Consider the following 56,389-nt stretch of genomic DNA (forward strand, 5'->3'; position numbering starts at 1 on the left):
TTATATAGCTGGCACTTCGTGCGGCATCGATTATAAGCGGGCCATGGACGAACCTACCAAAGTCAGTTTCCCGAGGCGCGCCGCGGCGAAGGCGCGGACGCGCCAACGTATCGAGGAAGCCGCGCGTCGCCTGTTCGTCACGCTCGGCTATGCCGATGCGACGATGGCGGCGATCGCCGAAGCCGCCGATATCCACATCACCACGCTGTTCACCCATTTCGCCTCGAAGCGCGATCTGGCCGCGGCGATTGCGGTCACCGCGGGCACCCGGTTCGAAGCGGTGGTCGCGACGCACCGCGCACAGGGGGTGCCGGTGCTCACCTTCTGGCGCAACCAGGTGGTCCGGCTCGCGCACGCCTATGAGCGCGATGGCGACGGCCAGATCAACCTCGGCCGCGCGCTCGCGGGCGAACCCGAACTGCTGCCGGTGTGGTATGGGCATCAGCGGCTCCAGATCGATCTGATGACCGACTATATCGCCGACGAGCTCGGCATCGATCCGACGGTCGACCGCCGCGCGCAAATGGTCGCCGCGATGCTCGTCGCGGGCGGGCGGATGGCGTTCGATGCCTGGATCGAAAGCGGCCGCGCGGGCGATCTGGTGGCCGAGAACGAACGCCTGCTCGAAGCGGCCGAGGCGGTGCTCGCCCGCGGCCTGCCACTGACCCGGCGCGACGGCATCTAGCAAGGGTCCGACCGCAACGAGACCTGCGATCATTCCGCGGCCGCTTCGCCCAGTTGCCGGATATTTTCCAGATGGCGCGACCGGCTGATCGGATAATGGGCGAGGCAGAGGATTGCGATGGCGGTCGCGACCGACAGCGCCACGATATAGATGGTCGCCAGCCCGTGCAGCGCATCGGCACCGACCTGTCCCGGCTGGGCATTGTCGGGGAAACCGACGAAGGACAGCAGCAGCCCCGCGAGCATGATCCCCATGCCCGAAACCGCCTTGTTGACCATCGTCGCGGCCGAAAACAGCAGGCCTTCGGAGCGGCGGCCGGTCTCGAGCCGGATCTGGTCGGTCACGTCGGCGACCATCGACACCGCCAGGATGCCGCCCGCGACCGTCGTCATCATGCTGAAGGCGAATTGCCCCATCAGCAGCCACAGCAGCAGCGGATCGCCGTTGGCCGGAAACAGGCCGGCAAGACGCAGGATCAGCGGGACGACACTCGATATCAGCGACAGGCCGAACATGAGCATCGCCGCCGGCTTCTTGCCGAAACGCGCCGACAGCGGCAGCACGACGACGAAGGCGAGCAGAATGCCCGCAACCGCGGTCGATGCGACGGTGGCGATCTGACTGGCGCTGAGTTCCCAGAAATAGGTCGAGAAATAGACGCCCAGCGACAGGTTGAGTCCTGACGCCACGGCGAAGAACAGGCTGGCGAGCAGGATGGAGACATAGGCGGGGTGAACCAGTACGCCTAGCATCTCGCGCAGCATCCGTCCGACCGGAACCTTGACGACCGGTGGCGGCGGCGGGCGCTTCAGCACCTCCCTCTGCGTCCCCAGCGAGGAGACAAGGACCGACAGCAGCATGATCGCCGCCGCCGCCCAGGCATAGGTGACATAGCCGCCCGCGTTGAGATGGCCGACCGGCTGCGTCGGCGTCGGCCGCAGGAAATAGCCGAAGGTCACGACCGTCATCCCGATGCCGCCGCACACGCCGAAGAAATAGCGTGCGGCAACCAGCTTGGTGCGCTCGTCATAATCGCTGGTGAATTCGGCAAGCAGCGCGGTCGAGGGGATCTCATAAAGGCTGATCGAAAAGCGCACGAGGATGGCCGTGGTGACGAGCCAGGCGAACTGCGCGCCATGCGCCATCCCGGGTGGCGTCCACAGCAGCAGATAGAAGAGCGCGATGGGAAAAGCGGCGGCATACATGAAGGGGTGCCGGCGTCCCCAGCGTGTCCGGACATTGTCCGAATATTGGCCGAGCAACGGATCGAACAGCGCGTCGGCGATCATCGCGATCATGATCGCCGTTCCCACCCAGGCCGCCGGAAGTCCGACGACCTGGTTGTAGAACAGCATCAGGAGCGCGTTGAAGCCATGGTCCTTGATGCCGAAGGCGATGGTGCCCGAACCATAGAGAAGCCGGGTCCTGAACGGCAGGGCATCGGCCGGACGTGCGTCGGTCCTGCTCACGCGAGCGGCCTATCGGAACCGGACTTCGAGCTGGAGGCCATAGGTTCGCGGCGGGGTCAGCGAATAGGATTGCGCAACCTCCAACGTCGGCGACGACGCGAGCAAATTGCCCTGCGCGCTGTCATATCCCTTGCTGTCGAACAGATTCTTGACGAAGGCAACGACGCGATAGCGATCGCCCGCAGCGGTCCAGATCGCGCGCAGATCGACCTGATCCCACGAAGGCATCCGGTTGTAGGGGCGATTGAAGATGTTGCTGTAGGCCGAACTGCGCAGCACATAGTTGCCCGACAGCGAAAGGGTGCCAGGGTCGAAGTCGATGCTGTACATCGCGTTGAGCGCCAGCTTGTGGCGCGGCGTGTCGGACAGCCGCGCGCCCGCGACGCTTTGTGGCTGCTGGCCATTGACTGACGGTCCCGACGGCTGCGCGCCGGGCTGCACCGCCAGCGGGTCCTGCCCATCGACGAAGCAGCATCCGCTGTCGATCCGCGAATGGCCGTAGCCATAGTTGAACGACAGTTGCAGCGGATCGGCGGGCTGCCACGCGAGCTCGAACTCGGCGCCATAGCTTTGCGAGCTTTTGAGGTTGAAGAACTGGGTGAGTTGCGCGCCGCCCGGCTGCGACACCGTCAACGGCACCTGAAGCCCCTGATAATCATAATAGAAGCCGGCTAGATTGACGCGCAGCCGCCGGCCGATTGCATGCTTGTAGCCGGCTTCGAAAGCGTCGACATGCTCCGCTCCGGTCTGCGGCAGCACCGAAATGCCGCCGGCGTTGAATCCGCCCGACTTGTAGCCGCGGCTGTAGCGGAGGAAGGCAAGCTGGTCGTCGCCGGGTTGCCATTCGACCGCAACGGTCCCGGTCAGCGCGTCCCAGCTGTTCGCCAGCCCGCGCCGCGCAATGCCCGTTGCGGGATCGATGGTCACCGCAGACGCGACCCCCGGTGCGGGAAGCGTGGAGATTTGCGATGCGGTGATATCGAGCGCCGGAGTCGCCGAACCATAAAGGTCGGGCGAGAAGCCGCCGCAGCCGAAGCAGAGGATGCGGAAGGATTCGTCGCCGCTCTTCCTGTCATGCGTATAGCGCAACCCGGCCGTGATGCGCAGCGCGTCGGTGAAGCGATAGTCGATCTGGCCAAAGACCGCCGACGATTTGGTGGTCAGCGTCGAGGCGGCATAGACGAAATCGCCGAGCGGGTTGGCGGGGCCGTTGGCCGGCGCGCGCAGTTGCAACTGGTTGGGCGCGTTGAAATGCGATTCCTGCGTCAGCGTCTCCTGATAATAATAGACGCCGACGACCCATTGCAGCGGTCCGTCGGTGTTCGACGTCAGATTGAGTTCGCCGCTGCCGAAGCTCTTGTCGTTGTGCAGATTGAGCTGCGTCGACGGAAAGGCGGTGAGCGGTGCGCAGCCGGGAATGAAGGCGCAAACGCCGCCGCCCGGGGCAAGCGGAAAAGCGTAGGAAATCACGCTCGTCCCATCGAGTTCGTATGTGTTGTCGATACGATATTTCTGATAGCCGCCGAGCAGGCGGACGTCGAAGGTCGGCAGCGACCATTTGATATCGCCCGTCGCGCCGAAATTGCCGCGCAGGCGCTCGGTCTGCGTCGTATCGGCGCTGAAGCGCCGGATGTCGGTCGCGCCGGGCGGCACCGGATCGGGATCGAGAGCGACGACGCCCGGAATCAGGTAGCCGAACGCCGCGCCCGGCGTGACCGCGCCGGTCGGATAGGGGGCGAAGTCATAGGCGCCGATGCGGTTGAGCGGGTGCGGATTCAGGTCGCTTCGGCCCGAGAATATCTTGGCCCAGGCCGTCACGTCGGGTCCGAGGTCGGCCTCCAGCTGCAATTCGACATAGCGGCGCTCGCCGCGGCCGCCTTCGCTGATCCCGTCGGCCTCGTTCTTGAAATAGCCGCGTCCCTGCTTGTGGTATCCGCCCGCCAGCCGCGTGCGCAGCCCCCTGGTCAGTGCGCCCGACGCCGATGCCTCGATCGTGTAGAGCCCATAATTGCCGACGGTGCCGCGCAGGTCGGCGCTGAAGTCCTCGGTCGGCCTTTTGGAGATCGCGTTGATCGCGCCGCCGATCGAGTTGCGGCCATAAAGCGTGCCCTGCGGGCCGCGCAGCACTTCGATGCGATCGATGAAGAAATCGGACGCCGCGATCGAAGTGGTCGAGGCATCATAGATGCCGTCGGTATAGGTCGAAACGCCGGGATCGCTGCCGTTGGTGTTGGTCTGGCGCCCGATGCCGCGGATGAACACGCGATCATTGCCCGCCGAATAGCTCAATCCGGGCGTGAAGTTGGCGAAATCCTGCAGCGTGTCGATACCGGCGAGCTGGCGCGCATCGGACGTATAGGCCGATATGGCCAGCGGGACTTCCTGCAGATTGGCCGTCCGCTTTTCGGCCGTGACGACGATTTCGGTCAGGCCCGGGCCTTCTTCCGCCACGGAAGGCCGGCTCCCGGCCGTCGTCGTACCCTGCGTCTGAGCCGCAGCCGGCATCGCCATGAATGCGACGCCCGCAAACATCCAAGATATATTTCGCATACCACGCCTCTCCCGCCGCCAGCGATCCTGCTGGTCGATTATTGGCGCGATGGGCCCGCTTCACCGGGCCCACGCTATGTACGGCGAAATGCCATTGCGGCATTCCCCGTCACCATCGTTATAGGTGTTTCATATATTAGTCTATAATAGTATATTTAACATCGCGATTTTATCGGCGGGAAAGCCATTCCCGGCGTATTTGCGGGGGATTGCCCGGCGACGGCCGGAGCTTCTTATCTCATTGGAAAAGCAAGACGATATCGCCACGGCGATTTCGATGTTCGCACCTATTGAAATGGTGTAATATATTTTTCTATGATGATAGAATCATCATGATTGGCTTACCACGGCCGACACGACCATCGCCACGAAGCGGGCGAGGTATAGGGGAGACGGGAAATGAACGGAGTTTCGCGCGCCATGGATCGGCGGACGGTTTCGACGGGCATTGGCGAGGAACAAGGCTGATGGCCTCCACCGCCCGGACGCTTGCCGAACTGAACGCGCGCACCCTCCCCGACTGGTATCAGGACGCGAAGTTCGGGATTTTCATCCATTGGGGCGCGTTCGCCATCCCCGGCTTTGCCCCGCGCCTTGGTTCGATCGGCGAAGCCTTCGCCAGGGACTATGACCGGGCGGTCGCGATGGTGCCCTATACCGAATGGTATTGGAACGCGATCAAGGTTCCCGGAACGCCTTCTGCCGAATTCCACCGGGCGCATTATGGCGATGCGCCCTATGAGGATTTCAAGCAGCCGTTCGAGGCGGGACTCGAGCATTGGGACCCCGCCGCCTGGGCGGAGGCGTTTCGCGACGCCGGCGCGCGTTATGTCGTGCTCGTCACCAAGCATCACGACGGGCTTTGCCTGTGGCCCAGCCAGATCGCGAACCCGCATCAGGCGGGATGGACGACCGGACGCGACATCGTCGGCGAGCTCGCCGCGGCGGTGCGCGCTGCCGGGCTCCGCTTCGGGGTCTATTATTCAGGCGGGATCGACTGGACCTTCAACCGGCGCCCGCTGCGAACGCTCGGCGACTTCATCGCTTCGACGCCCGGTGGCGACTATCCGGCCTATGCGATGGCGCAGGTGCGCGAACTGATCGACCGCTATGAACCGTCGGTGCTGTGGAACGACATCAGCTGGCCGACGCGGCCCGGGCCGCTGTACCGACTGTTCGCCGACTATTATCGTGCGGTGCCCGACGGCGTGGTCAACGACCGCTGGGTGGCGGCCGGCCTGCAGCGCGACCTGCTGAGAATTCCGCTGGTGCGGCGCTATGTCGACCGGAAGATCAAGGCGGCGATCGCCAGGCAGGGTCCCGACGCATCGCAGGGGATCATTCCGCCGGAAATTCCGCACAGCGATTTTCGGACGCCCGAATATGCGGCCTTCGCCGAAATCCAGGAGAAGAAATGGGAAGCGACCCGGGGGATGAGTCACAGCTTCGGCTTCAACCGCAACGACGACGAAAGCGACTACTCCAGCGCCGATACGCTGCTCCACGATTTCATCGATGCCGTGTCACGCAACGGAAATCTGCTGCTGAACATCGGGCCGCGCGCAACTGACGCGGGCATACCCGACGAACAGCTTCGTCGCCTGAAACGCTTCGGCGCATGGCTCCGCGCAAATGGCGACGCCATCTACGGCACGCGGCCATGGACACAATCGGATGGCGAGACCGAATGCGGGCTTGCCGTGCGTTTCACCGCCGCACCGGGGCGCGTGAACCTGATCGTCAAGGGGCCGGTGGCCGACACGCGGCTGGTGATCAAGAATCTGGCCCTCTCGGGCAAGGGCGTCCGTCTCGGCGATGGCAGCCCGGTCGAGCTCGAGGCGCGCGGCCCCGATCTGCAGCTGACCTTCGCTTCTTCCTGCGTCGACACTGTCGGCACGGCTGTTTCCGTCGCGGTTTAGGGCGGCAAGACGACCGAAGTCGTCACGGTCAGCGGCGGGCACCCGACGGCTTCTCCAAACGGTTTCACAAAGGGTGAAAATCGTTGCACACGTCAGGGCGCCATGCGGCGCCGGTGTCACCCCGGACTGACGGGGCCTTGTCACAGATTGTCGGTGAATTTATTTTTCTGACCCAGGAACTCGACGATCCGGCGCATGGCCAATGTCGCGGGGAAATGAGGGTTGGTACAGATGGCGAATTTTCGCAGCGCCCAGGTCTCGTCCAGGTCGATCAAGCGCAGTCCAAGCGAATAGGCCAGGTTGCGAGCGGCGACGACCGGCAGGATGCCGATCCCGAAACCGGATTGGACCATCCGGCAGACGCCATCGAAGCTGTCGACTTGCGCGCGGATCTGTAAAGGCATGCCGGTCGTGGTGGCGACCGATTGCAACAGGCGAGTCATCGATGCGTTATCCTCCAGCACGACGAAGCTTTCGTCATGGAGGTCAGCGAATTGCATCCTGTCGATACCTTCGCGAAAGTTGCTCGGCGCCACGATCGCGAGCCTGTCTTCCTTATATGGAACGGTGTCCAGACCGTCGGTAATCGTGCCCGCCATGACGATCCCGACATCAGCCAGGCCTTCACGGATAAGCGAAACGATGTTGCCGGTGTAGGCTTCGCGCAGATCCACTCGCGTGTCGGGATAGGTCGCCGCGAACCGTGACAGATCCTCCGGCAGAAATTGGGCGATCGCCGACGTGCAAGCGTGGAGTTTGACGGTTCCGATGAGACCGCTGGCATAATCCACGAGATCGCGCGTTGCGATGTCGAGGCGCCTGAACACGTGGTGGGCATGGTCCAGCAGAACCCGGCCGGCCGATGTCGCCTCCACCCCGCGCCCGGTCCTGTCGAACAACCGCGCGCCATAATATTCTTCCAGGTTCTTGATCCGCCGGCTGGCCGCGGCGAGCGCGATGTTCATCTCGTTGGCGGCCTTGGAAATACTTCCGAGCTTCGCCGCCAGAACGAAGAGATTGAGCGATTCAAGATTTACCTGGTGTCGGCCACGCATCAACTTAGCCCGTCCGGTTGAAGAACTTTGATACGATCTATCACGGCGGGAAGCCGGGTGCACCTGCGACGCCAGGTTTCCCCGGAGGCGGGACACCCCGATGGTGCGAACCGGGAATCAACATGCCGTCAGGAAGTCGAACCCTTGGCCGGGTCGTATATCTTGGCATTATAATCAACGTTCTTCGACATGATTCCGCGCGTATCGATGAGGGTGCCGAGCGTCTGCATGTTATGCGCGTGGCTGAGTTGATGATAGGCAAATGCAGTCTGCATCGCGCCGGCCCGTCCCTGCGCATCTTGAGCCGCATTGACTGCCTCTTTGGCCAGCTTGAGAGCGAACAAGGGCTTCCTGGCGTCGCGGCGTTGATGGCTCGGGTCCAGCCGGGCCGTCTGTTGCCGGCCACATTCCTTATCGGTGCCGTCGCGCTGGCACTGGGCCTGCGCGATCACGGAAATTTCACAACGACGGTTGCCGTCCTCGCGTTCATCAGTTTCTTCATCGATGGAGCATTCAGCGGAATTATCGGTTTCGGTGCATGGATATTTCCGAGCCGCATCCGCGCCACGGCAATTGGTGTCACGACCGGCATGGGCCGCTTTTCGGGCGGAACGCTCGGCCCCATGGCAGGCGGCATGATGCTCGATCGCGGCTTCGGCCTACCTGCGATTGCGACGATCGCCGCCATGCCTTTGCTGATGGCCGGCCTTCTGGTCGCAATCGCAGCCGGCATACACCGACGCGGAAATGCATGAGCATGAAAATTACCATTGTCGAAGCAAGCCCACGTGATGGAACGTGAGCTGCGGTGCTGCGATGGGTGGCCCGCCGACGTATGTTGCCGTTGCGTTATTCGCATTCGAAAGGCGCGCAAGCGACCTCTCGTTCATTCTGGCTGATGGACGCATCTCTTCATGTGGCGAACTATTTCAGGCGCTGCGGAAGGCCAGCGAATATCATCTGCACCTCCTGGACAGCCGCAGCGACGGCCTGGTTCGTCCGACCGGCTTCGTCGCGGAAGCGACGCGCCAGTGCGTTGTCCGGCACGATCCCGAGGCCGACCTCGTTGGCGACGAGGATGAGCTGGCCCCCGAACCGCCCAATGGCTTCGCAAAGCTCGCGCGTCGCGGCTTCGCAATCGGCCTCCGCCAGCATGAGGTTGGATATCCAGATGGTGAGGCAATCGACCAGGACGACGGCGTCCGCGTCATCGGCGGCGTCGAGCGCGGCGGCGAGATCATGCGGCGCCTCGACCGTTTGCCATCGTTCGTCTCTGTCCGCCCGGTGGCGCGCGATACGGTCGCGCATCTCCGCGTCATGGGCTTCCGCCGTGGCGATGAAGATGTGCCGGCCCGCGATCGCTTCGGCGCGCGCCTGCGCGTATCGGCTCTTTCCCGATCGCGCGCCGCCCAGCACGAAAAGGCTTCGTCCGGTCATGCGCTCCCCTTCCCCCTTCCCGCCGGCGCGAGCAAGCCGCCGACATCGCCATGCCGCGCATCGACGTCGGCATGATAGTCGCGACCGCTCGCCGTGACCCCGATGCGGCCCAGCAGCGCGTGGCGCAGGTCGACGGAGGCGAAGGGACCGTGCAGACAGGAACCCAGCACCGATTTATCGACGTCGGACCCGGTCGCTTGCAGCATCACAGCGCCCATTCGGCACCCCCCACGAGAAGCCAGAGCAGCGCGCAGGCGCCGAGGTAGAGACGCAGCGCCCGGCGGATGTCGAGGCTCGACGGCGCGCGCGCTCCGTCGCCGATCCAGGGCTTGTCGTGCAGGACGCCGTCATAGGCGATCGGGCCCGCGAGACGAAGCCCGAGCGCGCCCGCCATGGCGGCCTCCGGCCATCCGGCGTTGGGCGAGGCGTGCTTGCCGGCGTCGCGCCGCAGGATGCGCCAGCCGCCCCCGCCCGCGAGGCAGATCAGCAGCGCCGACAGGCGGGCGGGGACGAGGTTGAGCAGGTCGTCGGCGCGCGCCGCCGCCCAGCCGAAGGCGCGCCAGCGTTCCTCGCGGTGGCCGATCAGGCTGTCGGCGGTGTTGACCGCCTTATAGGTCCAGACCCCCGGCAGCCCCAGGAACAGCAGCCAGACGGCGGGTGCGGTCACGCCGTCGCAAAAGCTTTCCGCAAGGCTTTCGATGGCGGCGCGCGAGATGCCGCTTTCGTCGAGCGCGGCGGTATCGCGGCCGACGATCGCGCCCACGGCGACGCGGGCGGCGGGCAGGCCTTCGCTATCGAGAGCGTCGGCGACGGCGCGGACATGGTCGAACAGGCTGCGCTGCGCGATCGCCGGCCAGGCGAGCAGCGCCACGGCCGCCCACCCGAACGCACCCAGCCGTTCGAGCAGCAGCGACTGGACGAGCCAGGCCGTCCCGCCGACCAGCCCGGCCAGCAGCAGGACGGTCAGCAGCCCCAGCAGGCGGCGCGTACCGAAGCGTCGTTCCGGTCCGTTCCAACGCCTCTCGGCGGCGTCGATCAGCCGCGCGAACCATCCGACCGGATGCCCGGCCAGCCGATAGAGGGTGCGCGGCCAACCCAGCGCGGCGTCGAGCCCCAGCGCCGCCAATGTGACCGGATCAGCCATCGGCGAGGGCGGCCTTCAGCCGCAGGAATGCTGCGTCGTCCCCCGGAAGACCGAAGCGCAGCCATTGCGGCTGGTCCGCAAAGGGCCGTGTCAAGATGGCGCGGCGCGCCAGCCGTTCGAACAAGGCGCGCGCGTCGGCGGTTTCGACCAGCCGGAACAGCGGGCATGCGCCGACCGGCATATATCCGGCCCCCCGCAACAGCGCATCGAGCGCGGCTGCCTGCTTCGGCAGGCGGCGGCGCGTGGCGGCGATCCAGTCCGCGTCGGCGTAGGCGGCGGCGCCAATGGCCACGGCGGCGGCGGACACCGGCCAGGCGCCGAGCAGGGCGCGCAGATCGCGCAGGAACGGCTCCGGCCCCAGCACGAAGCCGAGCCGCACCCCGGCCAGCCCGAAGAATTTCCCGAAGGAGCGGAAGAGGATCAGGCGCGCATCGTCGCCCACCGCCGGCGCGAGGCTCAGCGCGGGATCGACATCGGCGAAGGCTTCGTCGACCAGCAGCCAGCCCGCCCCGCTCCGACTCGCGAGCAGGTCGCGAAGCGTCGCGGGCGTGACGGTCCGGCCGTCGGGATTGTTGGGATTGGCGAGGATTATGCTGCCGCCATGCCGCCCGATCGCGTCTGGACCCGTGGCCATCGCGGCCGGGATCATCTCGCCGTGCGTGCGATAGCCGGGTGCGGCGTATCGGGCCTCGCCGCCGATCAGCGCGCCGACCAGGCGGAGGCCGATCTCGGTTCCCGGGACGGCGCAGACGTGGCGCGCGGCGACGCCGAAACAGGAGGCCGCCACGGCCTCCAGCCCGGCGATGGCGCCGCGTTCGGGAAGGCGCCGCCAGTCGACGTCGACGCGCTCCGTATCGGGCCAGGGGTTGGGGTTGATCCCCGTCGACAGATCGATCCAGGGATCGCCGCCCGAGCCGAACCGGCGCTTCGCGGCCGACAGGTCACCGCCGTGCCATGTCCACGGCTCGCTCATGCGACTTGCAGCCACAGCAGCGCCGCGAACAGCGACAGGCTTTCGGTCACTTCGATTCCGGCGCCATGGCCGTCGCCCGACACGCCGCCGATCGCGCAGCGCAGCCACCACCCCCAGACGAGCAGGAAGAGGGGTGTAGCGAGAAGCGCGGGCGACCAGCAGGAAGCCGCCGCGAGCAGCACGCCCCACAGCAGGAGATCGCCGATGCGGACGGCGCCGCGAAAGCGAGAACCCAGCCCCGTGTGAAGATCGGGCAGCCACCGCGACCAGACGAGCGGCCCCGTTCGCGCCGCGAAGGGGACGAGGGCGATGGCGAGGAAGGCCTGCGCCTCGATCAGGGCATGGAGCAGAACCAGCTTGGCGACCAGTTGCAGGACGATCGCGACGACCGCGAAGCTGCCGACATGGGGATCGGACAGGACGGCGATCATGCGGTCGCGATCCTTGTGCGCCGCGCCGCGCGCATCGGCGATGTCGCCCAGCCCGTCGAGATGAAGCGCCCCGGTGACGCCCACCCACAGGAGCAGCGCGAGCAAGGCTCCCGACCAGCCGTCCAGCCTGCCGCCGCCCCATGCGGCCGCGGCGACGATCACGCCGACGAGGAGCCCGACCGCCGGAAACCAGCGCATCGAGGCCGCGAATTCCGCGCTGGAAACGGCCGCCAGACGCGGCGTCGGCAACCGCGTCAGGAACTGGATGGCGATCAGCAATCCCTTCATGGGCGCAGGCCGGTAATCTGCGCGACCGGCGCGTCGCCCGGCCACAGGCGCAGCGAGACGAGGACGCCATATGGCAGGTCGAACGACCATATAGGACGCCGTTCGAAGCCGCAGAGGATGTGCAACGCCGCGCGGATCGCGCCGCCGTGCGTGACGATGAGCGTGGGGGCCGGTTCCAGTTCGGCGACGGCACGCGACACGCGCGCGACGAGCGCCGACCAGCGTTCGCCGCCCGGCGGCGGGTTGGCGTCGGGATCGTCCCAGAAACGGGTCATCGCCTCGCGGTCGATCTCTTCGGCCGCCCGGCCGTCCCACGCGCCGAAATCGATTTCGCGCCAGCGGGGGTCGACGGCGAGCGGCCGGCCGATGGCCGCTCCGATTGCTTCGCCCGCCAGCCGGCAGCGCCGCAGGTCCGACGCGATCAGCCGTTCGGCGCCGACGGTGCGCGCCTGCGCGACGCAGGCGGCGATTCCTTCCATGGTCGGCGCGCTGTCGGTCCGGCCCAGCAGCAGCCCCGGTCGCTCGGGCGCGCCATGCCGCAGCAAATGGAGCGCGAAGCCGGTCACAGCGACGCCGACACCGCGGCCTCGGCAAAGGTCGCCATCCGGTCGTGCGCGGCGAGTGACGCGCGGACGACCCCGGCCGCCACCGCCGCCCCGCTCCCTTCGCCGAGCCGCATCCCGAGCGACAGCAGCGGATCGAGCCCAAGCTTTTCGAGCAGCAGCACATGGCCGGGCTCGGCCGAGCAATGGCCCGCGATACAATGGTCGGCGATCGCCGGATTGTCCGACGCCAGCGGCGCGATCGCCGCGCAGCAGATGAAGCCGTCGAGAAGGACGGGAACGCCCAATTGCCGCGCCCGCACCGCCGCACCGGCGATCGCCGCCGTCTCGCGGCCACCGACGCGGCGCAGCGTCTCGAACGCCGAACGCCCGGCATGGGCATGGACGGCGACCGCGCGCTCGACCACCTCGGCCTTGCGCGCCACGCCCTCCGTATCGATGCCCGTGCCGGGGCCGACCCAGTCGGCAGCCGTGCCGCCGAAGCTGCGCGCGCATAGCGCGGCGGCAGCGGTCGAATTGGCGATCCCCATTTCACCCAGCACGATCATGTCGATCCGCTCGTCAACGACCGCCGCCCCGGCGTTGAGCGCGTCGAGGCATTCGGCCGGGGTCATCGCCGGCCCGGCCGTGAAGTCGGCGGTCGGCCGGTCTAGGTCGAGCGCGACGATCTTCAATTCCAGTCCGGCGGCGGCCGACAGCGCGTTGATCGCCGCGCCGCCCGCCTCGAAATTGGCGACCATCTGAGCCGTGACGGTTGAGGGAAAAGCGCTGACGCCGTGCACGGCGACGCCGTGATTGCCGGCGAAGATCGCGGCGCGCGCGCGGTCGAGGCGCGGGCGCGCGCGCGACTGCCAGCCGGCGAAGAAGATGGCGATGTCTTCCAGCCGCCCCAGCGATCCGGCGGGCTTGGTCAGCGTCATCTGGCGCGCGCGGGCCGCCTCTTGCGCTTCGCCGTCGATATTCCGCGGACGCGCCAGCGCGACCTCGAAATCCGCGATCGAGGCAAAGGCGGTCATTCGGCGACGAATCCCGGCGGCGGAACGCGGACGAGGAAATGTCCCTTCACGCCTTCCGGCCAGTCGGCATAAGCGACGCGGCCTTCGGCGCTGGCGGCATGATGCACGGCATAGTCGAGAATGGCGCGCGCTGCCGCTTCGTCCGGCGTGAAGCGGCCGAGCACATAGCCGACCTTCCCCGGCGCGCGAACATGGACCGTGCAATATTCCTTGCAGGCGAACAGGCAGGGCATCTCCTCCACCGCGATCCGCGCATAGGCGGGCTCGCGGCGGGCAAGTCCGCGCAGCAGCCCGGCGAGCCGCGCCCCGCCGCGCACGCCCTCTTCATCCTCGCGCGCATCTTCGCCGTGACGGCAGGTGTTGCACACGATAACGGAGGGACCGTCGGCGGCGGGGCGCAGCATCGTCACGCGGCCTGCGGTCTCGACACGTTCGCAGGCACGTCGAGGCTGAAGCCCGCGCGCGTCAGCAGGGCCTGCGCCGCCAGCAGTCCGGCGAAGATCGCGCCATAGCGCACGAACTGGCGCAATAGCACTTCGCCCGAAAAGGCCGACCAGCCATGGTCGAGCAGTGCCACCCAAGCGAGAATGCCGAGCTTGAAGCCGACGAAGGCGGCGGTGTAGCTGGCGCTCATCCGCACGGCCGCGGGGCGGCTGCGCATCGAGCGCGCGACGGCCTCCGCCGACAGCAACGAGACGACCGCCGCCATGCCGAGTGCGAACGGCCACGCCGGGTTGCCCGTCTGGTGCATGAAATAGGTCACGGCCTGCGCGGCGAACCAGGCAACGAACATCAGCATCAGTCCGATGCGACGCGGCACGTGCGTCGCGGCCAGCGCGGCCAGCGACGGAAAGGGCGTCGCGCAGGCCAGAATCATCGAGGCGATGGTGCTCACCCCGGCCATGGTGCCGACCCAGACATTGCGTGCGAGAGCGGTAGAAGGCGTCTTCATATTCTTCTCCTCTGGCTGAAAATTCGGGCGCATCAGAAGCGTCCCCGGAAACCGGCGTAGATGCTGCGGCCGAGTGTGCCGTAACGGTAGGCCGTCATATAATTCTCATCGAAGATGTTCTCGGCACGCGCGAAGAAGCGAACATTCTCCGACAATCTGAATTCGGCGCGCAGGTCGATAAGCGTGTAATCGTCGAGGACGATGCTGTTCGACGCATTGTCGAAACTCTTGCCGGACCAGCGCAGTGCCGCTCCGACGTCGAGACCGAAGGGAAGAGCGTAACCGACCGAAGCATTGGCCGCGTGGCGCGGACGGCGCGGCAGGTCCCTGCCGAAATTGGTCGCGCCCGGCGAACGATCCTCGGCCACGATCCAGCTATAATTGCCGTCGAGCGTCAGCGCGCCCAGCGTCAGCGCCGCCGTCGCCTCGATCCCATGCGCCTCGCCGCGCGCGACATTGGAATAATAGCCCGAACGGCGCGTGGAATCGCCAGGGACCAAGCAGAGCGGATTGGGCGTGGTGGGCGAGCAGGAATTGAAGATGATCTGCCCGGTCGTGGTGCGATCGAACCAGACCCCGCCAACCGTCAGAGCGCGGCCGAACAATTGCTGCTCGATCCCTGCTTCCCAGCCATGCGCTTCCTCCGGGTCGAGCGCGACATTCCCATATTCGCTGAACATCTGATACAGCGTCGGCGCCTTGAAACCTTCGCCATAGCTCGCGCGCAGGATGGTCCCGGTCGGCAGCCGCCAGACACCGCCCGCCGCAAACAGTGTCTGCCCGCCGAAGCGGTCGTGATCGTCATGGCGGACGCCGCCGTTGATCGTCAGCCCGTCCAGGGGCTCGACGCTGAGCTGGCCATAAAGGCTGGTCACGTCCGCCTTGCCGATCGCGAAGTCGGGAAGGGGCGTCGCCAGCGAACCCGAAGGCGAACGGCTGCGGAACCTCGACCGTTCATTCTCGACGCCGAAGACCGCGCTGACGCCGCGCGTGACATCGATATTGCCCTGATATTCCCAGCGCCGATTCTCTCCCTTGGCCTGAAGGCTGACGGGACGAGCACGCAGCGGCCCGTAATTGCTGCGATCGGTGTCGGTGTAGGAATAGGAAATCCGGTTGCGGAAACGCCCGTCCAACAGGTCGAAGTTGGCGCCGGCATAGCTCACGAATTCCTCGTTGAGCGCGTAGTCCGGCGTATCGCCGCTCGTCGAATCGAGATTGACGCGCGCCGTGGAATAATAACCGCGCACTTCGACGCTGAGGTTCGAAGCAAGCGCCAGTTCGGCGCGGCCCGTCACGCTGCGGTTGCGATAGCCGTCGCGCTCGCCGCCGCCAAAGGCCGGGGCGATCGCCGAAATGCCGTCGGTGGTGAAGCTCTGGCCGCCGATGCGCCAGTTCAGTGGTCCCGTGCGGCCGCCGATCGCGGCGCGCGCGCTGACCGTGTTGCGCGACCCGGCCTCGATGTCGAAGCTGCCTTCCAGCGGTTTTTCGGGGATGGCCGTGACGATATTGACAACGCCGCCGATCGCCTGACTACCCCACAGGATCGACTGCGGACCACGCAGGATTTCGATCCGCTCCATGTCGCCGACCAGCAGGTTGGCGAAATTATAGCCGCCGCCGGCCGCCGCCGGATCGTTGAGCTTCACGCCATCAATCACGACAACGGTATGATCGGACTCGGCGCCGCGGATGCGGAGCGATGTCGCGGTGCCATAGCCGCCGTTGCGCGAGACGGTGATGCCGGGTGTGCGCAACAGCAACTCGGTCGCGCCGATATCCTGCGACCGGTCGATCGCCGTCTTGTCGAGCACGGTGATCGTCGACGGCACCTCGTCGAGTGCGAGCGGCGAGCGCGTCGCGGTGACGACGATGCTGTCCTCTTCGGACCTCGCGGCGGCGTTAGCGGCTTCTGCGGCCGATACGGGAAAGCCGGCCGCAAATGCCGCCAGTGAAATGGAACTTCGAACAATAACACGGAACATAGGGTACCCCATCGACAAGACCATTCGGTCGCTGGGTCGATGGCGGCCCACCCTGATAGGCGAACGACATCGGCCCGCGCGGCCGCGCGGTCACCTTTGTCGTCTGTCGGGTTCACCCCCGTCCGCCCGGCACACCCTGTCCGCGCGAAAGACGACGGCGACGGGCAGGTCTCCTGGCTCGCGGGTCGACGCCGGTCCGGGCCGCCTTCTCAGGACCGATGGTCCCAATGGCATATGGCCCGATGGCTCTCCGCTTACAGTTGCAGGGGCAGCAGGGGTTTCGCACCCCATTCCCTTTCAATCCCCTTTCGGGGAACCTGTCGCGGCCCGCTCGTTAGGCAAATCGCGTCAGGCGATCAAGTGAAAGAAGCTGCCCGTCACGTGGCCGGCGCGATGGCCGGCGGGGCCGAGATCGCGACCTGCCGCGTCGGCAAGCCGGGCGAAGGGGGCGCCTTCGTTCGTCGATGTGATGGTCGCATGATGATATTCATGCCCCCACAGCGGCGTTTCGGCATCGGCGAAGCGCGTCGACGCGAACAGCCGCGCCTGCCGATAGCCGAGCGACATCTTCCTTTTCGCGAAGCTGGTATCGACCGGCAGCAGCCCCGCCATAGGATGCACGATGCCGTCCGCATCCTCGATGCTGCGGCCGAGCAGCATATAGCCGCCGCACTCACCATGCACCGGTGCGCGCGCCGCGAAGGCGCGCAACCCCGCCATGAAGCGCGCATTGCCCGCCAGCCTGCCCGCGTGCAGTTCGGGATAGCCGCCGGGCAGCCAGCAGGCGTCGCAGTCCATCGGCGGCGCCTCGTCGGCGAGCGGCGAGAAGCCGCAAATCTCAGCGCCCGCATCGCGCCACCACGACGCCAGATGCGGATAGAAGAAGGCGAAGGCATCGTCGGCGGCGAGGGCGATGCGCTGCCCCGGCGGACGCAGGCGCGGTCGGACGGGGAAGGCCGGAGCGGTCGCATGCGCTGCCGCGCGGATCGCGGCGAGGTCGCAATCGCGCGCGAGGATCGCCGCGACGGCATCGATCCGCTCGTCCAACGCGCCATCTTCGCGCGCCTGCACCAGCCCGAGGTGGCGCGAGGCGGCCGCCAGCGCCGGGTCGCGGCGGATCATGCCGAACAGCGGCAGGTCGAGCGCGTCGAATCCTTCGGCGATCATCGCGGCGTGACGGTCGCTCGCAACGCGGTTGACGATGACTCCGGCCACCGGCGGCGCGCCGGGAAAGGTCGCGAAGCCATGCGCGACCGCCGCGACGCTCTGACCCGCGCCCTCGGCATCGACGACGAGCAGGACCGGCCAACCCGTCAGCCGCGCGACCTCGGCCGCCGTGCTGCTCCGGCCCGCGCCATCGAACAATCCCATCGCGGCTTCGGCGACGACCAGATCGGCGCCGCAGGCCGCCTGCGCCGCCAGCCCCTTCAGCATCGCCGGCGTCATCGCGAAACCGTCGAGATTGACCGAGGATCGCCCGGTCGCCACGGCGTGAAAGCCGGGGTCGATATAGTCGGGTCCGCATTTTGCCGCAGCGACGCCGAGTCCTTCACGCTGGAAGGCGCGCTGCAGCCCGATCGCGACGAGCGTCTTGCCCACCCCCGAGCGCGGCGCCGCGACCAGCAGTCCCGGCGCGAGTTGGCCGCTCAAAACTCTATTCCCCGCTGCGCCTTCACGCCCGACCGGAACGGGTGCTTCACCTGCACCATCTCGGTGACGAGGTCGGCGGCTTCGATCAGCGCCTCGGGCGCATTGCGGCCGGTGACGACGACATGTTTCATCGCGCCTCGATCGAGCAGGCCCGCGACCACCTCGTCGACGGGCAGATATTCGTAGCGCAATACGATGTTGAGTTCGTCGGCGACCACAATCGCGATGTCGGGATCGGCGATCATCCGTTTCACCTCGTCCCATCCGGCGCGCGCCCAGGCGATATCGCGCGCACGGTCCTGCGTGTCCCAGGTGAAGCCTTCGCCCATGACCTTGTGCTCGACCTGCCCGGGAAAGGCCGAATAGACGGCCTTCTCGCCAGTCGCCCAGCCGCCCTTGATGAACTGGACGATGCCGACCTTCATCCCGTGCCCCAGCGCGCGGCACACCATGCCGAAGGCGGCAGTCGACTTTCCCTTGCCTTTGCCGGTGTGGACGATCAGCAGGCCCTTTTCCTGCGTCTTGTCGGCCATGATCTTGACTCTTGCAGCCTGCCGCTTGCGCGCCTTTTCATTGTGGCGTTCATTGATTTCGTCTTCAGTCATCTTTCCCTCCAGGCACGACATCGCTCTGGCGCGGCGCCGACCGGCACCGCACCGCTGATTTTCGTCGCCCGAACGGGTGATCCGTGCCCTGGCCTTTCCCTGGACCGAGGCATTGAGCGACCCGCGCCGGCAGGTCTCCTGGCTCGCGGGTCGTCGCTTGATGCACGCCTTCCCAGGTCGCCCCAGTGGCAGACCCGGTCGGGGACCGGGTCGGTGCATCGCACTCGCCGCTTACAGTTGCAGGGACAGCCATGGCTTTGGCCTGCCGCGAACGGACGGCCTCACCATATTCCCTATTATGCCCTCGCGGGCACCGGCGCGGTTGCGCAAAGGCAGATGCCTTCACTCATCCGGAATTAGCGCATGATCCATCTTAATCAACATCCACGGTGATCCCGTCCCTAACGGCTGTTGGCGTCCATTGCCGCCGGATCGGTTATCAAATGTCCGCTTCTATCGATTTGCGCCGCGGAAAACTGGCGACTAAGGCTGGAATCGTGCGGCCAGGTGAGCCTGCTTTCCCGGCCATGTCGGTACGATGCCGACGGTCCGCTAACGGCCCATACCAGCCAAAGTTCTCTCTTTTGTTCGGGAATGGTGCGCCCGACAGGATTCGAACCTGTGGCCCCCAGATTAGGAATCTGATGCTCTATCCTGCTGAGCTACGGGCGCGTGCTGCCAGGGCAGCGCCGCCTCTCTACCGGCGCGGGCTTGCCGCCGTCAATTGGCGAGATCGGGCGGGACGACCGGGACGAGCAGCGGCATCGCCGCGATGCCGTCGTCGTGCAGCGCCTGCGCTTCTTCGGGCGAGGCCTGGCCGTGGATCAGGTTTTCGGGAGCGCGCCCCTCGTGCATCGCGCGCGCCGCATCGGCGAATTCGCGGCCGACCCAGCGCGACTGCGGCAGCATCTCCGCCTGCTTCGCCGCGATTTCGGCAAGGACGCGGCGCACGACCTCTGCCGGCACGGCATTCGCCGGCTCGCCCGGCGGCACCGCGGCGACCACCGCCCCGCCCGCCTGGTTCGACTTGGCCCCCACGCGCGGCGCCATCACCGCCTTGCGCACCGCGCTGTCGCCACAGATCGGGCAGGCGATCAGGCCGCGCGCCTGCTGATCGGCGAAGCTGTCGCTGCTGGCGAACCACGCCTCGAAGCGATGTTCGCCCGCGGTGCAACTGAGGTCGAAGACGATCACGGCCGCCCCGCCGCCAGCAGCGGGTCAAGCCCGCCCTTCGCGTCGAGCGCGGCAAGGTCGTCGCTGCCGCCGATGTGCCGTCCGTCGATGAAGATCTGCGGCACGGTGCGCCGTCCGCCGGCGCGCGCGACCATCGCATCGAAGCCCGCGCGATCCATCGTCACGTCGATCTCTTCATAAGCGGCGCCCTTGCCGTCGAGCAGCGCCTTCGCCCGCGTGCAATAGGGGCAGAAGAATTTGGTATAGATCTCGATCGTCGCCATGCGGCTATCCCGTCATCATCCTGCCGTCCATATCGGAATCCAGCTTGGCAAAGTCAATCGGATCGACGGGCGACGCCGCGCCGGGCACCACTCGCGCCCAGGTCAGCGCCGATACGCGCGCCGCCCCGACCCGCCGCAGCGCCCGCGCCGCGGCACGCAGCGTCGCACCGCTCGCATGGACGTCGTCGACCAGGATCAGGTGCCGCCCGGCGGCGCGCGTCCGTGCCGCGGGCGCCAGCGCGAAGGCGCCGGCGACGATCCGCTCGCGCTCGCGCTTTCCCTTGCCGCGCAGCGATGCGGTGGCGCGCGTGCGGACGAGCAGGTGCGGATCGTGCGCGACGCCGCTGTGCCGCGCCAGCGCGTCGGCGACGAGCGCCGCCTGGTTGAAGCCGCGCGACCACAGCCGCCAGCGGTGAAGCGGGATCGGGACGAGCAGCGGTTCGCCGTCCTCTTCCCCCATCGTCAGCGCCGCCAGCGGCCGCGCGAGGAACTGCGCCATCAGCCGCGCATGGCCGAGCCGGCGACCATATTTGAGCCGCAGCGCGACGGTGCGGGCGGCGGGGCCATAGGCGACGGCGGCGGGGGCGCCGTCGAAGGGCGGCGGGTCGGCAAGGCAGGCGCCGCATTCGAGCGGGATGCCCGCCGGCGCATCGGGCAAGGGGATCGAGCAGCGCGAACAGGCAGGTCCGTCGAGGAAATCGAGCGACGACCAGCAGGCGAGGCAGAATTGCCGGTCGTCGCCGACGATCACCCCGCAGGCGGGGCAGCGCGGCGGCAGCGCATAATCGGCGACGCCGCGTGCCACGCTCCGCACCATCGTCCGCAGCGGCCCATTCCAGCGCCGCGGCGCCGCATCCTGCCCCTCTTTCCCCACGCGCATCGCCATCTTGGGGTTGTGAAGCATCGGCCGGAGCGGCACAAGCGCGCCATGCCGTCCGCTCCCGCTCCCGCCTCATCCGCCCCGCTCTTTTCCCCCGCGCGCCATCGCGCCCAGCGCGACCGGATGGCGCGCCTGCCGAAGGATGCCGATTTCCTCGCCCCGATCATCGCCGAGACGTTGCTCGACCGGCTGACCATGGTCACGCGCAGCTTTCCGCGCACCCTGCTGATCGGCGCGCACGACGGCGCGCTGATCGCGCATCTGCGCGGCACCGGGACCGCACTGTCGATCCTCGAGGCCGGGCCGGCGCTCGCGGCGTCGGTGGACGCGCTGGTAGGGGAAGCCGATGCGGTCGACCTGCCCTTCGCCAGCTTCGACCTGATCCTGTGGCCCGGCGGGCTCGACGGCGTCAACGACGTGCCCGGCGCGCTCGTCCGCCTGCGCGCGCTGCTGGCCCCCGACGGGCTGCTGCTCGGTGCCTTCGTCGGCGACGGCAGCCTGCCGCGCCTGCGCCGCGCGGTGATGGCCGAGGGTGTCCGCCCCGTCGCGCGGATGCACCCGCAGATCGACCTGGCCGCGATGGGCAATCTGCTCCAGCGCACCGGCTTTGCGCTGCCCGTGGTCGATGTCGAGGCGCTGACCGTGCGCTATAGCGACGTTTTCGCCCTCGCCCGCGATCTGCGCGCCGCGGGGCTGGCGAGCCGCCTATCCCCTGCCCCGCCGCCGCTGACCCGCGAGGAAACGGCGCGGATTGCGGTCGCCTTCGCCGCCGGCGCCGACCCCGACGGCCGTATCGCCGAGCAATTCCGGCTCGTCCATTTCAGCGGCTGGGCGCCGCACCCCGACCAGCCCCAGCCGGCGCGGCGCGGCAGCGGCTCCGCCTCGCTGACGGAGGCGCTGAAGCCGAAGCGATAATCGTCGAGCGGGGGCGGCGGCTGGCGTAGCGCAGACTTGCCAGCGGCCCCAGCTTTCGCTGGGGCGACGCCTGTTCAGAGCGGCGAGCCTGAAATCGGCATATATGCCCTTCAGGCAAGTAAGGAGCTGTTCCCCGGCGAAAGCCGGGGTCCAGACGGCACGGCGCTGCTCCGCGTGGACCCCGGCTTTCGCCGGGGAACGGGTCCTTGTCGAAAAGGGATAAGGGCCGATCCGGGGTGGCGATGACGAGCGAGCTTGATGTCATCATGCTCCAACGGCAAGCCGCTTTATGGCCTGCGGGGATTCAGTTTTTCCGCAAAACAAAACCACGTGCTCCCACGAAGGCGGGAGCCCAGAGCGGATGAAATCAGGATTTGCGTCCCACCGCACCGGGTCCCCGCCTTCGCGGGGACACGGTCCTATGCGTCCGCAAGCACCCGAATCCCCACAGGCCATAGAGCATGATGACTTTGGATTGACCCACTTCGTCATTGCGAGCGGAGCGAAGCAATCCAGGCGGTCTGCACACACTCTGGATTGCCGCGCGGCTTCGCCGCTCGCAATGACGAGTCCGCCTGATGTCATCATGGTCTAAACAAGCGCCTCCAGCAGCCCGATCAGCGGGAGGTCGGCGGGCGGCATGTCGAGGCCGTAAAGCTCGACCGGCCGCACCCAGCGCAGCGCGGTCGCATGTTGGGCGACCGGCGTTCCCCGCCATTTGCGGCAGACATAGAGCAGCAACAGCAGGTGCCGGCCCGCTAGCGTGTCGCTCGCGAAGCAGGCGGGGGCGAGGCAGGCGTGATCGACGTCGATCGCCAGTTCCTCGGCCAGTTCGCGGATCAGCGCCGCCTCTGGCGTCTCGCCGGGTTCGACCTTGCCGCCCGGAAATTCCCACAGTCCCGCCATCGGCTTGCCCACCGGGCGCTGCTGGACGAGGATCCGACCGTCGCGGTCGACCAGCGCCGCCGCGACCACGAGAAGCATGTTTTGCGCGGCGCGGGGCGCGTCGGGGACAGTCAAATTCCTTAACCTTCCTGTGCAAAATTCGGCCGCTTCGGGACGTAACATTTGGGGCAGGGGCGGAACAATGGCCAAGTTTCTCGCGCTGCTGCGGTCGACCAGGGCCGCGACAGCCATCGAATATGGGTTGATCCTGGCGATGATCTTCATCGCCGCAGTGTCCGCCATGGCGGGCGTGGGAACGTCGACCGCCAATATGTGGAATCATGTGTCGACGACCACCGACACGGCGACGAGCAAGAATTGATCCGGCGGTTTCCAAGCCGAATCGCGCATATTCCGGCGTCCGGCATTAAACTTTTCAAAACCAATTGCCCGTAAATCCCGCAGATGTTGACACCGACCAGATCGTCAACGGGGTAAGTGACCTACCAGGAGACCAGACATGAAGTTTTTCAAGAAATTCGTTCGCGACACCAAGGCCGCGACTGCCATCGAATACGGCCTGATCGCTGCGCTGATCGCCGTTGCCGCCATCACCGCGCTGACCAGCGTCGGCTCGAGCGTCAGCCAGACCTTCAACAAGGTGGACGGCAAGCTGACCACTGCCAACAGCAAGGCGTAATCGGCCTCCTCCATCCGCTTCGCGGGTGGCAGAATCCAGGGAAAGGGCGGTGCATGCACCGCCCTTTTTCGTGTCAGCGGCTGGCGTAGGTGACGATCTTCACCTTCTGCCCCGGCGTCAGGCGACTGTTCGCCGCCAGCCGGTTGAGTACCTGGAAGCGCTCGGCGGCATAATCGCTGTACGCCATGCGCCGCGCCAGGCTGGCGACGCTGTCGCCGCTCTTCACCGTCACGACATCGACGCGGCGCGGCCGGATCGCCGCCGCCTCGCTGGTGCTGAGCCGGCGGAGGCTGGTGAACATCGAATTGAACACGCCGCTGCCGCCTGCCTTGGTCAGCGCGACGAAATGAAATGCGCTGGTCCGCGAAAATTCATAGGCGAAGACGGTGACGTCGACCTGCCCCGATTGGCTGTTGGCCCGGACGGTCGTGTAATAAGCGGGGATGCCGCCCACCGTCGTGCGCTGGATCGTGCCCGGCGTCAGATTGGCCTTGCCGCCGATTTCCTTGAGAATGGCGGCGATATAGGCATTCATGTCGCCGTTGTAGGCGCCGGTCGAGAATTGGGCCTGCCCGCCGTTGCCGCTGATCGACACCGCGCTCGTCCCGTTCTGCATGCCATAGCCGTTCGGAACCTCGAACCGCAGTTTCAGGTCGGGATGCAGGAATTCGCGCCCCTCGACGACGCCCTGGGCCGGATCGTCGCCATAGAGCACGCCGTTAACCGATGCCAGGAAGGCGTCGGCGTTACGCACCCCGCCCGCACCCTGCCGCGCGGCAAGCGTCTGGGCGTTGCGGACGCGCGACGCGGGGTCGGGGTGGGTGCTCGCCCATTCGGGAAGCGAGCGCGCGTCACCGCCCGACAAGCGCGCTTCGAGGCTGGTCTGTGCAGCGAGGCTGGCGAGCATCGTCGACAGCGCGAGCGGGTCGTAGCCCGCGCTCTTCAGATATTGCACGCCGAGCTGGTCGGCCTCCAGTTCCTGGCTGCGCGAGAAGCCGAGCGTCGCCAGTTGCGCGACCTGCATCGCATTGTTCTGGAGCAGGCCGCCGAGTCCACCGAGCAGCCCGCCATTGTCGCCGATCGCGCCGCCGAGCACAGTGGCGAGGACGCCAAGAACGGTGTTGCGCGTCGCCGCCGACTGGCGCTTCTTGCTGTGCCGCGCCGCGACATGGCCGACCTCGTGCCCCAGCACGCCCGCCAGTTCGGCCTCGTCGTTCATCAGCGCCATCAGCTGGCGGGTGACGTAGACATAGCCGCCGGGGATCGCGAAGGCGTTGTTCACCGGCGAGTTGAGCAGGGTCACCGTGAAATCGCTCGGGCTGCGCGACAGGCCCGACTGCACCGCGATATTCTGGCCGACGCGGTTCACATAAGCGGCCTGCGCCCCGGCATAGGCACCGCCGAATTCGGCCATGAGCTGCGGATGCGCCTCGCTGCCCTGCTGGCGGTCGGCGGCAGAGATGCTGGTCGCGGTCCTGACCGCCTTCGCATCGGCGGGCGAGCCGACCCCGCTTCCGGCCGCGGCGCAGCCGGCAACCAGCGCCGCGAGTGCTATCATCGTCGTCCTGCGGGCCATCAATACGCCTCCCTCGGTTTTGTGAATATGCCGTCTGCGAATGCGAAGCCGATCGACCTCGACTTGTCTTCGTTCGTCATGCTGACCGGTTTCAGCATCCATGACTCGACCCGTCCTTTTGCGCCGCGCTGCCTTCGAGGGCAGAATCGTGGACCCTGAAACAAGTTCAGGGTGACGAAGGAGGAGGGGTTCGGTCCGAATCGAAGACATTTGAAGAAGAACGCCATCGCCAGCGAACGGGTTCCCCTTCAGGCCCGCCCCATCGCCAGGAATTTCTCTTCGCGCGCCGCCAGCACCGCATCGCGCGGCAGGCCCGACAGCGCGTCGAGTTCGCTCGCGATCGCGTCGCCAAGCGACTGGATGGCGACCTCTGGCGCGCGGTGGGCGCCGCCGACGGGTTCGGGGACGATGCGGTCGATCACCTTCAGCGCCAACAGGTCCTCCGCCGACATCTTCATCGCCGCGGCGGCATCGGCCGCCTTGTCGGCGGTGCGCCACAGGATCGACGCGCAGCCTTCGGGCGAGATCACCGAATAGACCGCATGTTCGAACATCAGCACCCGGTTCGCGGCGGCGAGCGCAATCGCACCGCCCGAGCCGCCCTCTCCGACGATTGCCGCGACCATCGGCACGCCGAGCGCGAGGCATTGTTCGGTCGAGCGCGCGATCGCCTCGGCCTGGCCGCGCTCCTCGGCCTGGATGCCGGGGAAGGCGCCCGAGGTATCGACCAGCGTCACCACCGGCAGCCCGAAGCGGTCGGCGAGCTGCATCAGGCGGATCGCCTTGCGATAGCCTTCGGGCTTCGCCATGCCGAAATTATGCTTCATGCGCGAAGGGATGTCGTCGCCCTTCTCGTGCCCGATCACCATCACGCGGCGGCCGCGGAAGCGCGCGAGCCCGCCGAGGATCGCCTGATCGTCGCCGAAATTGCGGTCGCCGGCGAGCAGCATCCAGTCGTCGAACAGGCCCGCGACATAATGTTTGAAATGCGGCCGGTCGGGATGGCGCGCGACCTGCGTCTTCTGCCACGGGGTCAGCTTCGCATAGATATCGCGCAGCATCTTCGCGGATTTCGCCTCCAGCCGCGCGATGTCGCCTTCGATGTCGAGCGACGGATCGTCCCCCATCTCGCGCAGTTCGGCAATCTGGCGATCGAGCGCCGCGACCTGTTTTTCGAAGTCCAGAAAGGCTGTCATGTCGGATTCGCTAGGCGGATGGGGCGTTCAGGTCAACGCCTGCCGGAAACGGGGGCGGGTCCTATTTGTCCGGCAGCGTCCCGCCCTGCCGATGGCTGGAGACCGCTTCGCGACGCTCGCAATGACGAACATCGTCCAAATGGGGACAGTCCCTATTCGTCGATCCGCGCCAGCGGGTGGCGGCGGTTGACCAGTTCGACGAGGCGGCGGCTGTCGACATGGGTATAGATTTCGGTCGTCGCGATGTCGGCATGGCCCAGCATCAGTTGCAGCGCGCGCAGATCGGCCCCGCCTTCGAGCAGGTGGGTCGCGAAAGCGTGACGCAGCACATGCGGGCTGACCGCCGCCGGATCGACCCCGGCGCGCGCGGCAAGTTCGCGCAGCATCTGGAACAGCCGCACGCGCGACAGATGCGCCTTGCCCGACGGAAACAGCCACGGGCTCCCCTCGGCAACCAGCGGCAGCCAGCGATCCAGCGCCGCGCCCGCGCGCGCCGACAGCGGCACCAGCCGGTCCTTGTCGCCCTTGCCCCGCACGATCAGATAGTCGCGCCCGCCCGCGACCGCGCGGCGCGGCAGCGACACCAGTTCGCTCGCGCGCAGGCCCGAGCCATAGAGGAGTTCGAGCAGCAGCAGCATCCGCACCGCAGACGCCGGCGGCGCCGCCCCGTCCGCCTCTTCGCCCGCCTGCGCGAACAGCCGGTCGACATTGTCGTGGGTCAGGATGCGCGGCAGCGGCCGCCGCGTCGCCGGGCGGGCGATGTCGAGCGCCGGATTGTCCACCCGCTCGCCCTCGTCGAGCAGGAAGGCGAAGAACTGGCGCAGCGCCGACAGCTTGCGCGCGGCGCTGCTCGCGGCGAGGGTCCGATACTCCGCCATCAGGCCGCGCAGCGCCGCGGCATCGGCCCCCGCGAGCGGACCGCGCACCCACTCCGCCGCCTGCACCAGGTCGCGGCGATAGGCCGCCAGCGTGTTGCGCGACGCGCCGCGCTCGGCGGCCATCATCTCGAGGAAGCGGTCGATCAGCGCCGCGTCAGACACGCACCAGCGCTTCGGCGGCGATCATCCGCGCTTCCGATCCCAGCCCGACCTCGCGCAGCGCGCGGACGATATGATAGAGGTGATAGGGCGGCATCTTCGACCAGTCGCCCTGCATCCCCGCCGCGGCGAGCAGCGCGACCATGCCGGGTTCGCGCCGCTGCGCCGCCGCCTCGATCGCACGCGTCCAGCGCGTCTGCTTCGACAGGCTGATGCCGAGATCGCTCGCCGCCGATGCCGCCTGCCCCTCTTCGATGCGGCCGAGCCCGGCAAGCCCCGCGAGCAGCAGCTTGCTGCGCAGCCCCTCGGCGCTGTCGTCGTCGCTCGCGAAATTGCCGATCGCCCCCGCCGTCGTGCCGTTCAGCGGACGCGGCGAGCCGACCGCGAGGATGCCCCAGGCGCGGCTGCCGACCGACACGGTCGGAACCCACGCCATCGCATTATTGTCATAACCCGCCGTCAGCATCGAACCGATGAGCTGCCACGGATCGTCGCCGACGTCGGTCACGGGCGGCAGGCCCGCCGCCGCGCGCGCGGTCGCCACCATCGCGGCATAGCGTGCCGCCGGGCCGGTTCCCGCGCTCCACAATGTCTGCATCGCGGCATAGCGGTCGGCGCCGTTCGCGGCGCGGAAGGCGCTGCGAAGCCGGTCGGTCTGCTCCTCCAGCGCTTCCGAAGGCTCCTCTTCGCCCGCCGCAGCGCTGAGCAGCGAGACATAGGCGTCGCTCGACAGCACGCCGCGCGCCGCCGCATAGGGTGCGGCGGTGACGCGCTCGGGCATGTCGGTCATCGGAGCAAGCACCGTCCACCCGCGCATCTGCGGCGGCGCCGACGCGCGCAGCGGGTCGGGGATGGGCACCGCGGTCGCGGTCGCCATGCCGAAGCGCCAGCTCGTCAGCCGGTCGACCTTGTCCCATTCGATCGTCGTCGAGCGGCGTCCGGCGCCGGTCGCGCCGAGCACGCGCTCGGCCAGCAATATGTCGAAATTGGCGATCTTGCCGCTCGACCGCACCCGCCCGATCGCCCAGCCCGCCGGCCCGGCCTCGCCCGACAGCCCGGCGCAGATCGCCGCGGCGAGCCGCCATGCCTGCTCGTCGCCATGCGCGAGGCCGGCGGGGACATAGGCGCACAGGCCCGCGGGGTCGGCATTGGCGAGATAGGTCTGCTGCGCGACCGCGACCAGCCGCTGGGTCGCGCGGTCGTAATCGACCGACTGGACAATCCGCCGCGCGGTCGTCGATTCGCCCATCCGCAGCAACAGCGCGGCACGCTCCGCCGCCAGATCGGCGCCGTTGATCGTCTCCGGCGTGTCGATCGCCGAGGCGAGCGCGCGGCGCAGCAATATCTGCCCCCAGCGCGACGCGAGCGTGCCGCCGGTCGCGCGCATGATCGCGGCGGCATATTGGCCGCGCACCCCGAAGGCGTCGGGCGCGAGGCCGCCGGTTTCGGGCGTCAGCGGCCCGATGCGGGTGAGCAGCCGCCGCGCGCCGGGCGGCAGGTCGTATTTCAGCCCGCCGCTCGTCACCTCCTCCTCGGTCCCGTCCTCCGTCGCGGCGTCGCCGGATTCGGCCGCGGCGATCGTCGGAGCGACCGGCGGCGGGGTTACGGTAGTGCCGGCGGGCGGTACCGGGCGGGGGGAAGGAGTCGGCGCGGGACTTGTCGAGGGAGTCGGCGCCGGCCGGGGCGCCGGCGTTTCGGCGGGACTTCCGAATCCCTCCGGCAGCAGCGATTCCTGCGCGATCGCGGGCAGCACCAGCGCCGCGGCGAGCGCGGTGCCCGACAGGCCGAGGGTCAGGGCAAGCAGCTTGCGCGTCATCGGGCCATGCTTTCGGCCAGTTTGTCGGTCACGTCCACCTCAATCATCCGCGGTTCGATCGGCCGGCCGAGCACCAGCAGCAGCAGTGCGAAGGCCGCGAGCAGCAGGGCCGATATGGCCAGTCGCCCGATCCAGCGGCTTTTTCCCGATCCGTCCTTCGCACGCAATAGTCCATGCCCATCCTTGCCGGCGGCGACGCAAAACAGCGACGCCGCGCCGCGCGAGCGGTAAAATGATTGTCCCGCGCGGCGCGGGCGGTATAGCCGCGCGCGGCATGACGCGAAACCCGAAAAGCCCGGCACCGGCCGTTCCCCCCGCGATCCGCGAGCGTTCGATCGTGCTCGTCGGGCTGATGGGGTCGGGCAAGTCGACGATCGGCCGACGGCTCGCCGACCGGCTGAAGATGCGCTTCGCCGATGCCGACGACGAGATAGAGCGCGCGGCGGGCATGACGATCTCCGACATTTTCGCGCGCTTCGGCGAGGCCCATTTCAGGGATGGCGAACGGCGCGTGATCGCGCGGCTGCTCGCCGGCCGGCCGCTGGTGCTGGCAACCGGCGGCGGCGCCTTCATCAACGAGGAGACGCGCGCGCTGATCCTGAAGGACAGCCTGTGCATCTGGCTCGACGCCGACATCCCGACTTTGGTCGAGCGCGTCGCGCGGCGCAGCCACCGCCCGCTGCTGAAGGACCGCGACCCCGGCGAGGTGCTGCGCGAACTGGCGGCGGTCCGCAACCCCATCTATGCCGAGGCGCATCTGCGCGTCAGTTCGGCGAGCAAGCCGCACGAGCATACGGTGCGCGCGATATTGGAGGCCCTATCGCAATGGAAAAGCTGACGGTCGAACTGGGTGCGCGCAGCTATCCGATCCTGATCGGCGACGGACTGCTCGCCGAGATCGGCGCGCACGTCGCGCCGCTGCTGAAGCGTCCGCGCACGATGATCGTCACCGACAGCCATGTCGCCGATTCCTATCTGGCGCGCGTCGGCGCGTCGCTCGGCGCCGAAGGCATCTCCTTCTCCTCCTTCGTACTGCCCGCGGGCGAGAGCACCAAGAGCTGGGACGGCCTCGCGCGCCTCACCGAATGGCTGATCGGCGAAGGCATCGAACGCAGCGACCATGTGATCGCGCTCGGCGGCGGGGTGATCGGCGACCTCGTCGGTTTCGCGTGCAGCATCGTCAAGCGCGGCTGCGCCTTCATCCAGGCGCCGACGACCCTGCTGGCGCAGGTCGACAGCAGCGTCGGCGGCAAGACCGCGATCAACGTCGCCGCAGGCAAGAATCTGATCGGCGCCTTCCATCAGCCGGCGCTGGTGGTGATCGACCCGACGACGCTGGCGACGCTGCCGCCGCGCGAGCTGGGCGCGGGCTATGCCGAGGTCGTCAAATACGGGCTGATCGACGACGCCGGTTTCTTCGCCTGGTGCGAAGCGAACGGCGCGGCGCTGCTCGCGGGCGACGGCGAGGCGCGGCACCGGGCGATCGCGCACAGCGTCGCTGCCAAGGCGCGCATCGTCGCCGCCGACGAGCGCGAGACGCAGGATGTGCGCGCGCTGCTCAACCTCGGCCACAGCTTCGGCCATGCGCTCGAGGCCGAGACCGGCTATTCGGACCGGCTGCTCCATGGCGAGGCGGTCGCGGCGGGGATGGTGCTCGCGCATCAATTCTCGGCCGCCCACGGCCTCTGCTCCGCCGCCGACGCGGCACGGGTGCGCGACCATCTCGCCGGCGTCGGCTTGCCGCACAGCCTGACGAGTGCGGGGGTCAACAGCGGCGGCGCGGCGCTCGCGGCGCATATGGCGCACGACAAGAAAGTGCGCGGCGGCAAGCTACCGCTGATCCTGACGCGCGGCATCGGGCAAAGCTTCGTGACCGACGCCTACGGCCTCGACGCGGTGGCGGCCTTTCTGGACGGGCAGCGGGCCTGATCGCCCCTCTCCCCTTCAGGGGAGAGGATAGCGTAGCTTGCTCCGTCAGGAGCTAGCGAAGCTTGGAGAGGGGGACGCAACCTGCCCCTCTCCAACTCCGGCTAGGCAGCAAGCTGCCAAGCCTCCATATCCTCTCCCCTTCAGGGGAGAGGGGAGGCATTTACGCCGCCGCACCGCTTTCCTCTTCTTCGCGTGCGCGTTTCGCCGCCGCCCGCCGCTCGCGCAGCGCTTCGAGAACGCTCGTCGCCTGGCGCCCGCCGCCCGCGACGAAGCGATAATCACGCCCGGCGCCGAGGTCGCCTTCGCTCATCTGCATGCCCAACCGCTCGGCATCGAGCTGGCGTAGCGCCGCCTCCACATCCTCCATCTCGCGCGGGTCGACGCCGAGCCGGCCGAGCGCCATCAGCCCGAGCGCGATCGAGCTTTCGAACAGCTCGCGCACCGCTCCGGAAACCCCCGCGCCGTCGATCGCCATCAACTGGCGGCGGTCGAACACGCGGGTCAGCACCTGCGCCTGCGGAAAGGCCTCGACGATCGGCGCCAGCGTCGCGGCATCGACGGACGGGTCGTCGATGCAATAGATGATCAGCCGCGCCTCCTCCGCCCCCGCGCGGCGCAGCAGGTCGAGCCGCAGCCCGTCGCCGAAATAGACCTTGGTGTCGAAACGCCCCGACAGCTCGATCTGGCTCGGTTTCCGGTCGATCAGCGTCACCGAGCAGTCGACCGCGTGCAGCATCTGCGCGACGATCTGCCCGAAGCGGCCATAGCCGATGACCAGCGCCGAACCGCGCGGCGCGGCATCGGGCCCGTCGTAACCGGCCTCTTCGCCCCCCGGCGCCAGTTCGAGGTTGCGCGCGAACAGCATCAGGAAGGGCGTCGTGACCATCGACAGCGTGACGACGGCGCTGAACAGGCTGGCCGCCTGCGGCGCGATGAGCAGCGCATCGGCCGCCTGCGTGAAGAGCAGGAAGCCGAACTCGCCGCCCTGGCTGAGCAGCAGCGCGAGGCCGAAGGCGACCTGCCACGACTTGCCCGCCGCGCGCACCAGCAGCGTCAGCACGGCGACCTTGACGATCACCAGCCCCGCCGCGAGCCCGACGACGCGCAGCGGGTCGGCGAGCACGACGTTGACGTCGAGCACCATGCCCACCGCGAGGAAGAAGAGGCCGAGCAGGATCAGGCGGAACGGCTCGACATCAGCCTCGATCTCGTGCCGATAGGGCGAATCGGCGAGCATCACCCCGGCGACGAAGGCACCGAGCGCGGTCGAGACGTGCAGGCTGTGCATCAGCGCCGCGCTCGCCAGCACGACGAGCAGGCCGACGACCACGAACAGTTCGCGCTCGCCATAGCGGCCGACGAGACGCAGCAGCGGATTGACGACGAAGCGCCCCGCGAGCACCAGCCCGACGATCGCGAGCACCGTGTAGAGCGCCAGCACCCCGCCCGGCGGCGCCGCGGGGTTGGCAGGCGCGCGCGACAGGGCGGCGACGATGGTGATCATCGGCACGATCGCGAGATCCTGAAACAACAGGATCGAAAAGGCCTTTTCGCCGAAAGGCGAGTTGATCCGCCCCGAACTCTTGAGGCTGGGCAGCACCTGCGCGGTCGACGAGAGCGCGAGCGGCAGGCCGAGCGCCAGCGCCGCCTGCCAGCTGAACCCCTGCGTCAGCAGGATCAGCCCGGTGAGCACGAGTCCCGTCACCACCACCTGCGCGAGCCCGAGCCCGAAGATCGCCTTGCGGAGTTGCCACAGCCGCCGCGGATGCAGTTCGAGCCCGACGAGGAAAAGCAGGAAGGCGATGCCGATCTCCGCGAACGCGAGCTTCGATTCGCCGCCGCCGACGAGCCCCAGCCCATAGGGGCCGACAAGCGCCCCGGCGACCAGATAGCCGAGCACCGCGCCGAGCCCGAGGCGGCGGAACAGCATCACGAACAGCGTCGCGACGCCGAGCAGGATCGCGCCTTCGAACAGCAAGGTGTCGGTCGGCGTTTCGGATACCCGCTCGGTCACCGCCGCGCCCGCCGAGAGGAGCGGCAGCATCATCCCGCGACGTCGGCGCCCGCGAGCGCCGCGACCGCGGCATCGAAGGGCAGCAGGATCGCGCCGTGCCGCGCCGGATAGTCGCGCGCCGGCGCGAGCAGGTCGAACCCCGGCCAGTCGGGCGCCGCACCCTCGCCCGCGAACCAGCCGGCGATCGCATCGCGCGCGGCGCGCAGGTCGGCAAGGCTGCGCCCCGGCGCATGGCGCGCAAGCAGCGCCGCCGATGCCTGCCCCAGCGCGCATGCCTCGACATGCAGGCCGACCGCGCGCACCGTCCCGGCGGCGTCGGCATCGACATCGACGATGATCCGGCTGCCGCACAACGGCGCGCGCAGCGAGGCGCGCTGCCCGGCATCCAGCAGCGGATAGTCGGCGTTGGCGACGGCCAGCGCCAATATGTCACGATTGTAGAGCGGCGCGCTCATCGCGCCCGATCCGCCCCGCCCTGCGCCGCGGCATCCTGTTCCGCCGCGTCGGGCACCGCCGCCGCGCGCGCGTCGGCGCGGCGGTCGGCAATGACCTTGCTCAGCGCCGCGCTCGTCGCGCTCAGCGCGGGATAGGTGCGGCTTTCGGTCATCCAGCCCGGACGTGCCGCGTTGCCGTAACCGACATCGTATAGCAATGTCGCCGCCATGAAGAGCAATGTCGCGAGCAAAAGCCCCTTCACCGCGCCGAACCCCGCGCCGAGCCCGCGGTCGAAACCGCCGACCAGCGAGGCGCGGCTGCGCTGCCCCATCGCGCGCGATCCCCATTTCGTCACCGCGAACACACCGCCGAACAACAGCACGAAGGACAGCATCGCCGCGCCGCCGGGGGCGCTGATATAAGCGCCCAGCAGGCCGGTTAGCGTCGCATGGAAGAAGCGCACCGCCAGGAAAGCGAGCACCCAGGCGAGGAGCGACGTCACCTCCTGCACCAGCCCGCGCGAAAAGCCGAGCACCGCCCCGCCGCCGACGAGCGTCAGCACGATGATGTCGAGGGCCGTCAGATTCGCCATCGGACCGCAATCCAAAAATCACGCATGAAATACAACCGTTCGTGCTGAGCTTGTCGAAGCACCGTCCTTTTTCTCCTTCCCGGCAGAAAGAACAGCCCCTCGACAAGCTCAGGGCGAACGGAATAGCTTGATGTCCGTCGATCTAGGCACGCCCGAGCATCAGGTCAACGAGTTCGCCGAGCCGGCCGAAGCCGGTGACGCCGATCCCCTTCACACCCTTCATCCCCTTTGGCCCCCAGCCGCTTGAAAAGCCGAGCTTCGCCGCCTCGCGCAGGCGCAGCGCGTCGTGCGCGACCGGACGCACCTCGCCCGACAGCGACAGTTCGCCGAAGACGATCGCATCGGCGGGCACCGGCCGCTCGCTGAACGCAGAGATCAGCGCCGCCGCCACCGCGAGGTCGGCCGCCGGATCGGTGAGGCGATAGCCGCCCGCGATGTTCAGATAGACTTCGGCGCTCCCCATCTGGAGCCCGCAGCGCGCCTCGAGCACCGCGAGCACCATCGCGAGCCGCCCGCTGTCCCAGCCGACGACGGCGCGGCGCGGCGTCGCGCCGCTCGCAAGGCGGACGGTCAGCGCCTGCACCTCGACCAGCACCGGCCGCGTGCCCTCCAGCGCGGGGAACACCACCGACCCCGGCACGTCGCGGCTGCGGTCGGTCAGGAACAGGCTCGACGGGTTGGCGACCTCGCCCAGCCCCTCCTCGCCCATCGCGAACACCCCGATCTCGTCGGTGCCGCCGAAGCGGTTCTTGACCGCGCGCAGGATGCGATACTGGTGGCTGCGCTCGCCCTCGAACGCCAGCACGGTGTCGACCATATGTTCGAGCACGCGCGGTCCCGCGATCGTTCCGTCCTTCGTCACATGGCCGACGAGCACGATCGCCGCGCCGCTGTCCTTGGCATAGCGGATCAGTTCCTGCGCGCTCGCGCGCACCTGGCTGACGGTGCCCGGCGCGCTGTCGATCAGGTCGCTGTGCATCGTCTGGATCGAATCGATGACGACGAAATCGGCGCCGCGCCCCTCCAGCGTCGCGAGGATGTCGCGCACCGAAGTCGCGCTCGCCAGTGCCACCGGCGCGTCGCCGAGCCCCAGCCGCTGCGCGCGCAGCCGCACCTGCGCCGCCGCTTCCTCGCCGCTGATATAGACGACCGACTTGCCCGCCCTGGCGATCCGGCCCGCGGCCTGAAGCAGCAAGGTCGATTTGCCGATCCCCGGATCGCCGCCGATCAGCGTCGCCGACCCGGCGACGAAGCCGCCGCCGAGCGCGCGGTCGAACTCGGCGATGCCGCACAGCATCCGCTCGGGCATCGCACTCTGTTCGTCGAGCGTTTCGAGCGCGAGCGTGCGGCCGCCCTTCGACAGGTCGTGCTTCGCGGAAAAGACCGTTTCGGCCGCTTCCTCGACCAGCGTGTTCCACTCGCCGCAATCGGCGCACTGGCCCTGCCAGCGATAGCTGACGGCGCCGCAATTCTGGCAGACATATTGGCGTTTCGCTTTGGCCATGGCTGGCGCTTAATAGGAACAAAGGTCGAACGCCACCCCTAATCCGTTCGCCCTGAGCTTGTCGAAGGGCCGTCCTTCTTGAAATCGAAGAAAATGCGGTGCTTCGACAAGCTCAGCACGAACGAGATTGGAGGGACGGTTCATATTTCGCACGCGTTGCTCTAGGGCGGTCGCAATCCCGAATCACCATCCAGCAGGATCACCAGCGCCATGAAATTCTTCGCCGACACCGCCGAAATCGACGCCATTCAGGAACTCGCCGCGACCGGCCTGCTCGACGGCGTCACGACCAACCCGTCGCTGATCGCCAAGTCGGGCCGCGACTTCAAGGAGGTGACCAAGGAAATCTGCGCCCTCGTCGACGGCCCCGTGTCGGCCGAGGTGGTCGCGCTCGACCATGAAACGATGATGAAGGAGGCCGAAATCCTCCGCAAGATCGCCGACAATGTCTGCATCAAGGTGCCGCTGACCATCGACGGGCTCAAGACCTGCAAGGCGCTGATTGGCGACGGGACGATGGTCAACGTCACGCTCTGCTTCTCGGCGACGCAGGCGCTGCTCGCGGCAAAGGCGGGGGCGACCTTCGTCTCGCCCTTCGTCGGGCGTCACGACGACAACGGCTTCGACGGCATGCAGCTGATCGCGGATATCCGCCTGATCTACGACAATTACGCCTTCGACACCGAAATCCTCGTCGCCAGCGTGCGCCACGGCATCCACGTGCTCGAAGCCGCGAAGATCGGCGCCGACGTGATGACCGCGCCGCCGTCGGTCATCAAGGGACTGTTCAAGCATGTCCTGACCGAAAAGGGCATCGAAGGCTTCCTCGCCGACTGGGCGAAGACCGGGCAGTCGATCTGACGCGACACGGACGACGCCCGTCCTCAATTCGTCATGCTGAACTTGTTTCAGCATCCATGGCCCGAATCTCCGGCGAACGCCGCGCTACGGGAGAGGGCCGGCCATGGGCCCTGAAACAAGTTGGCAATTATCCCTTTCGGACAGGTAGCTGTTCCCCGGCGAAAGCCGGGGTCCACGCGGAGCAGCGCCATCTGGACCCCGGCTTTCGCCGGGGAACACGCCTTACGTGTCTGAAGGGCACATATGCCAAACAAGTTCAGGGTGACGAGAAGGAAGTGGCGCGCGGCCCCGCCTTCGCGGCGGCGGCGGTTAGCAGTTGACGTAAACGTCAACTCGCGCCGATACTCGCCCGAAAGGGAGAGATTCGCATGACCGACACCGCCGCCCCCGCCGTCCTGACGACACGCAACGGTCATATATTGATCGTCACGATCAACCGGCCCGAGGCGCGCAACGCCGTCAACGCGGCGGTCCACGTCGGCATCGGCACCGCGCTCGACGAAGCGGAAAGCGACCCCGAAATCCGCGTCGTCATCATCACCGGCGCGGGCGACAAGGCATTCTGCGCGGGCGCCGATCTCGTCGCCCTGTCGCGCGGCGGCGCGCTGGCGCCCGAAGACAAGGCGCAGCAGGCATGGGGCTTCGGCGGCTTTGCCGCGCACCCGATCTCGAAACCGGTCATCGGCGCGGTCAACGGCTTCGCCTTCGGTGGCGGCTGCGAGCTTGCGCTGATGTGCGACCTGATCGTCGCCGCCGAAAATGCGCAGTTCGGCCTGCCCGAGGTCAAGGTCGGGCTGTTCGCGGCGGCGGGCGGCGCCTTCCGCATCGTCAAGCAGCTGCCGCCGAAGCTGGCGATGGAACATCTGCTGACCGGCGATCCCTTCGATGCCGAGACCGCGCTGCGCTATGGTTTCGCCAACCGCGTCGTGCCGCTCGCCGAGCTGATGCCGACCGCGATCGCGCTCGCCGAGAAGATCGCGGGCAACGCCCCCTTGTCGGTGCAGGCGTCGAAGCGCGTCGCGCTCCGGATGCAGGACGGACAGATCGCCGGCGACGATGCGCATTGGGCCGACAACAGCCGCGAACGCAAGGCGCTGATGGCGAGCGAGGACGCGCGCGAAGGCCCGCGCGCCTTCGCGGAGAAACGCAAGCCGGTGTGGAAGGCACGCTGACATGAGCATGACCGATCCCGAACGCATTCCCGTCATCATCGGCGTCGGGCAGGTGGGCGACCGCCCCGACGATCCCGACCGGGGGCTCGACTCGCTCGGCCTGATGGTCGAGGCGTTAAAGGTCGCGGCGCAGGACGCCGGCGTTCCGCTCGCCGACATCGACAGTCTCGCGATCGTCGACCAGATCAGCTTCCATCATCTCGGCAAGCTATGCGAACCGCTCGCGGCGGCGATCGGGGCGGCGCCCGCGATCAACTACCAGTCGGCGGCACCGCATGGCGACACGCCGATCCGCCTGCTCAACGAGGCCGCGAACCGCATCGGCGCGGGCGAGGTCAAGCTGGCGGCCGTCGTCGGTGGCGAGGCGCTGCGCACCGCCGCGGGTCGCGCCGCCAAGGCGGCGAGCGGCGAGGACAAGAGCTATAATGCCGTGCGCAAGGTGGCGACGCGGCGCGAGCCCAACTACGCCCAGAGGCACGGCCTGTCGGCGCCGGTCGACATCTATCCGCTCTACGAAAATGCGACGCGCGCGGCGTGGGGCGAAAGCCTCGAGGACGCGCAGTTCGAAAGCGCCGAAATCTGGTCGCGCTTTTCGGAGGTCGCGGCGGAAAACCCCGGCGCATGGATAAGAAAGCCCGCCTCGCCCGCCGACATCCTCGATGTGAACGAACGCAACCGCCCGATCGCCTTTCCCTATTCGAAGCTGATGGTCGCCAATTCGTCGGTGAACCAGGGCGCGGGCTTCCTCGTCGCCAGCCTTGCCGAGGCACGGCGGCGCGGCATCGCCGAGGATCGGCTGATCTATGTCGGCATGGGCGCGGCCGCGAAGGAACCCGCGAGCATTCTGGCGCGCGACCGCTACGACCATAGCGTCAGCATGGAGACGTCGATCGCCCGCACGCTCGACCTGAACGGCATGACGGTCGAGGATTTCGACTGCGTCGAACTCTACAGCTGCTTTCCCTGCGTGCCCAAGATGGCGCGGCGCATCCTCGGCTGGCCGTGGGACCGGCCCGCAAGCGTGTTCGGCGGCCTGACCTTCGGCGGCGGCCCGATCGCCAATTACATGAGCCACGCGGTCGTCTCGATGGTCGACAAGCTGCGCCGCGAAGGCCGCTATGGCTTCCTGTTCGCCAATGGCGGTTTCGCGACCGACAATCATTGCATCGTGCTGGGCAACCGGCCGATCGCCGCGGCACGCTTTCCGCAGGATTTCGACCATCAGGCCGAAGCCGAGGAAAAGCGCGGTCCCGTCCCCGAACTCGTCGAGGATTATGCGGGGCCGGCGACGATCGAGAGCTATACGGTCTTCTACGGGCGCGACGGCGCGCCCAGGGCAGGCGTCGTCGTCGCGCGCACGCCCGAAGGGCAGCGCACGCTCGCGCATGTCGACGTGCGCGACGCGGCGATGCTGGCGTTCCTGACCGACGGCACGCACGAGCCGGTGGGCACCGAAGGGCGGATCGTGGCGCTGGACGAGGGATTCGGCTGGCGACGAACGTAACCCTCTCCCCTCCCGCTTGTGGAAGGGAAGCTAGATTTCGAACGACACTCCCTGCGCGAGCGGCAGCGCGTCCGAATAATTCACCGTGTTCGTCGCGCGGCGCATATAGGCCTTCCAGCTGTCCGACCCCGATTCGCGGCCGCCGCCCGTCTCTTTCTCGCCGCCGAAGGCGCCGCCGATCTCGGCCCCGCTCGTCCCCAGATTGACGTTGGCGATGCCGCAGTCGCTTGCGGCGAGGAAGCGCTCGGCCTCGGTCAGGTCGCGCGTGAAGATCGCCGACGACAGCCCCGCGGCGACGGCGTTGTGCAGCCGGATCGCCGCGTCCAGATCGTCGTAGCGCATCACGTAGAGGATCGGCGCGAACGTCTCCTCCAGCACCGGCCCAACCTGCCCCGGCATCTCGACCAGCGCCGGACGGACATAATAGCTCGCGCCCTCGCCGACGCGCGTCCCGCCATGGACGACGCCGCCCGCATCGCGCGCGGCGGCCAGCGCCGCCTGCATCGCCTCGAACGCGGCCCGGTCGATCAGCGGCCCGACGAGCACGTCGCCTTCCAGCGGGTTGCCGACCGCGACGCTCGCATAGGCGGCTTTCAGCCGCGCGACGAAGGCGTCATGTATGCTGTCGTGGACGAACAGCCGCCGCGTCGTCGTGCAGCGCTGCCCCGCCGTGCCCATCGCCCCGAACGCCACCCCGCGCAGCGCGAGGTCGAGGTCGGCCGACGGCGCGACGATCACGCCGTTGTTGCCGCCGAGTTCGAGGATCGCGCGCGCGAAGCGCCCGGCCAGCCGCGGCGCGACCGCGCGGCCCATCCGCGTCGAGCCGGTCGCCGAAACGAGCGCGACGCGGGCGTCGTCGACCAGGGCCTCGCCCGCCTCGCGCCCACCGATCAGAAGCTGCGACAGCCCCGCGGGCGCTTCGCCGAAACGCGCCAGCGCGCGCTCGAAGATCGCCTGTGTCGCCAGCGCGGTGAGCGGCGTCTTTTCGGACGGCTTCCACACCACGCTGTTGCCGCACACCAGCGCCAGCGCGGCGTTCCACGCCCATACCGCGACCGGGAAATTGAAGGCCGAGATCACGCCGATGACGCCGAGCGGGTGCCAGACCTCCATCATCCGGTGCCCCGGGCGCTCGGTCGCGATGGTGAGGCCATAGAGCTGCCGCGACAGCCCGACCGCGAAGTCGCAGATGTCGATCATCTCCTGCACCTCGCCCGCGCCCTCCGAGGGAATCTTGCCCGCCTCGATCGTCACCAGCCGGGCGAGGCTATCCTTCGCGGCGCGCAATTCCTCGCCGAACAGCCGCACCAACTCGCCGCGCCGCGGCGCCGGAACCCGGCTCCACGCGCGGAATGCCGCGGTCGCGCGATCCAGCGCCGCATCGATGTCGGCCGCGCCGGAAACGCGCACCATCGCGACCTGCTCGCCGGTCAGCGGCGACAGCGACGGCATCGATCCGTCGGTCCATGCGGCACGGTCGACACCCAATGCGTCGAGCAAGCGCGCGGTCTCTGCGCCGATCGGGGCCATGATCGATCCTTTCGTTGTAAACTGGCTGCCGTCTAAGCCCCTCTCCCCGTTCGTGTCGAGCGCGGTCGCGGCATCCCGAAGGCATATGCGACCGACGGACATCTCGACTTCGCTCGATTCGAACGGATAAGGAGGACGATATGGAGTCGCGGCCGACGGCACCGGACGGTGATCGATGGGCCGGATAACGGGAGAATCAAGGATGTCCGAACTGCCCCCTTCCGAGCCCTTCGTCCCGGTCCCACCCGCGGCAGCGGCGAACACGCACACCAGCGCCGCCGATTACGAGCGGCTCTATGCCGAAAGCATCGCCGATCCCGATGCCTTCTGGGCGAAGGAGGCCGAACGGCTCGACTGGTTCACCCCGCCCACGAAGATCGCCAACTGGTCGTTCGATCCCGTCAGCATCAAATGGTATGAGGACGGCGTCCTCAACCTCTGCCACAATGCGCTCGACCGCCATGTCGCGGCGGGCCGCGGCGACCGGACCGCGATCATCTTCGAACCCGACGCCCCCGTCGGCGAGGCACGGACGATCAGCTATGCCGCGCTGCTCGCCGACGTCGTCCGCATGGCGAACACGCTGAAGAAGCTGGGTGTCCGCAAGGGCGACCGCGTCACCATCTATATGCCGATGATCCCCGAAGGCGCGGTGGCGATGCTCGCCTGCGCGCGGATCGGCGCAATCCACAGCGTCATCTTCGGCGGCTTCTCGCCCGAGGCGATCCACGGTCGTATCGAGGATTGCGGCAGCGACTGGGTGATCTGCGCCGACGAGGGGCTGCGCGGCGGCCGCACCATTCCGCTGAAGGCCAATGTCGACAAGGCGCTCGAACGCGTCGCGGTGAAAGGCGTGCTCGTCATCGCGCACACCGGCGGCGACATCGCGATGAAGGAAGGCCGCGACCATTGGTACGACGCGCTGTCGGCCGACGTCGGCGCCGAATGTCCCTGCGAGCCGATGGGGGCGGAGGACCCGCTGTTCATCCTCTATACCTCGGGCTCGACCGGCAAGCCCAAGGGCGTGCTCCACACCACCGGCGGCTATTCGGTGTGGATCGCATCGACCTTCTGGTACGGCTTCGACTATCGCCCCGGCGAGATCTTCTGGTGCACCGCCGATATCGGCTGGGTCACCGGGCACAGCTATGTCGTCTACGGCCCGCTACAGAACGGCGCGACGACGCTGATGTTCGAGGGCGTTCCCAACTATCCCGACCACGACCGCTTCTGGCAGGTCGTCGACAAGCACAAGGTCGACATCCTCTATACCGCGCCGACCGCGATCCGCGCGCTGATGCGCGAAGGCGACGATTATGTGACGCGCCACGACCTGTCGTCGCTGCGCCTGCTGGGCAGCGTCGGCGAACCGATCAACCCGGAGGCGTGGCGCTGGTACCACGACGTCGTCGGCAAGGGTCGCGTGCCGGTGGTCGACACCTGGTGGCAGACCGAGACCGGCGGCACGATGATCACCACCCTGCCCGGCGCGCATCCGATGCAGCCGGGAAGCGCGGGGCGCCCCTTCTTCGGCGTCCGGCCGCAACTCGTCGATGCCGACGGCAACGTCCTCGCCGACGAACAGGATGGCGGGGTCGCCGAGGGCAATCTGTGCATCACGCACAGCTGGCCGGGGCAGATGCGCACTGTCTATGGCGATCACGAGCGCTTCGTTCAGACCTATTTCTCGACCTACAAGGGCAAATATTTCACCGGCGACGGCTGCCGCCGCGACGCCGAAGGCTATTGGCGGATCACCGGCCGCGTCGACGACGTCATCAACGTGTCGGGACACCGCATGGGCACCGCCGAGGTCGAAAGCGCGCTGGTGCTGCACGAACTGGTGGCGGAGGCGGCGGTCGTCGGCTTCCCGCATGACATCAAGGGCCAGGGCATCTACGCCTATGTCACGTTGAACGCGGGCATCGAGCCGACCGACGAGATCGTCACCATGCTGAAGCAGCAGGTGCGCACCGAGATCGGCCCGATCGCGACCCCCGACCATATCCACCTGACCCCGGCGCTGCCCAAGACGCGCTCGGGCAAGATCATGCGGCGCATCCTGCGCAAGATCGCGGAAAACGACTTCGGGTCGCTCGGCGACACTTCGACCCTCGCCGACCCGAGCCTGGTCGATGGGCTGATCGAGGAGCGGCGGAACCGGTAGCTTCCCCGCCTCCGGCGAAAGCCGGAGCGGCGTCGGTCGTCAGAAATGCCGGGCGTCAGAAATGAAAGTCCGGCAGCGTGTCGAGCGCGTGCCCCAGCGCCGCGGCCCAGCCGTCGGACACGCTCTGGTAATAGGGATCGCCACGTTCGAAGCGGCGTTCGCGCACGGTGGTGAAATCGTCGCGCGCGTGGACCTTCAGGTCGATCGGCAGGTCGACCCCGGCGTTGGCGCGGATCGTCGAATCGAACGAGACGCACAACAGCTTCACAGCGTCCTCGAACGCCATGGCGGGATGATAGGAGCGGACGATCATCGGGCGACCGTATTTGGTCTCGCCGATCTGGAAGAAGGGATTATCCTCGCCCGATTCGATGAAATTGCCCTCGGGATAGATCAGGAACAGCCGCGGTTCGCCGCCGCGGATCTGTCCCCCGACGATCAGCGAGGCGCGGAAGATCGATTCGGCGTTCTGGCCCTCCGCGCCATAGCGCATCACGATGCCGCGCAACGTCTCGCCGATGATCGTCGCGACCTCGAACATCGACGCCGCGGTGAGGATCGGCGGATGCCGGTCGCCGGGTGCCTTCAGCCGCTCGTCGAGCAGGCTGACGACCCCCTGCGTCGTCGCCAGATTGCCCGCCGACATCAGCGTGATCACGCGCTCGCCGGGGACGTGCCAGCTCCGCATCTTCCGGACCTGCGAGATGTCGTCGACACCCGCGTTGGTGCGGGTGTCCGACATGAACACCAGTCCCTTGTTCAGGCGCATGCCGACGCAATAGGTCATCGCCCGAAGTTCGCCCGGTCCGCCGCCGCCGTCAAGGGCAGCGGCGCGCGCGGCCTCAAAGCGCCCCGTGGCAATGCTTGTATTTGCGGCCCGACCCGCAGGGACAGGGCGCGTTGCGGCTGATCTCCATCGCCGCATAAGGATTCTCACCCTCGGGCAGGTCGGGGCGCGGCGCCGCCATCGGGGGCAGCGTGTCGGCGATCACGCCGAGCGATCCGCCGTCGATGTCGGCGCTGTTGTCCTCGCCGGTGAAGGGGTCGATGTGCGTGGTCAGGAAGTCGGGGAGATCGGGCAGCGGCAGCGGCTCGGGCTCCTGGAACTGGAAGTCGATCCGCGCGACGGTGCGCGTCACATCCTCGCGGATGTTCTGGAGCATGCGCTCGAACAGGGCGAAGGCTTCCTGCTTATATTCGTTGATAGGCTGCTTCTGCGCATAGGCGCGCAGGAAGACGACCTGGCGCAGCGCGTCGAGCGTCGACAGATGCTCCTTCCAATGATGGTCGAGCGTCTGGAGCAGGATCGACTTCTCGATCCCGCGCCACGTTTCGGGGTCGACCTGCGCCGCCTTCGCGGCGGCGGCGTCCTCGGCCATCTTCTGGATGCGCTCCTCGAAGATTTCGGGATCGACCTCGTCCTCTTCCATCCACGCTTCGAGCGGCGGCGTCAGTTCGAGCACGTCGGCGATGCGCGCCTTCATCTGCGCGATGTCCCACTGCTCGGGATAGCTGCCGGGCGGGCAGGCGTCGGCGACGATCGAATTGACCGTTTCGGCGCGCATCGCGTCCATCGCGTCGTCGACCGTGTCGCTGTCGATGATCTCGCCGCGCTGGTCGTAGATGACCTTGCGCTGGTCGTTCATGACGTTGTCATATTCGACGACCTGCTTGCGGATGTCGTAGTTGCGCGCCTCGACCTTCTTCTGCGCGGTCTCGATCGCCTTCGACAGCCATTTCGACCCGATCGCCTCGCCGTCCTCCAGATTCTTGTTCATCATCTTGGCGAACAGCGTGTCGGGGCCGAAGATGCGCAGCAGGTCGTCGTCGAGGCACAGGTAGAATTTCGACAGGCCGGGGTCGCCCTGGCGTCCCGAGCGGCCGCGCAGCTGGTTGTCGATGCGGCGGCTTTCATGGCGTTCGGTGCCGAGCACGAACAGCCCGCCCGCCGCCTTCACCGCCTCGCGTTCGGCGGCGACCTCCTCGCGGATGCGCGCTTCGGCCGCGTCGCGCTCGGGCCCCGCGGGCATGTCGCCCACTTCGTTCTCGATGCGCGATTCCTCATTGCCGCCCAGCTTGATGTCGGTGCCGCGGCCCGCCATGTTGGTCGCGATGGTGACGGCGCCCAGCCGCCCCGCCTGCGCGACGATATTGGCCTCGCTCTCGTGGAAGCGCGCGTTGAGCACGCTGTGCGCGACGCCCTCCTTTTCGAGGAAGGAGGAGAGCAGTTCCGACTTCTCGATCGACACGGTGCCGACCAGCACCGGCTGGCCGCGCTCGTTCGCCTCGCGGATCGTGCGCGCGATGGCGCCGAACTTGTCGGTGATGTTCTTGTAGAACTCGTCCTCCTCGTCGGCCCTCGCGATCGGGCGATTGGTCGGGATGGTGACGACGTTCATCTTGTAGATTTCAAAGAATTCGGCCGCCTCGGTCGCCGCGGTGCCGGTCATGCCCGCGAGCTTCGGGTACATGCGGAAATAATTCTGGAAGGTGATCGACGCGAGCGTCTGGTTCTCGGGCTCGATCTTGACCCCTTCCTTCGCCTCGACCGCCTGGTGCAGGCCGTCGGACCAGCGGCGGCCGTCCATCATGCGGCCGGTGAACTCGTCGATGATGACGACCTTGTCGTCCTTGACGATATAGTCGGTGTCGCGGCGGAACATCTGGATCGCCTTTAGCGCCTGGTTGACGTGATGGACGACCTGGGTGTTCTCGATGTCGTAGAGGTTGCTGCCCTGGAGCAGCCCGGCGGCCTCGAGCAACCGCTCGACATGCTCGGTGCCATCCTCGGTCAGACTGATCGACTTGGTCTTCTCGTCCTTCTCGTAATCGGCTTCGACGAGCTGATTCACCACCTCGTTGACGCGGATGTAGAGTTCCGACTTGTCGTCGGTCGGGCCCGAGATGATCAGCGGCGTGCGCGCCTCGTCGATCAGGATCGAATCGACCTCGTCGACGATGCCGAAGTTGAAGGGGCGGTGCACCATCTGCGTGCGGTCGAACTTCATGTTGTCGCGCAGATAGTCGAACCCCAGTTCGTTGTTCGTCGCATAGGTGATGTCGCAATTATAGGCTTCGCGCCGCTGCGTCTCGTTGAGGTTCGGGACGATGACGCCGGTGGTGAGGCCAAGGAAGCCATAGACCTCGGCCATCCATTCGGCGTCGCGGCGAGCCAGATAGTCGTTGACCGTGACGACGTGGACGCCCTTGCCCTCGAGCGCGTTCAGATAGACGGGCAGCGTCGCCATCAGCGTCTTGCCCTCGCCGGTCGCCATCTCGGCGATCTCGCCGCGGTGGATGACGATGCCGCCGACCATCTGCACGTCGAAATGCCGCATGCCGAGCCGGCGCCTAGCGGCCTCGCGGACGGTGGCGAAGGCTTCGGGCAGGATATCGTCGAGCGTCTCGCCGGCTTCGAGCCGGTCGCGGAATTTCTGTGTCTGCGCGCGCAGGCCGTCGTCGTCGAGCGCCTCCATCGCGGGCTCGAAGGCGTTGATCCCGGTGACGATCTTGCGGATCGAGGCGACGTAGCGGTCGTTGGACGAACCGAAAAGGCTTTTGGCGAAGCTGCCGAACATGGCGATTTCCTTGGTATATGAACTGAAAGAGGCGGCTTGTGCGCCGCCGGGCCGCTGATTGCGGCCGCTGGTCGATCGTCAGGCGCGAAGGCCCGCGAAAAAGGCTATTCGAGCGCCCGGTCGATGCGGCCGAGCAGGCCGGGAAGATGCGGCGCCGACGAGCGCGGCGCCTTGCGGCAGGCGCAGGAGGCGCGGCGGGTCGGGGTCGGGTCGACGGGACGGCGAACCTTGTTGTTATTCTCGCTCTGGCTCGCCACATCGGCGAGCAGGACGAGCGACCCCATCGTGGCGGGCGCCAGCGGCGCGGCCACGGCCCGGTCCGCACCGGCGAGGCCGGTCAGCAAGGCCAAAAGGGTCAGCAATAACCGCAAGAATCGCCCCTCTTCAGGTTGAGCGCGCACCCCTATGCGCACGCGACGCTGAACATAGGGTGAAAGCCCTGCCACGTCTAGGGTCCTGACCCCGGATCGGCATTGCCGCTTGACGCACGGGCTTCCGACGCTCCATCCCTCGCTGACAAATATGTCAGGGAGGGCGCGATGACGAGGAAGGCAATTTTCATCACCGGCGGCGGATCGGGGATCGGCCGGGCGACCGCGCGACATTTCGCCGCGCAGGGCTGGTTCGTCGGCATCGCCGACGTCAATGCGCAAGGGGTCGACGAAACCGCGGCGCTGCTTCCCGACGGCGCCTCGTCGCGCCATGTCATGGACGTGCGCGACCGCGACCAGTGGCGGGCGGCGCTTGCCGATTTCGCGGCGGCGAGCGGCGGGCGGCTCGACGTGTTGTTCAACAATGCCGGCATCGGAACGGGGGGCCAGTTGATCGACATGCCGCCCGAGGAGGCCGACCGACTGATCGCGATCAACTTCGGCGGCGTCGTCAACGGCATCTACGCGGCGCTGCCGCTGCTCCGCGCGACGCCGGGGGCGACGATCCTCAACACGGGCTCCGCATCGGGCTTCTACGGCGTCGGGGGGCTCGCCATCTATTCGGCGACCAAATTTGCAGTGCGCGGCCTGACCGAGGCCCTCGACATCGAATTCGCCAAGCACGGCATCAAGGTCCGCTCGCTGATGCCGGGCTTCATCGACACCCCGCTGCTCGATCAGGTCAGCGCCGACAGCAACGAGCCCGCGCGCAACCGCCTGTCGGCGAACGGATATGAGATTGTGCCCGTCGAACGCGTCGCCGAAGCGGCGTGGGACGCGGTGCACGGCGACCGGGTGCATGTGACGGTGGGCAAGATGGCGAAGCGTCTTGCCCGCCTTGCCCGCTGGTTCCCCGGCCTGATCGTCAAGCAGTCGAAGAAGGTCGACGGCCTGGGGGAATAGGCCGAGCTTGACGCGCCATCCCTACTAGTCCCGCCCGACCACCCGCCACGCGAGCTCCGCGAACTCGCACAGCAGCGGCCGCGTGTCGCGCGGGTCGATGATGTCCTCGACCCCGAACTTCTCCGCGGTGCGGAACGGGCTGCGTACGCGGTTGAGCCGTTCGCGGATCGCCTCCAGATGCGCCGCCGGGTCTTCGGCCGCTTCCAGCTCGCTCTTGTAGGCGACCTCGACTCCGCCCTCGATCGGCAGGCTGCCCCAGTCGCCCGACGGCCAGGCGAAGCGGTACTGGAAGCGCTCGGCGTTCGACATCGCGCTCCCCGCGATGCCGTAGGCGCGCCGCACGACCACCGACGCGAGCGGCACCGACGCGCGGTAGATCGCGTTCATCGCCTGCACACCATAGCGGATCGTCCCCGTCCGCTCGGCCTCGCCGCCGATCATGAAGCCCGGATTGTCGACGAGGTGGACGATCGGCAGGTGGAACTGGTCGGCGAGCTTGACGAAGCGCTCGGCCTTCTCGCTCGTCTTCGCGTCCCACGATCCGCCAAGGTAGGTGGGATCGCTGGCGAGCACCGCGACCGGCCAGCCGTCGAGGCGGGCAAAGGCGGTGATGACCGCCCGTCCCCAGCGCGCGCCCATTTCGAAGACGCTGCCCTTGTCAAACACGGCTTCGGCGATGCGCCGCATCGAATAGACCTGCTTCGCCTCGCGCGGCACGGCCGACAGCAGCGCCTCCTCGCGCCGGCCCGCAGGGTCGCGGTTCTTCGTCCGCACCGCGCGATCGTGGATCGACGACGGCAGATAGGACAGGAAGCGGCGGGCGCGCGCGAACGCCTCCGCCTCGCTTGCCACCTCGTCGTCGACGACGCCGTTGCGCGTATGCACGTCGCTGCCGCCCAGTTCCTCGCGGTCGAGCGTGTCGCCGATCGCCGCCGCGACCGCCGGCCCCGCCGCGAAAAGCTGCGACAGGCCGCGCACCATCAGGCTGTAGTGGCTCGCGACGACCCGCGCCGCGCCCAGCCCGGCCGTCGGCCCCAGCGCGAGCGCGACCACCGGCACCGTATCGAGATTGGCGATGATCTGGTCCCAGCCGGGCACATGCGGGATATAGGTATAGCCCATGTCCTCCAGCGTCTTGACCGACCCGCCGCCGCCGGTGCCGTCGATCATGCGGATCAGCGGCAGGCGATATTCGTGCGCCATCGCCTCGCACTGGATGAACTTGCGGTGCAGTGCCGCATCGGCCGCGCCGCCGCGCACGGTGAAGTCGTCGGCGCTCGCGACCACCGGCCGCCCGTCGATATTGGCGCGGCCGAAGATGAAGTTGCTCGCAGCCAGATCTTCCAGTTCGCCGTCGGGGCCATAAGTGCCCCGTCCCGCGATCTGCCCGATCTCGCGAAAGCTGCCCGCGTCGACGATCGCGGCGAGCCGCGCCCGCGCGTCCATCTTGCCGCGGCTGTGCTGGCGCGCGACCTTTTCGGCGCCGCCCATCTTCTCCGCCATCGCGCGCCGCGCGGCGAGTTCGGCGACTTCCTTTTCCCAGCTCATCGCGCGACGCTAGCTTACGTTGACGGAAACGTCATTCCCATTTTCTCCCCTCCCGTTTACGAGAGGGGACAAAGGGGAGAGAAGAGATATGACCGACATCACCCTCGCAGGCCGCACCGCGCTCGTCACCGGCGCCTCGCGCGGCATCGGGCGCGGCATTGCGCTGGCGCTGGCCAGGGCGGGCGCCAATATCGCGGTCAACTATACGCGCGATGGCGAGGCCGCCGCCGAAACGGTGGCCGGGGTGATCGCGCTCGGCCGCAAGGCTCGGGCCTATCAGGCATCGGTCGCCGACGAAGCGGCGTCCGCCGCGATGGTCGCCGCGATCGAGGCCGATTTCGGTCCCATGTCGATCCTGATCAACAACGCCGGCATCGCCAGCCGCGGCCGGACCGTCGCCGACACCGACGCCGCCGAGGTCGAGAAGCTGCTCGCCATCCACGCGGTCGGCGCCCATCGCGTGTCGCGCCTCGCGCTGCCGCAGCTTCGCCGGCACGAGCGCAGCGACATCGTCGTCATCTCGAGCGTCGCAACGCTGAACCACGCCGCGAACGGCGCGCCCTACAACATGGCGAAGGCGGCAGCCGAGGCGCTGGCGCTCACCCTCGCCAAGGAAGAGGTGCGCAGCGGCGTGCGCGTCAACATCGTCGCGCCGTCGCTGACCGTCAGCGACATGGGCGAGCGGCTCGCACGCGCGATCACGGGGCAGGACGACATCCATCACCTCGACGCCAGATTTCCCTTTGGCCGCGTACCTACGCCCGACGATGTCGCCGCGGCGGTGCTGTGGCTCGTTTCCGACGCCAATCCCTATTGTTCGGGGCAAAAGCTCAACATCGACGGCGCCGGACAGGGAAGCTTTCGCTGACCCCCGTACCGTCGCCCCTATGACCCGTCCCCATGATCCCGAGGTCCGATCCATGAAATCCTTCGCCGCCCTTGCCCTTGCCGTCCTGCTTGCCGGCTGCGCCGCCGCCCAGTCGAAGGAACCGCGCGCCGTATCCGAAACGGCGCCGCCCGCCGGCCCGATGTTCGAGCCGACCGAGGTGCGCTCGGCGGGGTCGGTGACGGTCGACGGCGTCGCCATCGCCTATCAGGCGGTGGCTGGCACGCTGGTCGTCCATCCGAAGGGCTGGACCGATACGCTCGCCGCCGAACGCCGCCGCGACAAGGATGCCGGAAAGGACGTCCCCGACGCCGAGGCGTCGATGTTTTACACTGCCTATTTCAAGGAGGACGCCCCCGCCGAGAGCCGCCCGATCACCTTCTTCTTCAACGGCGGCCCCGGATCGCCGACGCTGTGGCTGCATATGGGCGCCTTCGGCCCGGTGCGCGTCGAGACGCCCGATCTCGTTCACGGCAGCGCGCCCTATCGCATCGTCGCCAACGACCAGAGCCTGCTGGGCGTCAGCGACCTCGTCTTCGTCGACGCGCCGGGCACCGGCTTCAGCCGCGTCGCGGGCAAGGACAAGGCCGACGCCTTCTTCGGCGTCGATCAGGACATCCACGCCTTCACCGTCTTCATCCGCGATTTCCTGTCGAAACACGGCCGCTGGAAATCGCCCAAATATCTCTATGGCGAAAGCTATGGGACGATGCGCGCCGCAGGGATGACGCTGGCGCTGCAACGGCAGGACATCGACCTCAACGGCGTGATCCTGCTGTCCGACATCCTGAACTGGGACCTCATCCCCGACGACCCGCAGCTCAACCCCGGGGTCGACCTGCCTTATATCGTGTCGCTGCCGACCTATGCCGCGACCGCCTGGTACCACAAGCGCGCCGCGGGCAATCCTCCCGAGTTGCGCCCCTTCCTCGACGAGGTCGAGAAATTCGCCACCACCGACTATGCGCTGGCGCTGATGAAGGGGAACGGGCTTCCCGACAATGAACGGCAGGCGATCGCCGCAAGGCTCCACGCCTATACCGGCCTGCCGCTTGCCTATCTGCTCAAGACGAACCTGCGCATCGAATATGGCGCGATGCAGAAGGAACTGCTCGCCGACAAGGGGCAGACGACCGGGACGCTCGACACGCGCTTCACCGGGCCGACGCTCGACCCGCTGAGCAAGACCGCCTCCTACGATCCGCAGGGCAGCGCGATCGGCGGCGCCTACACCGCGGCGTTCAACGATTACGCCCGGCGCACGCTCGGCTATGGCGAGGGCCGGCATTACGAGAGCAGCCTCGGCGTCTATGGAAGCTGGGACTACAAGCACGAACCGCCCGAGGCCGGCAGGCCGCTGATCGCCCTCCCCAACGTGCTGCCCGACCTGGCGGCCGCGATGAAGCAGAATCCGCAAATGAAGCTGCTCGTCACCGGCGGCTATTTCGACGTCTCCACTCCCTATTTCGCGGGCTGGTACGAGCTTCAGCACCTGCCGGTTCCCAAGGAGCTGCAGGCGAACATCGCCTATAAATATTATCCCGCCGGCCACATGGTCTATGTCAACGTCCCGTTGCTTCGCGAGATGCGCGCCGACGTCGCCGATTTCATCCGCCGCACCGACAATATCGACTGATCCGCGCGGCGGTCATCTCATCGCGCCGAAGCCCCGTCATGCGCCCCGACTCGCCCTCGCCGCTCGTTCCCTTCCTCGTCGCCTGCGCGGGGATCGCGACCTATTCGTCGATGGACGTGCTGATGAAGGGGCTGTCGATCGGCATCGGCGCCTATAATGCGGTGTTGTGGCGCACGATGGCGGGAAGCGTGCTGAGCGGTCTCGTCTATTTCGCGGCGCGGCCGGCGCGCCCCGATGCCGCGACGATGCGAATCCACGCCTGGCGCTCGTTGTTCGTCACCGGCATGGCGCTCGGCTTCTTCTGGGCGCTCGCGCGGCTGCCGATGGCCGAGGCGATCGCGCTCGCCTTTGTCGCGCCGCTGCTCGCGCTCTACATGGCCGCGATCTTCCTCGGCGAGCGGATCGGGCGACGCTCGATCGCCGCGTCGCTGCTGGGGTTCGCGGGGGTGCTGGTGATCGTCGCGGGCAAGCTGCGCGGCGGCGGGCACGACACGCAGGCGCTGTGGGCGGTCGGCGCGGTGTTCCTTTCGGCGGTCTGCTACGCCTACAACCTCATCCTCGCGCGGCGGCAGGCGAAGATGGCGGGGCCGGCGGAGATCGCCTTCTACCAGAATTTGTTCGTCGCGCTGTTCCTGTCGCTTGCGGCGCCGTGGTTCGCGGCGATTCCCGCCGCCGCCTACGCTGCGCCGATCGTCGGCGCCGCGCTGCTCGCCATCCTGTCGCTGCTGCTGCTGAGCTGGGCCTATGCGCGTGCCGAGGCGCAGATCCTGGCGACCACCGAATATACCGGCTTCCTGTGGGCGATGCTGTTCGGCTGGTTTTTCTATGCCGAGCCGGTGACGCTGCCGACGATCGCCGGCGCGCTGCTGATCGTCGCCGCCTGCCTGATCGTCACGCGCAAGACCCCGCGCAGAGACCCGATCGAGCCGGCGGCGGCTTAGGCAATATTTCGCGCAAATTCACACCGCCGCGCGCGCGAGCCGGTCGTTGATTGCCGCGCCCAGCCCATCGGCGGGAATCGCGGCGACCGCGATCCGCGGCTTTACGCTCGCCGCTCCCGCATGCAGCGCGTCGAACAGATGCGCCGCCGCCTCGGTCGCGTCGCCCGTTTCGCTCAGGCAATAGTCGCCGCGCAGGGTACCGAAGCCGATACCGAACTCGTCGGGTGCAAAGGAAGCCGCGCCCAGCCGCACCGGCTTGCCCGGCGCATAATGACTCGCGAGCATTCCGGGGGCAACGACGTCGGCCCCCTTGCGTCCGCGAACGGGGAGGCCGCTGGCTGCGCCGAGCATCGCCGCCGTCACCGGCCCCGGTCGCAGCACCTCGACCGCGCCGTCCACGACCCGCGCGATCGTCGATTCGACCCCGGCCGTCGTCGCGCCGTCGTCGATCACCAGCGCGATCCGTCCGTCGAGGCTCGTCAGCACATGCGCCGCCCTCGTCGGGCTCACCCGGCCGCTGGCGTTGGCGCTCGGCGCGGCGAGCGGCGCGCGGCTGGCGGCAAGCAGCGCCCGCATCGCGCGGTGCGCCGGCACGCGCAGCGCGATCGTGTCGAGCCCCGCCGTCGCGATGCGCGCAACCGGGCAGTCGCGCGTGCGCGGCACCACCAGCGTCAGCGGCCCCGGCCAGAAGCGCACCGCGAGGGTGCGCTCGGCCGTGCCGAACACCCCCAGCGCCTCGGCCGCCGTCAGATCGGGCACATGGACGATCAGCGGGTTGAAGTCAGGCCGCCCCTTCGCGGCATAGATGCGCGCGACCGCATCGGCGTTCCGTGCATCGGCGGCGAGGCCGTAGACCGTTTCGGTCGGCACCGCGACCGGAAGCCCCTGCGCGACGAGCGCCGCGGCGCGCGCGACCGTGTCGGCGTCGAAGGCGCGGACTTCGGTTGCCATACTCTCGATTGGACCATCGGCCATGCCGCGCTATAGCGCCGGCTGCAACGGAATCACCCCCTAAAACGGGACGCTTCATGACCTATACCGCGCCGACCACCGAACAGCTATTCGTCCTCGACCATATCGCCCGCATCGACGCGATGGCGCAGCACGAGCGCTTCGCCGCCGCAACCCCCGACATGGTCGAGGCGATCGTCACCGGCATCGGCGACTTTGCGGCAGAGGTTTACGCGCCGCTCAACCGCGTCGGCGACGTGAACAATCCCCGCTGGGAAGACGGCAAGGTCACCATGCCGCCGGGTTTCAAGGAAGCCTATCGGCAGTTCGTCGAGGCGGGCTGGGGCAGCCTCGACGGCCCCGCCGCCTATGGCGGGCAGGACCTGCCCTTCACCCTCGCGACCGTGGTGATCGAGGCGCTGGGCAGCGCCGACATGGGCTTCACCCTGTGCAACATCCTGACTCCCGGCGCGATCCACGCGCTGATGGCCTATGGCACCGAGGAACAGCGCCAGACCTGGCTCCCGAAGCTCGTCACCGGCGAGTGGAACGGCACGATGAACCTGACCGAGCCGAGCGCGGGCAGCGACGTCGGCGCGCTGCGCTCGACCGCCGAGAAGGTGACCGAGGGCGAACATGCCGGCCTCTACCGGATCAGGGGGCAGAAGATCTTCATCACCTTCGGCGAGCACGACCTCACCGACAATATCGTCCACCTCGTCCTCGCGCGCACGCCGGGCGCGCCCGAGGGGACGCGCGGCATCTCGCTGTTCCTCGTCCCCAAATACCGGCTTGACGCCGAGGGGCGGCCGACGATTTCGAACGGCGTGCGCTGCGCATCGATCGAACACAAGCTCGGCATCCACGGCTCGCCGACCGCGGTGATGATCTATGGCGAGGAGGAGGATTGCCTCGGCGAGATCGTCGGCGAAGAGATGGGCGGCATGCGCGCGATGTTCGTGATGATGAACAACGCCCGCCTGATGGTCGGCTGTCAGGGCGTTCAGATCGCCGAACGCGCGCTGCAGCAGGCACAGCGCTATGCCGCCGAGCGCGTCCAGTCGGCGCTCGCGGGTTCGCCCGACCGGACCCCGGTGACGATCGAGCATCATCCCGACGTCAAGCGCATGCTGTGGCGGATGCGCGCACAGACCGAGGCGGCGCGCGCGCTCATCTATTATGCGTCGGCGCAGACCGATTTCGGCAAGCTGGGCGACGCCGCCGCGGCGTTGCGCGCCGACGTCCTGATCCCGCTGGCGAAGGCGCATGCGACCGACATCGGCTGCGAGGTCGCGAGCCTCGGCGTGCAGGTCCACGGCGGCATGGGTTTCATCGAGGAGACCGGCGCCGCACAGCATTACCGCGACGCGCGCATCGCACCGATCTATGAAGGCACCAACGGCATCCAGGCCGCCGACCTCGTCGGACGCAAGCTCGGCCTTGCCGGTGGCGAGGGCGTGCGCTCGCTGATCGCCGACATCGCACACGGCGGCGTCGATTTCCCCGAACTGACGCAGCTTGCCGAAGCGTGCGGCGCGGTCACCGACTGGCTCGAACAGGCGAGCATGCCCGACCGGCTTGCGGGCAGCTATCCCTATCTGACCATGCTCGCGACAGCGACCTGCGGCTGGCTGATGGCGATCGAGCATCGGGCGGCGAAAGCGGCGCTCGAAGCGGACGACGGCGATGCCGCCTTTCTGGGATCCAAGATCGCCTCGACGCGTTTCTATCTTCAGCAGATCGTGCCCGCCGCGACCGGTCTGGCCGCCGCCGCGCTCGCAGGCGACGCCGCGCTTCCCACGCTACCGCGGATCGGCTGATTTTCGCCGGGGTCGGGCACATGATTAACGCGATGATAACCATCGCGTCCTAAGCACGGCGGGCAATCGCTGGAGACGTGCGTGCCCAATCCGGTCAGAAGTCTGATCATCAGTTGGCGGTCCATCGGCCTGTCGCTGCTGTTGAGCGTGCTCGTCGGCCTGTCGGCGGCCGCGGTGCCGCTCGACCGGCTGGTCGAAGCGGCCATCGGCCGGTTCGCCTGGCGGCCGGTGTCGGGCGATATCGTGGTCGTCGCGATCGACGAGCGAACGCTCGACAATTCCCCCAAATCCAGCTTTTCACTGACGCAGCATGCGCAGGTCGTCGACGCGGTCAATGCCGCCGGCGCGCGTCGGCTGTTCATCGACTTTCTCTACAATCGGCGCGAAGCAGACAGCGACTTTCCTCGACTCGTCGCGGCCGTAAAGCGCATGGGCGATCGCGTCGTGCTGGGAATGGCCCCCGGTTCGGCAACACCCGATGATCCGCAGCGCTCGTTTCTGCCCAGTCCCGCTTTCGGTCCCGCGGCGCAGCATGCCAGCATTCGGCTGGATTACGATTTCTGGCAAATCTGGCGCATTGCAACCGCCGTCTCCGTCGAGGGAAAGGCGGTTCCCAGTTTTTCCGCGCTGCTCGCACAAAGGTCGTTCCCGATCGAGGATTTTGCGATCGACTATTCTTATCGGACCGACTCCATTCACACCTACTCGGCTATCGACCTGCTGTCGGGCAAGGTCGGACGGCGCGAGCTGGCGGGCAAAGATGTCATCTTTGCCCCCGCAGCCTCCTCTTATCAGGATTCGCA

53 protein-coding genes, 1 tRNA gene and 2 riboswitches (1 of these 56 only partly in view) are annotated in these 56,389 nt (G+C 67.7%); of the genes, 18 read left to right on the top strand and 36 right to left on the bottom strand.

The features are described 5' to 3' along the window. The first annotated feature begins 43 nt into the window (after positions 1-43). Positions 44-685 (top strand): TetR/AcrR family transcriptional regulator, encoded by a 642-nt coding sequence (locus SGRAN_RS18115; RefSeq protein WP_067185958.1) that lies wholly within the window; start codon positions 44-46, stop codon positions 683-685. Positions 686-714: 29 nt separating this feature from the next. Here SGRAN_RS18115 and SGRAN_RS18120 read toward each other — a convergent pair whose 3' ends face one another. Continuing rightward, a complete protein-coding gene (locus SGRAN_RS18120; RefSeq protein WP_067185961.1) occupies positions 715-2,154 on the bottom strand; it encodes an MFS transporter in 1,440 nt (479 codons plus the stop codon). A gap of 9 nt (positions 2,155-2,163) precedes the next feature. After that, complete coding sequence (locus SGRAN_RS18125) at positions 2,164-4,605, bottom strand: TonB-dependent receptor (protein WP_172709674.1); 2,442 nt, start codon at positions 4,603-4,605, stop codon at positions 2,164-2,166. A gap of 566 nt (positions 4,606-5,171) precedes the next feature. On the opposite strand from SGRAN_RS18125, the gene SGRAN_RS18130 reads away from it, so the two are divergent. Continuing rightward, positions 5,172-6,623: an alpha-L-fucosidase gene (locus SGRAN_RS18130; protein ID WP_082737345.1), complete on the top strand. Its 1,452-nt coding sequence runs from the start codon at positions 5,172-5,174 to the stop codon at positions 6,621-6,623. Positions 6,624-6,763: 140 nt separating this feature from the next. Here the strand turns inward: SGRAN_RS18130 and SGRAN_RS18135 are convergent, their stop codons facing one another. Both SGRAN_RS18135 and SGRAN_RS18140 read right to left on the bottom strand, forming a co-directional pair. Next, on the bottom strand, positions 6,764-7,678 hold the full coding sequence (locus SGRAN_RS18135; RefSeq protein ID WP_148650919.1) for a LysR family transcriptional regulator: 915 nt from the start codon (positions 7,676-7,678) through the stop codon (positions 6,764-6,766). A gap of 128 nt (positions 7,679-7,806) precedes the next feature. Continuing rightward, complete coding sequence (locus SGRAN_RS18140; RefSeq protein WP_067185967.1) at positions 7,807-8,022, bottom strand: hypothetical protein; 216 nt, start codon at positions 8,020-8,022, stop codon at positions 7,807-7,809. Positions 8,023-8,073: 51 nt separating this feature from the next. Here SGRAN_RS18140 and SGRAN_RS22385 point away from each other — a divergent pair, with 51 nt between their 5' ends. Continuing rightward, positions 8,074-8,433 carry an MFS transporter gene (locus tag SGRAN_RS22385; protein WP_067185969.1) on the top strand — a complete coding sequence of 120 codons (360 nt, stop codon included), beginning with the start codon at positions 8,074-8,076 and terminating at the stop codon, positions 8,431-8,433. A gap of 169 nt (positions 8,434-8,602) precedes the next feature. Here SGRAN_RS22385 and cobU read toward each other — a convergent pair whose 3' ends face one another. The 16 genes from cobU to SGRAN_RS18225 form a co-directional block, all read right to left on the bottom strand. Continuing rightward, positions 8,603-9,115, bottom strand: coding sequence for a bifunctional adenosylcobinamide kinase/adenosylcobinamide-phosphate guanylyltransferase (gene cobU / locus SGRAN_RS18150; RefSeq protein WP_067185971.1), 513 nt, complete (start codon positions 9,113-9,115; stop codon positions 8,603-8,605). Continuing rightward, the gene (locus tag SGRAN_RS18155; RefSeq protein ID WP_067185973.1) at positions 9,112-9,321 is read right to left on the bottom strand and encodes a hypothetical protein; all 210 of its coding nucleotides are present in this window, start codon (positions 9,319-9,321) and stop codon (positions 9,112-9,114) included. Before SGRAN_RS18155 ends, cobU begins: the two co-directional genes overlap by 4 nt. Continuing rightward, the gene (gene cbiB, locus SGRAN_RS18160) at positions 9,321-10,259 is read right to left on the bottom strand and encodes an adenosylcobinamide-phosphate synthase CbiB (RefSeq protein ID WP_067185975.1); all 939 of its coding nucleotides are present in this window, start codon (positions 10,257-10,259) and stop codon (positions 9,321-9,323) included. Before cbiB ends, SGRAN_RS18155 begins: the two co-directional genes overlap by 1 nt. Then, positions 10,252-11,232, bottom strand: a complete 981-nt coding sequence (locus SGRAN_RS18165; RefSeq protein WP_067185977.1) for an aminotransferase class I/II-fold pyridoxal phosphate-dependent enzyme — start codon at positions 11,230-11,232, stop codon at positions 10,252-10,254. The genes cbiB and SGRAN_RS18165 overlap by 8 nt, the downstream gene beginning before the upstream one ends. Continuing rightward, positions 11,229-11,951, bottom strand: a complete 723-nt coding sequence (locus tag SGRAN_RS18170; protein WP_067185979.1) for an adenosylcobinamide-GDP ribazoletransferase — start codon at positions 11,949-11,951, stop codon at positions 11,229-11,231. The genes SGRAN_RS18165 and SGRAN_RS18170 overlap by 4 nt, the downstream gene beginning before the upstream one ends. Next, complete coding sequence (locus SGRAN_RS18175; RefSeq protein WP_067185981.1) at positions 11,948-12,517, bottom strand: histidine phosphatase family protein; 570 nt, start codon at positions 12,515-12,517, stop codon at positions 11,948-11,950. The genes SGRAN_RS18170 and SGRAN_RS18175 overlap by 4 nt, the downstream gene beginning before the upstream one ends. Beyond that, a complete protein-coding gene (gene cobT / locus SGRAN_RS18180) occupies positions 12,514-13,530 on the bottom strand; it encodes a nicotinate-nucleotide--dimethylbenzimidazole phosphoribosyltransferase (protein ID WP_067185983.1) in 1,017 nt (338 codons plus the stop codon). Before cobT ends, SGRAN_RS18175 begins: the two co-directional genes overlap by 4 nt. Further along, complete coding sequence (locus SGRAN_RS18185; RefSeq protein WP_067185985.1) at positions 13,527-13,934, bottom strand: DUF1636 domain-containing protein; 408 nt, start codon at positions 13,932-13,934, stop codon at positions 13,527-13,529. The genes cobT and SGRAN_RS18185 overlap by 4 nt, the downstream gene beginning before the upstream one ends. A gap of 2 nt (positions 13,935-13,936) precedes the next feature. Further along, a complete protein-coding gene (locus SGRAN_RS18190; RefSeq protein WP_067185987.1) occupies positions 13,937-14,482 on the bottom strand; it encodes a hypothetical protein in 546 nt (181 codons plus the stop codon). 32 nt (positions 14,483-14,514) lie between these two features. Continuing rightward, positions 14,515-16,467, bottom strand: a complete 1,953-nt coding sequence (locus tag SGRAN_RS18195; RefSeq protein ID WP_082737346.1) for a TonB-dependent receptor plug domain-containing protein — start codon at positions 16,465-16,467, stop codon at positions 14,515-14,517. 146 nt (positions 16,468-16,613) lie between these two features. Next, positions 16,614-16,803, bottom strand: a riboswitch (cobalamin riboswitch). A 12-nt stretch (positions 16,804-16,815) separates the two neighbouring features. Beyond that, positions 16,816-18,117, bottom strand: a complete 1,302-nt coding sequence (locus SGRAN_RS18200) for a cobyrinate a,c-diamide synthase (RefSeq protein WP_067185989.1) — start codon at positions 18,115-18,117, stop codon at positions 16,816-16,818. Next, positions 18,114-18,722 carry a cob(I)yrinic acid a,c-diamide adenosyltransferase gene (cobO, locus tag SGRAN_RS18205; RefSeq protein WP_067185991.1) on the bottom strand — a complete coding sequence of 203 codons (609 nt, stop codon included), beginning with the start codon at positions 18,720-18,722 and terminating at the stop codon, positions 18,114-18,116. Before cobO ends, SGRAN_RS18200 begins: the two co-directional genes overlap by 4 nt. A 111-nt stretch (positions 18,723-18,833) precedes the next feature. Further along, positions 18,834-19,055: riboswitch (cobalamin riboswitch) on the bottom strand. Between the two features lie 262 nt (positions 19,056-19,317). Continuing rightward, a tRNA-Arg gene (locus SGRAN_RS18210) sits at positions 19,318-19,394 on the bottom strand. Between the two features lie 48 nt (positions 19,395-19,442). Further along, positions 19,443-19,916 carry a DUF1178 family protein gene (locus tag SGRAN_RS18215; RefSeq protein ID WP_067185993.1) on the bottom strand — a complete coding sequence of 158 codons (474 nt, stop codon included), beginning with the start codon at positions 19,914-19,916 and terminating at the stop codon, positions 19,443-19,445. Further along, positions 19,913-20,179 (bottom strand): glutaredoxin 3, encoded by a 267-nt coding sequence (gene grxC, locus SGRAN_RS18220; RefSeq protein ID WP_067113840.1) that lies wholly within the window; start codon positions 20,177-20,179, stop codon positions 19,913-19,915. The genes SGRAN_RS18215 and grxC overlap by 4 nt, the downstream gene beginning before the upstream one ends. A 4-nt stretch (positions 20,180-20,183) precedes the next feature. After that, the gene (locus tag SGRAN_RS18225) at positions 20,184-20,996 is read right to left on the bottom strand and encodes a double zinc ribbon domain-containing protein (RefSeq protein ID WP_148651001.1); all 813 of its coding nucleotides are present in this window, start codon (positions 20,994-20,996) and stop codon (positions 20,184-20,186) included. A gap of 111 nt (positions 20,997-21,107) precedes the next feature. On the opposite strand from SGRAN_RS18225, the gene SGRAN_RS18230 reads away from it, so the two are divergent. Then, positions 21,108-21,974, top strand: a complete 867-nt coding sequence (locus SGRAN_RS18230) for a malonyl-ACP O-methyltransferase BioC (RefSeq protein WP_237233560.1) — start codon at positions 21,108-21,110, stop codon at positions 21,972-21,974. A gap of 591 nt (positions 21,975-22,565) precedes the next feature. Here SGRAN_RS18230 and SGRAN_RS18235 read toward each other — a convergent pair. After that, complete coding sequence (locus tag SGRAN_RS18235) at positions 22,566-22,958, bottom strand: (deoxy)nucleoside triphosphate pyrophosphohydrolase (RefSeq protein ID WP_067187172.1); 393 nt, start codon at positions 22,956-22,958, stop codon at positions 22,566-22,568. A 103-nt stretch (positions 22,959-23,061) separates the two neighbouring features. Here SGRAN_RS18235 and SGRAN_RS18240 point away from each other — a divergent pair, with 103 nt between their 5' ends. Both SGRAN_RS18240 and SGRAN_RS18245 read left to right on the top strand, forming a co-directional pair. Next, positions 23,062-23,241: a Flp family type IVb pilin gene (locus SGRAN_RS18240; RefSeq protein WP_067185995.1), complete on the top strand. Its 180-nt coding sequence runs from the start codon at positions 23,062-23,064 to the stop codon at positions 23,239-23,241. Between the two features lie 138 nt (positions 23,242-23,379). Then, positions 23,380-23,559, top strand: a complete 180-nt coding sequence (locus SGRAN_RS18245) for a Flp family type IVb pilin (RefSeq protein WP_067185997.1) — start codon at positions 23,380-23,382, stop codon at positions 23,557-23,559. Between the two features lie 73 nt (positions 23,560-23,632). Here the strand turns inward: SGRAN_RS18245 and SGRAN_RS18250 are convergent, their stop codons facing one another. The 5 genes from SGRAN_RS18250 to SGRAN_RS22705 form a co-directional block, all read right to left on the bottom strand. Beyond that, entirely contained in the window at positions 23,633-25,135 is a 1,503-nt protein-coding gene (locus SGRAN_RS18250) for a M48 family metalloprotease (protein WP_067185999.1), read from the bottom strand. Positions 25,136-25,383: 248 nt separating this feature from the next. Continuing rightward, positions 25,384-26,331, bottom strand: coding sequence for an acetyl-CoA carboxylase carboxyltransferase subunit alpha (locus SGRAN_RS18255; RefSeq protein ID WP_067186001.1), 948 nt, complete (start codon positions 26,329-26,331; stop codon positions 25,384-25,386). Between the two features lie 152 nt (positions 26,332-26,483). Continuing rightward, entirely contained in the window at positions 26,484-27,371 is an 888-nt protein-coding gene (locus SGRAN_RS18260; RefSeq protein WP_067186003.1) for a tyrosine recombinase, read from the bottom strand. Next, entirely contained in the window at positions 27,364-29,184 is a 1,821-nt protein-coding gene (locus SGRAN_RS18265; protein ID WP_067186005.1) for a hypothetical protein, read from the bottom strand. Before SGRAN_RS18265 ends, SGRAN_RS18260 begins: the two co-directional genes overlap by 8 nt. Continuing rightward, a complete protein-coding gene (locus SGRAN_RS22705) occupies positions 29,181-29,351 on the bottom strand; it encodes a hypothetical protein (protein ID WP_172709675.1) in 171 nt (56 codons plus the stop codon). The genes SGRAN_RS18265 and SGRAN_RS22705 overlap by 4 nt, the downstream gene beginning before the upstream one ends. A 107-nt stretch (positions 29,352-29,458) precedes the next feature. On the opposite strand from SGRAN_RS22705, the gene SGRAN_RS18270 reads away from it, so the two are divergent. Both SGRAN_RS18270 and aroB read left to right on the top strand, forming a co-directional pair. Continuing rightward, positions 29,459-30,022: a shikimate kinase gene (locus tag SGRAN_RS18270; protein ID WP_067187173.1), complete on the top strand. Its 564-nt coding sequence runs from the start codon at positions 29,459-29,461 to the stop codon at positions 30,020-30,022. Beyond that, positions 30,010-31,113 carry a 3-dehydroquinate synthase gene (gene aroB, locus SGRAN_RS18275; RefSeq protein WP_067186007.1) on the top strand — a complete coding sequence of 368 codons (1,104 nt, stop codon included), beginning with the start codon at positions 30,010-30,012 and terminating at the stop codon, positions 31,111-31,113. Before SGRAN_RS18270 ends, aroB begins: the two co-directional genes overlap by 13 nt. A gap of 160 nt (positions 31,114-31,273) precedes the next feature. Here the strand turns inward: aroB and SGRAN_RS18280 are convergent, their stop codons facing one another. The 4 genes from SGRAN_RS18280 to radA all read right to left on the bottom strand — a co-directional run bounded on the left by SGRAN_RS18280 (position 31,274) and on the right by radA (position 35,658). Then, the gene (locus tag SGRAN_RS18280) at positions 31,274-33,160 is read right to left on the bottom strand and encodes a cation:proton antiporter domain-containing protein (protein WP_067186009.1); all 1,887 of its coding nucleotides are present in this window, start codon (positions 33,158-33,160) and stop codon (positions 31,274-31,276) included. After that, on the bottom strand, positions 33,157-33,582 hold the full coding sequence (locus SGRAN_RS18285; protein ID WP_067186011.1) for an iron-sulfur cluster assembly scaffold protein: 426 nt from the start codon (positions 33,580-33,582) through the stop codon (positions 33,157-33,159). Before SGRAN_RS18285 ends, SGRAN_RS18280 begins: the two co-directional genes overlap by 4 nt. Next, positions 33,579-34,154, bottom strand: coding sequence for a CvpA family protein (locus SGRAN_RS18290; RefSeq protein ID WP_067186012.1), 576 nt, complete (start codon positions 34,152-34,154; stop codon positions 33,579-33,581). Before SGRAN_RS18290 ends, SGRAN_RS18285 begins: the two co-directional genes overlap by 4 nt. Before the next feature lie 142 nt (positions 34,155-34,296). Further along, a complete protein-coding gene (radA, locus tag SGRAN_RS18295; protein ID WP_067186013.1) occupies positions 34,297-35,658 on the bottom strand; it encodes a DNA repair protein RadA in 1,362 nt (453 codons plus the stop codon). A gap of 210 nt (positions 35,659-35,868) precedes the next feature. Here radA and fsa point away from each other — a divergent pair, with 210 nt between their 5' ends. From fsa to SGRAN_RS18310, 3 genes are all read left to right on the top strand, one after another. Next, positions 35,869-36,519, top strand: coding sequence for a fructose-6-phosphate aldolase (gene fsa / locus SGRAN_RS18300; protein WP_067186014.1), 651 nt, complete (start codon positions 35,869-35,871; stop codon positions 36,517-36,519). Positions 36,520-36,887: 368 nt separating this feature from the next. Beyond that, positions 36,888-37,691: an enoyl-CoA hydratase-related protein gene (locus tag SGRAN_RS18305; protein ID WP_067186015.1), complete on the top strand. Its 804-nt coding sequence runs from the start codon at positions 36,888-36,890 to the stop codon at positions 37,689-37,691. Between the two features lies 1 nt (position 37,692). Then, positions 37,693-39,195, top strand: coding sequence for an acetyl-CoA acetyltransferase (locus tag SGRAN_RS18310; protein WP_067186019.1), 1,503 nt, complete (start codon positions 37,693-37,695; stop codon positions 39,193-39,195). A 30-nt stretch (positions 39,196-39,225) separates the two neighbouring features. Here the strand turns inward: SGRAN_RS18310 and amaB are convergent, their stop codons facing one another. Beyond that, the gene (gene amaB / locus SGRAN_RS18315) at positions 39,226-40,725 is read right to left on the bottom strand and encodes an L-piperidine-6-carboxylate dehydrogenase (protein ID WP_067186021.1); all 1,500 of its coding nucleotides are present in this window, start codon (positions 40,723-40,725) and stop codon (positions 39,226-39,228) included. A gap of 202 nt (positions 40,726-40,927) precedes the next feature. On the opposite strand from amaB, the gene acs reads away from it, so the two are divergent. Beyond that, the gene (gene acs / locus SGRAN_RS18320; RefSeq protein ID WP_067186023.1) at positions 40,928-42,892 is read left to right on the top strand and encodes an acetate--CoA ligase; all 1,965 of its coding nucleotides are present in this window, start codon (positions 40,928-40,930) and stop codon (positions 42,890-42,892) included. 55 nt (positions 42,893-42,947) lie between these two features. Here the strand turns inward: acs and SGRAN_RS18325 are convergent, their stop codons facing one another. From SGRAN_RS18325 to SGRAN_RS18335, 3 genes are all read right to left on the bottom strand, one after another. Beyond that, positions 42,948-43,679, bottom strand: coding sequence for a peptidase (locus tag SGRAN_RS18325; RefSeq protein ID WP_067106147.1), 732 nt, complete (start codon positions 43,677-43,679; stop codon positions 42,948-42,950). Positions 43,680-43,734: 55 nt separating this feature from the next. Next, complete coding sequence (gene secA / locus SGRAN_RS18330) at positions 43,735-46,470, bottom strand: preprotein translocase subunit SecA (RefSeq protein ID WP_067106145.1); 2,736 nt, start codon at positions 46,468-46,470, stop codon at positions 43,735-43,737. Positions 46,471-46,574: 104 nt separating this feature from the next. After that, the gene (locus tag SGRAN_RS18335) at positions 46,575-46,841 is read right to left on the bottom strand and encodes a hypothetical protein (RefSeq protein WP_067186025.1); all 267 of its coding nucleotides are present in this window, start codon (positions 46,839-46,841) and stop codon (positions 46,575-46,577) included. A 168-nt stretch (positions 46,842-47,009) separates the two neighbouring features. On the opposite strand from SGRAN_RS18335, the gene SGRAN_RS18340 reads away from it, so the two are divergent. Beyond that, positions 47,010-47,804: an SDR family oxidoreductase gene (locus tag SGRAN_RS18340; RefSeq protein WP_067186027.1), complete on the top strand. Its 795-nt coding sequence runs from the start codon at positions 47,010-47,012 to the stop codon at positions 47,802-47,804. Between the two features lie 24 nt (positions 47,805-47,828). Here the strand turns inward: SGRAN_RS18340 and SGRAN_RS18345 are convergent, their stop codons facing one another. After that, entirely contained in the window at positions 47,829-49,352 is a 1,524-nt protein-coding gene (locus SGRAN_RS18345; protein ID WP_067186029.1) for an acyl-CoA carboxylase subunit beta, read from the bottom strand. Positions 49,353-49,440: 88 nt separating this feature from the next. On the opposite strand from SGRAN_RS18345, the gene SGRAN_RS18350 reads away from it, so the two are divergent. The 3 genes from SGRAN_RS18350 to SGRAN_RS18360 are packed head-to-tail and all read left to right on the top strand — an operon-like array spanning position 49,441 to position 52,815. Beyond that, entirely contained in the window at positions 49,441-50,220 is a 780-nt protein-coding gene (locus SGRAN_RS18350) for an SDR family NAD(P)-dependent oxidoreductase (protein WP_067186031.1), read from the top strand. 52 nt (positions 50,221-50,272) lie between these two features. Then, entirely contained in the window at positions 50,273-51,874 is a 1,602-nt protein-coding gene (locus tag SGRAN_RS18355) for a S10 family peptidase (protein WP_067186033.1), read from the top strand. A gap of 38 nt (positions 51,875-51,912) precedes the next feature. Beyond that, a complete protein-coding gene (locus SGRAN_RS18360) occupies positions 51,913-52,815 on the top strand; it encodes a DMT family transporter (protein WP_067186035.1) in 903 nt (300 codons plus the stop codon). A gap of 18 nt (positions 52,816-52,833) precedes the next feature. Here SGRAN_RS18360 and SGRAN_RS18365 read toward each other — a convergent pair whose 3' ends face one another. Continuing rightward, positions 52,834-53,766 (bottom strand): L-threonylcarbamoyladenylate synthase, encoded by a 933-nt coding sequence (locus tag SGRAN_RS18365; RefSeq protein WP_067186037.1) that lies wholly within the window; start codon positions 53,764-53,766, stop codon positions 52,834-52,836. A gap of 77 nt (positions 53,767-53,843) precedes the next feature. On the opposite strand from SGRAN_RS18365, the gene SGRAN_RS18370 reads away from it, so the two are divergent. Both SGRAN_RS18370 and SGRAN_RS18375 read left to right on the top strand, forming a co-directional pair. After that, a complete protein-coding gene (locus SGRAN_RS18370) occupies positions 53,844-55,586 on the top strand; it encodes an acyl-CoA dehydrogenase (RefSeq protein WP_067186039.1) in 1,743 nt (580 codons plus the stop codon). Positions 55,587-55,667: 81 nt separating this feature from the next. After that, positions 55,668-56,389, top strand: the start of a protein-coding gene (locus tag SGRAN_RS18375; RefSeq protein WP_067186041.1) for an EAL domain-containing protein. The gene runs 1,567 nt beyond the window's last position; the window shows 722 of its 2,289 coding nt (coding positions 1-722); its start codon is at positions 55,668-55,670; its stop codon lies beyond the right edge, outside the window.

The sequence above is a fragment of the Sphingopyxis granuli genome, from assembly GCF_001559015.1.
In the GTDB taxonomy this organism is placed as follows: domain Bacteria; phylum Pseudomonadota; class Alphaproteobacteria; order Sphingomonadales; family Sphingomonadaceae; genus Sphingopyxis; species Sphingopyxis granuli.

Bases quoted from the DNA above. Each gene is read 5' to 3' on its own strand.
- SGRAN_RS18285 (WP_067186011.1), bottom strand. From the start codon at position 33,582: ATGAGCGCGCCGCTCTACAATCGTGACATATTGGCGCTGGCCGTCGCC.
- radA (WP_067186013.1), bottom strand. From the start codon at position 35,658: ATGGCCAAAGCGAAACGCCAATATGTCTGCCAGAATTGCGGCGCCGTC.
- secA (WP_067106145.1), bottom strand. From the start codon at position 46,470: ATGTTCGGCAGCTTCGCCAAAAGCCTTTTCGGTTCGTCCAACGACCGC.
- SGRAN_RS18230 (WP_237233560.1), top strand. From the start codon at position 21,108: ATGCCGTCCGCTCCCGCTCCCGCCTCATCCGCCCCGCTCTTTTCCCCC.
- cobO (WP_067185991.1), bottom strand. From the start codon at position 18,722: ATGACTGAAGACGAAATCAATGAACGCCACAATGAAAAGGCGCGCAAG.
- aroB (WP_067186007.1), top strand. From the start codon at position 30,010: ATGGAAAAGCTGACGGTCGAACTGGGTGCGCGCAGCTATCCGATCCTG.
- cobU (WP_067185971.1), bottom strand. From the start codon at position 9,115: ATGACCGGACGAAGCCTTTTCGTGCTGGGCGGCGCGCGATCGGGAAAG.
- SGRAN_RS18165 (WP_067185977.1), bottom strand. From the start codon at position 11,232: ATGAGCGAGCCGTGGACATGGCACGGCGGTGACCTGTCGGCCGCGAAG.
- amaB (WP_067186021.1), bottom strand. From the start codon at position 40,725: ATGGCCCCGATCGGCGCAGAGACCGCGCGCTTGCTCGACGCATTGGGT.
- SGRAN_RS18155 (WP_067185973.1), bottom strand. From the start codon at position 9,321: ATGCTGCAAGCGACCGGGTCCGACGTCGATAAATCGGTGCTGGGTTCC.
- SGRAN_RS18365 (WP_067186037.1), bottom strand. From the start codon at position 53,766: ATGGCAACCGAAGTCCGCGCCTTCGACGCCGACACGGTCGCGCGCGCC.
- fsa (WP_067186014.1), top strand. From the start codon at position 35,869: ATGAAATTCTTCGCCGACACCGCCGAAATCGACGCCATTCAGGAACTC.
- cbiB (WP_067185975.1), bottom strand. From the start codon at position 10,259: ATGGCTGATCCGGTCACATTGGCGGCGCTGGGGCTCGACGCCGCGCTG.
- SGRAN_RS18185 (WP_067185985.1), bottom strand. From the start codon at position 13,934: ATGCTGCGCCCCGCCGCCGACGGTCCCTCCGTTATCGTGTGCAACACC.
- SGRAN_RS18235 (WP_067187172.1), bottom strand. From the start codon at position 22,958: ATGCTTCTCGTGGTCGCGGCGGCGCTGGTCGACCGCGACGGTCGGATC.
- SGRAN_RS18360 (WP_067186035.1), top strand. From the start codon at position 51,913: ATGCGCCCCGACTCGCCCTCGCCGCTCGTTCCCTTCCTCGTCGCCTGC.
- SGRAN_RS18370 (WP_067186039.1), top strand. From the start codon at position 53,844: ATGACCTATACCGCGCCGACCACCGAACAGCTATTCGTCCTCGACCAT.
- SGRAN_RS18270 (WP_067187173.1), top strand. From the start codon at position 29,459: ATGACGCGAAACCCGAAAAGCCCGGCACCGGCCGTTCCCCCCGCGATC.
- SGRAN_RS18280 (WP_067186009.1), bottom strand. From the start codon at position 33,160: ATGATGCTGCCGCTCCTCTCGGCGGGCGCGGCGGTGACCGAGCGGGTA.
- grxC (WP_067113840.1), bottom strand. From the start codon at position 20,179: ATGGCGACGATCGAGATCTATACCAAATTCTTCTGCCCCTATTGCACG.
- SGRAN_RS18170 (WP_067185979.1), bottom strand. From the start codon at position 11,951: ATGAAGGGATTGCTGATCGCCATCCAGTTCCTGACGCGGTTGCCGACG.
- SGRAN_RS18225 (WP_148651001.1), bottom strand. From the start codon at position 20,996: ATGGTGCGGAGCGTGGCACGCGGCGTCGCCGATTATGCGCTGCCGCCG.
- SGRAN_RS18340 (WP_067186027.1), top strand. From the start codon at position 47,010: ATGACGAGGAAGGCAATTTTCATCACCGGCGGCGGATCGGGGATCGGC.
- SGRAN_RS18305 (WP_067186015.1), top strand. From the start codon at position 36,888: ATGACCGACACCGCCGCCCCCGCCGTCCTGACGACACGCAACGGTCAT.
- SGRAN_RS18350 (WP_067186031.1), top strand. From the start codon at position 49,441: ATGACCGACATCACCCTCGCAGGCCGCACCGCGCTCGTCACCGGCGCC.
- SGRAN_RS18355 (WP_067186033.1), top strand. From the start codon at position 50,273: ATGAAATCCTTCGCCGCCCTTGCCCTTGCCGTCCTGCTTGCCGGCTGC.
- SGRAN_RS18345 (WP_067186029.1), bottom strand. From the start codon at position 49,352: ATGAGCTGGGAAAAGGAAGTCGCCGAACTCGCCGCGCGGCGCGCGATG.
- SGRAN_RS18325 (WP_067106147.1), bottom strand. From the start codon at position 43,679: ATGACCTATTGCGTCGGCATGCGCCTGAACAAGGGACTGGTGTTCATG.
- SGRAN_RS18265 (WP_067186005.1), bottom strand. From the start codon at position 29,184: ATGACGCGCAAGCTGCTTGCCCTGACCCTCGGCCTGTCGGGCACCGCG.
- SGRAN_RS18310 (WP_067186019.1), top strand. From the start codon at position 37,693: ATGAGCATGACCGATCCCGAACGCATTCCCGTCATCATCGGCGTCGGG.
- SGRAN_RS18135 (WP_148650919.1), bottom strand. From the start codon at position 7,678: ATGCGTGGCCGACACCAGGTAAATCTTGAATCGCTCAATCTCTTCGTT.
- SGRAN_RS18115 (WP_067185958.1), top strand. From the start codon at position 44: ATGGACGAACCTACCAAAGTCAGTTTCCCGAGGCGCGCCGCGGCGAAG.
- SGRAN_RS18245 (WP_067185997.1), top strand. From the start codon at position 23,380: ATGAAGTTTTTCAAGAAATTCGTTCGCGACACCAAGGCCGCGACTGCC.
- SGRAN_RS18195 (WP_082737346.1), bottom strand. From the start codon at position 16,467: ATGTTCCGTGTTATTGTTCGAAGTTCCATTTCACTGGCGGCATTTGCG.
- acs (WP_067186023.1), top strand. From the start codon at position 40,928: ATGTCCGAACTGCCCCCTTCCGAGCCCTTCGTCCCGGTCCCACCCGCG.
- SGRAN_RS18130 (WP_082737345.1), top strand. From the start codon at position 5,172: ATGGCCTCCACCGCCCGGACGCTTGCCGAACTGAACGCGCGCACCCTC.
- SGRAN_RS18290 (WP_067186012.1), bottom strand. From the start codon at position 34,154: ATGGCGAATCTGACGGCCCTCGACATCATCGTGCTGACGCTCGTCGGC.
- SGRAN_RS18255 (WP_067186001.1), bottom strand. From the start codon at position 26,331: ATGACAGCCTTTCTGGACTTCGAAAAACAGGTCGCGGCGCTCGATCGC.
- SGRAN_RS18240 (WP_067185995.1), top strand. From the start codon at position 23,062: ATGGCCAAGTTTCTCGCGCTGCTGCGGTCGACCAGGGCCGCGACAGCC.
- SGRAN_RS18250 (WP_067185999.1), bottom strand. From the start codon at position 25,135: ATGGCCCGCAGGACGACGATGATAGCACTCGCGGCGCTGGTTGCCGGC.
- SGRAN_RS18190 (WP_067185987.1), bottom strand. From the start codon at position 14,482: ATGAAGACGCCTTCTACCGCTCTCGCACGCAATGTCTGGGTCGGCACC.
- cobT (WP_067185983.1), bottom strand. From the start codon at position 13,530: ATGACCGCCTTTGCCTCGATCGCGGATTTCGAGGTCGCGCTGGCGCGT.